53 protein-coding genes, 1 rRNA gene, 1 other RNA gene and 1 riboswitch (1 of these 56 running past the window's edge) are annotated in these 57,671 nt (G+C 48.9%); of the genes, 21 read left to right on the plus strand and 34 right to left on the minus strand.

Annotated elements, in window-relative coordinates; translation table 11 throughout:
* From BO53_RS0106560 to BO53_RS0106600, 10 genes are all read right to left on the minus strand, one after another.
* A 16S ribosomal RNA gene (locus BO53_RS0106560) occupies positions 1 to 222 on the minus strand; the annotation flags it as partial.
* A 320-nt stretch (positions 223 to 542) separates the two neighbouring features.
* The gene (gene recR / locus BO53_RS0106565) at positions 543 to 1,139 is read right to left on the minus strand and encodes a recombination mediator RecR (RefSeq protein WP_031546735.1); all 597 of its coding nucleotides are present in this window, start codon (positions 1,137 to 1,139) and stop codon (positions 543 to 545) included.
* 1 nt (position 1,140) lies between these two features.
* Positions 1,141 to 1,464 carry a YbaB/EbfC family nucleoid-associated protein gene (locus BO53_RS0106570; RefSeq protein ID WP_031546737.1) on the minus strand — a complete coding sequence of 108 codons (324 nt, stop codon included), beginning with the start codon at positions 1,462 to 1,464 and terminating at the stop codon, positions 1,141 to 1,143.
* A gap of 76 nt (positions 1,465 to 1,540) precedes the next feature.
* Positions 1,541 to 3,193 (minus strand): DNA polymerase III subunit gamma/tau, encoded by a 1,653-nt coding sequence (gene dnaX / locus BO53_RS0106575; RefSeq protein WP_031546739.1) that lies wholly within the window; start codon positions 3,191 to 3,193, stop codon positions 1,541 to 1,543.
* A 120-nt stretch (positions 3,194 to 3,313) separates the two neighbouring features.
* Positions 3,314 to 3,578: signal recognition particle sRNA large type (gene ffs, locus BO53_RS13725), an RNA gene on the minus strand.
* Between the two features lie 47 nt (positions 3,579 to 3,625).
* On the minus strand, positions 3,626 to 4,354 hold the full coding sequence (treR, locus tag BO53_RS0106580; protein WP_031546740.1) for a trehalose operon repressor: 729 nt from the start codon (positions 4,352 to 4,354) through the stop codon (positions 3,626 to 3,628).
* Positions 4,355 to 4,411: 57 nt separating this feature from the next.
* Complete coding sequence (gene treC, locus BO53_RS0106585) at positions 4,412 to 6,055, minus strand: alpha,alpha-phosphotrehalase (RefSeq protein WP_031546741.1); 1,644 nt, start codon at positions 6,053 to 6,055, stop codon at positions 4,412 to 4,414.
* Positions 6,056 to 6,079: 24 nt separating this feature from the next.
* On the minus strand, positions 6,080 to 7,528 hold the full coding sequence (treP, locus tag BO53_RS0106590; protein WP_031546742.1) for a PTS system trehalose-specific EIIBC component: 1,449 nt from the start codon (positions 7,526 to 7,528) through the stop codon (positions 6,080 to 6,082).
* 246 nt (positions 7,529 to 7,774) lie between these two features.
* Positions 7,775 to 8,989 (minus strand): ammonium transporter, encoded by a 1,215-nt coding sequence (locus BO53_RS0106595; protein WP_372908959.1) that lies wholly within the window; start codon positions 8,987 to 8,989, stop codon positions 7,775 to 7,777.
* Positions 8,990 to 9,094: 105 nt separating this feature from the next.
* Complete coding sequence (locus BO53_RS0106600; protein WP_031546744.1) at positions 9,095 to 9,931, minus strand: SdrD B-like domain-containing protein; 837 nt, start codon at positions 9,929 to 9,931, stop codon at positions 9,095 to 9,097.
* 264 nt (positions 9,932 to 10,195) lie between these two features.
* Here BO53_RS0106600 and BO53_RS13570 point away from each other — a divergent pair, with 264 nt between their 5' ends.
* Complete coding sequence (locus BO53_RS13570; protein WP_051683045.1) at positions 10,196 to 10,897, plus strand: hypothetical protein; 702 nt, start codon at positions 10,196 to 10,198, stop codon at positions 10,895 to 10,897.
* A 151-nt stretch (positions 10,898 to 11,048) separates the two neighbouring features.
* Here BO53_RS13570 and guaA read toward each other — a convergent pair whose 3' ends face one another.
* Together guaA and guaB are read right to left on the minus strand one after the other, a co-directional pair.
* The gene (guaA, locus tag BO53_RS0106610; protein ID WP_031546746.1) at positions 11,049 to 12,593 is read right to left on the minus strand and encodes a glutamine-hydrolyzing GMP synthase; all 1,545 of its coding nucleotides are present in this window, start codon (positions 12,591 to 12,593) and stop codon (positions 11,049 to 11,051) included.
* Positions 12,594 to 12,613: 20 nt separating this feature from the next.
* On the minus strand, positions 12,614 to 14,083 hold the full coding sequence (guaB, locus tag BO53_RS0106615; RefSeq protein WP_031546747.1) for an IMP dehydrogenase: 1,470 nt from the start codon (positions 14,081 to 14,083) through the stop codon (positions 12,614 to 12,616).
* A gap of 79 nt (positions 14,084 to 14,162) precedes the next feature.
* Positions 14,163 to 14,263: riboswitch (purine riboswitch) on the minus strand.
* A 149-nt stretch (positions 14,264 to 14,412) separates the two neighbouring features.
* Here guaB and BO53_RS0106620 point away from each other — a divergent pair.
* Positions 14,413 to 14,808: a general stress protein gene (locus tag BO53_RS0106620; RefSeq protein ID WP_031546748.1), complete on the plus strand. Its 396-nt coding sequence runs from the start codon at positions 14,413 to 14,415 to the stop codon at positions 14,806 to 14,808.
* A gap of 69 nt (positions 14,809 to 14,877) precedes the next feature.
* Here BO53_RS0106620 and BO53_RS0106625 read toward each other — a convergent pair whose 3' ends face one another.
* Both BO53_RS0106625 and BO53_RS13370 read right to left on the minus strand, forming a co-directional pair.
* Complete coding sequence (locus BO53_RS0106625; protein ID WP_084184950.1) at positions 14,878 to 15,516, minus strand: YfbU family protein; 639 nt, start codon at positions 15,514 to 15,516, stop codon at positions 14,878 to 14,880.
* A gap of 201 nt (positions 15,517 to 15,717) precedes the next feature.
* The gene (locus tag BO53_RS13370; protein ID WP_037341955.1) at positions 15,718 to 16,566 is read right to left on the minus strand and encodes a helix-turn-helix domain-containing protein; all 849 of its coding nucleotides are present in this window, start codon (positions 16,564 to 16,566) and stop codon (positions 15,718 to 15,720) included.
* A gap of 192 nt (positions 16,567 to 16,758) precedes the next feature.
* On the opposite strand from BO53_RS13370, the gene BO53_RS13575 reads away from it, so the two are divergent.
* On the plus strand, positions 16,759 to 18,027 hold the full coding sequence (locus BO53_RS13575) for a DUF2382 domain-containing protein (protein WP_051683047.1): 1,269 nt from the start codon (positions 16,759 to 16,761) through the stop codon (positions 18,025 to 18,027).
* A gap of 91 nt (positions 18,028 to 18,118) precedes the next feature.
* On the opposite strand, the gene rpsR is transcribed toward BO53_RS13575, so the two are convergent.
* From rpsR to rpmH, 16 genes are all read right to left on the minus strand, one after another.
* Positions 18,119 to 18,358, minus strand: coding sequence for a 30S ribosomal protein S18 (gene rpsR, locus BO53_RS0106645; protein WP_031546752.1), 240 nt, complete (start codon positions 18,356 to 18,358; stop codon positions 18,119 to 18,121).
* Positions 18,359 to 18,552: 194 nt separating this feature from the next.
* Complete coding sequence (gene modB / locus BO53_RS0106650; RefSeq protein WP_031546753.1) at positions 18,553 to 19,239, minus strand: molybdate ABC transporter permease subunit; 687 nt, start codon at positions 19,237 to 19,239, stop codon at positions 18,553 to 18,555.
* Positions 19,220 to 19,987 (minus strand): molybdate ABC transporter substrate-binding protein, encoded by a 768-nt coding sequence (gene modA / locus BO53_RS0106655; protein ID WP_031546755.1) that lies wholly within the window; start codon positions 19,985 to 19,987, stop codon positions 19,220 to 19,222. Before modA ends, modB begins: the two co-directional genes overlap by 20 nt.
* 211 nt (positions 19,988 to 20,198) lie before the next feature.
* Positions 20,199 to 20,702, minus strand: a complete 504-nt coding sequence (gene ssb / locus BO53_RS0106660; protein WP_031546756.1) for a single-stranded DNA-binding protein — start codon at positions 20,700 to 20,702, stop codon at positions 20,199 to 20,201.
* Between the two features lie 24 nt (positions 20,703 to 20,726).
* Complete coding sequence (rpsF, locus tag BO53_RS0106665) at positions 20,727 to 21,023, minus strand: 30S ribosomal protein S6 (protein ID WP_031546757.1); 297 nt, start codon at positions 21,021 to 21,023, stop codon at positions 20,727 to 20,729.
* Between the two features lie 116 nt (positions 21,024 to 21,139).
* Entirely contained in the window at positions 21,140 to 22,240 is a 1,101-nt protein-coding gene (ychF, locus tag BO53_RS0106670; protein WP_031546759.1) for a redox-regulated ATPase YchF, read from the minus strand.
* A gap of 12 nt (positions 22,241 to 22,252) precedes the next feature.
* Positions 22,253 to 22,447, minus strand: a complete 195-nt coding sequence (locus tag BO53_RS0106675; protein ID WP_031546760.1) for a DUF951 domain-containing protein — start codon at positions 22,445 to 22,447, stop codon at positions 22,253 to 22,255.
* A 2-nt stretch (positions 22,448 to 22,449) separates the two neighbouring features.
* Entirely contained in the window at positions 22,450 to 23,376 is a 927-nt protein-coding gene (locus BO53_RS0106680; RefSeq protein WP_245608211.1) for a mechanosensitive ion channel family protein, read from the minus strand.
* Between the two features lie 23 nt (positions 23,377 to 23,399).
* Positions 23,400 to 24,251 carry a ParB/RepB/Spo0J family partition protein gene (locus BO53_RS0106685; RefSeq protein WP_084184952.1) on the minus strand — a complete coding sequence of 284 codons (852 nt, stop codon included), beginning with the start codon at positions 24,249 to 24,251 and terminating at the stop codon, positions 23,400 to 23,402.
* 109 nt (positions 24,252 to 24,360) lie between these two features.
* Positions 24,361 to 25,173, minus strand: a complete 813-nt coding sequence (locus BO53_RS0106690; protein WP_031546765.1) for a ParB/RepB/Spo0J family partition protein — start codon at positions 25,171 to 25,173, stop codon at positions 24,361 to 24,363.
* A gap of 13 nt (positions 25,174 to 25,186) precedes the next feature.
* Complete coding sequence (gene rsmG / locus BO53_RS0106695) at positions 25,187 to 25,903, minus strand: 16S rRNA (guanine(527)-N(7))-methyltransferase RsmG (RefSeq protein ID WP_031546766.1); 717 nt, start codon at positions 25,901 to 25,903, stop codon at positions 25,187 to 25,189.
* Complete coding sequence (gene mnmG, locus BO53_RS0106700) at positions 25,900 to 27,783, minus strand: tRNA uridine-5-carboxymethylaminomethyl(34) synthesis enzyme MnmG (RefSeq protein WP_031546767.1); 1,884 nt, start codon at positions 27,781 to 27,783, stop codon at positions 25,900 to 25,902. Before mnmG ends, rsmG begins: the two co-directional genes overlap by 4 nt.
* A 13-nt stretch (positions 27,784 to 27,796) precedes the next feature.
* Positions 27,797 to 29,176, minus strand: a complete 1,380-nt coding sequence (mnmE, locus tag BO53_RS0106705) for a tRNA uridine-5-carboxymethylaminomethyl(34) synthesis GTPase MnmE (protein WP_031546768.1) — start codon at positions 29,174 to 29,176, stop codon at positions 27,797 to 27,799.
* A 14-nt stretch (positions 29,177 to 29,190) separates the two neighbouring features.
* On the minus strand, positions 29,191 to 30,048 hold the full coding sequence (gene jag, locus BO53_RS0106710; protein WP_031546769.1) for an RNA-binding cell elongation regulator Jag/EloR: 858 nt from the start codon (positions 30,046 to 30,048) through the stop codon (positions 29,191 to 29,193).
* Positions 30,049 to 30,064: 16 nt separating this feature from the next.
* A complete protein-coding gene (rnpA, locus tag BO53_RS0106715; RefSeq protein WP_031546770.1) occupies positions 30,065 to 30,400 on the minus strand; it encodes a ribonuclease P protein component in 336 nt (111 codons plus the stop codon).
* Between the two features lie 195 nt (positions 30,401 to 30,595).
* Positions 30,596 to 30,733: a 50S ribosomal protein L34 gene (gene rpmH, locus BO53_RS13730; protein WP_000240855.1), complete on the minus strand. Its 138-nt coding sequence runs from the start codon at positions 30,731 to 30,733 to the stop codon at positions 30,596 to 30,598.
* A gap of 448 nt (positions 30,734 to 31,181) precedes the next feature.
* On the opposite strand from rpmH, the gene dnaA reads away from it, so the two are divergent.
* The 18 genes from dnaA (at position 31,182) to BO53_RS14200 (ending at position 54,174) form a co-directional block, all read left to right on the plus strand.
* On the plus strand, positions 31,182 to 32,504 hold the full coding sequence (gene dnaA / locus BO53_RS0106720) for a chromosomal replication initiator protein DnaA (protein ID WP_031546772.1): 1,323 nt from the start codon (positions 31,182 to 31,184) through the stop codon (positions 32,502 to 32,504).
* A 162-nt stretch (positions 32,505 to 32,666) separates the two neighbouring features.
* On the plus strand, positions 32,667 to 33,800 hold the full coding sequence (gene dnaN / locus BO53_RS0106725) for a DNA polymerase III subunit beta (RefSeq protein ID WP_031546774.1): 1,134 nt from the start codon (positions 32,667 to 32,669) through the stop codon (positions 33,798 to 33,800).
* A 188-nt stretch (positions 33,801 to 33,988) separates the two neighbouring features.
* Complete coding sequence (gene yaaA / locus BO53_RS0106730; RefSeq protein ID WP_031546775.1) at positions 33,989 to 34,204, plus strand: S4 domain-containing protein YaaA; 216 nt, start codon at positions 33,989 to 33,991, stop codon at positions 34,202 to 34,204.
* Positions 34,201 to 35,298 carry a DNA replication/repair protein RecF gene (gene recF / locus BO53_RS0106735; RefSeq protein WP_031546776.1) on the plus strand — a complete coding sequence of 366 codons (1,098 nt, stop codon included), beginning with the start codon at positions 34,201 to 34,203 and terminating at the stop codon, positions 35,296 to 35,298. The genes yaaA and recF overlap by 4 nt, the downstream gene beginning before the upstream one ends.
* Entirely contained in the window at positions 35,298 to 37,232 is a 1,935-nt protein-coding gene (gene gyrB / locus BO53_RS0106740) for a DNA topoisomerase (ATP-hydrolyzing) subunit B (protein WP_425414482.1), read from the plus strand. The genes recF and gyrB overlap by 1 nt, the downstream gene beginning before the upstream one ends.
* 19 nt (positions 37,233 to 37,251) lie before the next feature.
* Positions 37,252 to 39,756: a DNA gyrase subunit A gene (gene gyrA, locus BO53_RS0106745; RefSeq protein ID WP_031546780.1), complete on the plus strand. Its 2,505-nt coding sequence runs from the start codon at positions 37,252 to 37,254 to the stop codon at positions 39,754 to 39,756.
* A 151-nt stretch (positions 39,757 to 39,907) separates the two neighbouring features.
* Positions 39,908 to 40,351 carry a histidine utilization transcription antiterminator HutP gene (gene hutP / locus BO53_RS0106750; protein WP_031546781.1) on the plus strand — a complete coding sequence of 148 codons (444 nt, stop codon included), beginning with the start codon at positions 39,908 to 39,910 and terminating at the stop codon, positions 40,349 to 40,351.
* Between the two features lie 103 nt (positions 40,352 to 40,454).
* Positions 40,455 to 41,963 (plus strand): histidine ammonia-lyase, encoded by a 1,509-nt coding sequence (hutH, locus tag BO53_RS0106755; RefSeq protein ID WP_031546783.1) that lies wholly within the window; start codon positions 40,455 to 40,457, stop codon positions 41,961 to 41,963.
* On the plus strand, positions 41,956 to 43,629 hold the full coding sequence (hutU, locus tag BO53_RS0106760; RefSeq protein ID WP_031546785.1) for a urocanate hydratase: 1,674 nt from the start codon (positions 41,956 to 41,958) through the stop codon (positions 43,627 to 43,629). Before hutH ends, hutU begins: the two co-directional genes overlap by 8 nt.
* Entirely contained in the window at positions 43,629 to 44,861 is a 1,233-nt protein-coding gene (hutI, locus tag BO53_RS0106765) for an imidazolonepropionase (protein ID WP_031546787.1), read from the plus strand. Before hutU ends, hutI begins: the two co-directional genes overlap by 1 nt.
* Positions 44,862 to 45,148: 287 nt before the next feature.
* Positions 45,149 to 46,426, plus strand: a complete 1,278-nt coding sequence (gene serS / locus BO53_RS0106770; protein ID WP_031546789.1) for a serine--tRNA ligase — start codon at positions 45,149 to 45,151, stop codon at positions 46,424 to 46,426.
* A 63-nt stretch (positions 46,427 to 46,489) separates the two neighbouring features.
* Positions 46,490 to 47,410: a DUF2232 domain-containing protein gene (locus BO53_RS0106775; RefSeq protein WP_245608212.1), complete on the plus strand. Its 921-nt coding sequence runs from the start codon at positions 46,490 to 46,492 to the stop codon at positions 47,408 to 47,410.
* A 5-nt stretch (positions 47,411 to 47,415) separates the two neighbouring features.
* Positions 47,416 to 49,392, plus strand: coding sequence for a DHH family phosphoesterase (locus BO53_RS0106780; RefSeq protein ID WP_031546791.1), 1,977 nt, complete (start codon positions 47,416 to 47,418; stop codon positions 49,390 to 49,392).
* Positions 49,389 to 49,835 carry a 50S ribosomal protein L9 gene (rplI, locus tag BO53_RS0106785; protein WP_031546793.1) on the plus strand — a complete coding sequence of 149 codons (447 nt, stop codon included), beginning with the start codon at positions 49,389 to 49,391 and terminating at the stop codon, positions 49,833 to 49,835. Before BO53_RS0106780 ends, rplI begins: the two co-directional genes overlap by 4 nt.
* Before the next feature lie 39 nt (positions 49,836 to 49,874).
* Complete coding sequence (gene dnaB / locus BO53_RS0106790; protein WP_031546795.1) at positions 49,875 to 51,245, plus strand: replicative DNA helicase; 1,371 nt, start codon at positions 49,875 to 49,877, stop codon at positions 51,243 to 51,245.
* 115 nt (positions 51,246 to 51,360) lie between these two features.
* A complete protein-coding gene (locus BO53_RS0106795) occupies positions 51,361 to 52,647 on the plus strand; it encodes an adenylosuccinate synthase (protein WP_031546797.1) in 1,287 nt (428 codons plus the stop codon).
* 91 nt (positions 52,648 to 52,738) lie between these two features.
* On the plus strand, positions 52,739 to 53,461 hold the full coding sequence (locus BO53_RS14195; protein WP_031546799.1) for a helix-turn-helix domain-containing protein: 723 nt from the start codon (positions 52,739 to 52,741) through the stop codon (positions 53,459 to 53,461).
* Positions 53,462 to 53,466: 5 nt separating this feature from the next.
* A complete protein-coding gene (locus tag BO53_RS14200) occupies positions 53,467 to 54,174 on the plus strand; it encodes an IS3 family transposase (RefSeq protein WP_425414483.1) in 708 nt (235 codons plus the stop codon).
* A gap of 252 nt (positions 54,175 to 54,426) precedes the next feature.
* On the opposite strand, the gene cysC is transcribed toward BO53_RS14200, so the two are convergent.
* The 4 genes in view from cysC to BO53_RS0106825 are tightly spaced (at most 20 nt apart) and all read right to left on the minus strand, a layout consistent with a single transcriptional unit that may run on beyond the window.
* A complete protein-coding gene (cysC, locus tag BO53_RS0106810; protein WP_031546800.1) occupies positions 54,427 to 55,026 on the minus strand; it encodes an adenylyl-sulfate kinase in 600 nt (199 codons plus the stop codon).
* Positions 55,027 to 55,046: 20 nt separating this feature from the next.
* Complete coding sequence (gene sat / locus BO53_RS0106815; RefSeq protein ID WP_031546802.1) at positions 55,047 to 56,225, minus strand: sulfate adenylyltransferase; 1,179 nt, start codon at positions 56,223 to 56,225, stop codon at positions 55,047 to 55,049.
* Between the two features lie 15 nt (positions 56,226 to 56,240).
* The gene (locus BO53_RS0106820) at positions 56,241 to 57,152 is read right to left on the minus strand and encodes a sulfite exporter TauE/SafE family protein (RefSeq protein ID WP_031546804.1); all 912 of its coding nucleotides are present in this window, start codon (positions 57,150 to 57,152) and stop codon (positions 56,241 to 56,243) included.
* An 18-nt stretch (positions 57,153 to 57,170) separates the two neighbouring features.
* Positions 57,171 to 57,671, minus strand: partial view of an NAD(P)-binding protein gene (locus BO53_RS0106825; protein ID WP_031546806.1) — the 3' portion only. Its footprint extends 114 nt past the window's final position; the window shows 501 of its 615 coding nt (coding positions 115-615); the start codon falls outside the window, past its right edge; the stop codon is at positions 57,171 to 57,173.

Here is a 57,671-nt window from a genome sequence, read left to right on the forward strand (position 1 = left end):
AAAAGGCCGCCTTTCAACTCTCCCACTTGTGTGGGAAAGGATTATCCGGTATTAGCCACGGTTTCCCGTGGTTATCCCGGTCTGATGGGCAGGTTGCCTACGTGTTACTCACCCGTCCGCCACTCGCGTCACAGGAGCAAGCTCCTGATCCGCGCGTTCGACTTGCATGTATTAGGCACGCCGCCAGCGTTCATCCTGAGCCAGGATCAAACTCTCCATAATTGGAAGTTCTCTGACTCCGTTGCGGTTTTACTTGTCGCCCAAGTTGAATGCCGAAGCATTCGTTTTTTCGGAATTAACGTTGACATATTGTCATTCAGTTTTCAATGTTCTCTGTTTTTGACTGCTTTACTATTATAGCATGTTGACCTGAGCGATGCAACACTTTTTTATATCTTTTTTAACTTAATAGTAACGTTTGTTGTGTCGGTTTTGCGTTTCGTCCGACAAGAAATAACTATACAGGGTTTACTTAAAGAATGCAAGGGGTTTTTCAAAAAAAGTTTTCCAGGCCACCTTTTCATTCAATGGCCTGGTTTCTTCTATAGCTCCGTACGGTACTCTATCGCCTTTGAAAGCGTGACTTCATCTGCATATTCCAGATCCCCTCCAACCGGAAGTCCATGCGCAAGGCGCGTGATCTTCACACCGATCGGCTTGACCAGACGGGAAATGTACATTGCTGTAGACTCCCCTTCTATATTGGGGTTTGTTGCCAGTATGATCTCTTCTATCTGGTCATCCTTCAGTCTCTCGATCAATGTGGCCACATTGATATCTTCCGGTCCGATGCCATCCATCGGGCTGATCGCACCATGAAGGACATGGTACAGGCCCTTATACTCACGCATCTTCTCCATTGCAATGACATCTTTTGTATCCTGCACTACACAGACTATGGAGCGATCTCTATTCTTGTCCTGACATATATAGCAGGGATCGATGTCCGTGATATGGCCACAAACAGAACAGAATTGCAGGTCTCTCTTTACTTCCATTAGACTCCGTGAAAAATTGACAACGTCGTCCTCTTTCATATTGAGTACATAAAATGCCAGACGTTGGGCAGTCTTCGGCCCAATGCCCGGCAATTTCATGAAGCTGTCGATCAGCTTTGATATGGGTTCTGGATAATGCATCCTACATCATTCCCGGGATGTTCATACCTTTGGTATGTTGACCAAGACGCTCGCTTGAGAGTTCATCCGCTTTCGTCATTGCTTCATTCGTAGCAGCAACAATCAAATCCTGGAGCATTTCGATGTCTTCAGGATCTACCACTTCTTCCTGGATTTCCACATCAAGCACTTCCTTGTGTCCTGAAACGGTCACCTTGACCATGCCTCCTCCAGCAGTACCTTCTACTTTTTCCTCTTTCAGCTTTTCCTGCTCTTCCTGCATCTTCTTCTGCATCTTCTGCATCTGCTTCATCATGCCTTGCATATTGTTCATTCCGCCACGCATATATATTCTCCTCCAAATCAGTTTTCATTTTTCTTCTATATAGTATATATGAAATTGCTTCTTTTATAAACAGATATCATGAGCGCGTTTCTACAACGTCACTTCCAAAGATCTCCTTGGCGACATCAGAAGGCTTCTTATCATCTTCATCAGATTTCTTTTCCTTATGCGCCTTCTTTTCCTGAATATAGTCGTGTCTTACCTGCAGCCAGCTCGAATCGGGTACGCCAACGACTTTTACATCCTTCCCAATGATGGAAGGGATGACCGCTTCCAGCTCCTGTCGCTTCTTTTCATCCTTATTGATCAGATCACTGTGCAGATCACTTTTGAACTTGAGAAGGACATGTGTGTCACTGGCAGCAACAGGTTCCGAGTCTTTAATCAAGGATCTGAGAGCATGGTACCCCTTCTCCTCGACATGCTGATAGACTTTCGGCCAATCATCCTTGAGCTTCACCAGGTCTTCCTTATTAGCATTATCCAGTACTTTTTCAATCTGTCTCAAGGAAAAGCCTTTTGAAGACCGGCTCTGGCTTTCCGTACTCCTCTGTGGTTCCGGCGCCTGGTTACTCGATGCCTGTGAATAATTGGAGAGTTTCTTATCCAGCTCCGCCAGTTTCTGTTCAATATGTGAAAGATCCACCGCTTGCGGTTCCACGGCCCGATCGTTTCGGTTGAGCACCTGGATCAGCTTGACGATGACCACCTCGAGATGAACACTCGTATTCACTGAAAAGCGCATCATGACCATCGCATCGTTCAATACATCAATCATTTCGTAGAGCACCTTGTCCTCGGTATGGGCAAAGGCGACATCCTCATCGATTTCTCCATCATGCTTCATCAGAATGATGTCCCTGATGTAATAGACGAGCTCGTGGATCAGCCTTGTCGGATCTTTCCCCTCTTCGATGAACTGATGGTATTTGATGAACGCTTCCCTTGAGTCCCGGTGGTCAATCAGTTTCAGCCATTCATTCAGCTCCTCGGATTTGATGCCTCCCGTAATCATAATGGCATCGTCCAGGGTAATTGCATCATTGCTGTAGGCAATAACCTGGTCCATTATGCTGAGCGCATCCCGCATTCCGCCTTCGGAAGTCCTCGCGATGTACTCTATGGCATCCGCTTCGTACTCCAGAGACTCACTCTTTGCCACATACTTAAGCCTCTCCACTATTTCATTCAGCTCGATCGCCTTGAAGTCGAAGCGCTGGCACCTTGAAATGATAGTTGCAGGAATTTTATGGGGCTCAGTCGTTGCCAGAATGAAGATCGCATGGCCCGGCGGCTCCTCAAGGGTTTTCAGCAGAGCGTTGAAAGCACCCGTAGTCAGCATGTGCACCTCATCGATGATATACACTTTGTACATTGCTTCAGACGGTGCATATTTCACTTTTTCGCGTATGTTCCTGATTTCATCCACACCGTTATTACTGGCAGCATCAATTTCTATTACATCATTTGCACTACCCTCAGTAATGCTCATGCAAATATCACATTCGTTGCATGGTTCCCCTTCAGCCCCGAAACGGCAATTGAGTGCCTTGGCAAAGATTTTCGCAATACTTGTCTTTCCTGTTCCCCTGGGTCCGCTGAACAGGTATGCGTGGGATTCCTTATCTCTGATTATTGCGTTTCTCAACGTTTTCGTGACATGCTTCTGCCCCACCACATCTTCAAATGTCTGCGGCCGGAACGCCCGATACAAGGCTTGATATTCCATCCAGCGGCACCTCCATACTGAGTCATTTATGCTATTTATTATACCATATATAAGCTATCCACCCTAATTCCAGACAACAAAAAATGACTGCATCATAAGATGCAGTCATCTGCTATGTAACCGTGCACCGCTCTTCGAACACCCGGCACAAGCGTTACTCGATCCACCAGCTCAACCCCGGCTGTCCTACGGCACATAGAATGGGCCACTTAATGCTGCTTCCTTCCGGACCTGACATGGTTCGTGACGTTCTATTGCATAGGACCGGGATCTCAACACTGGTGAGATCGAGGCAGTCCTCACACCGAGTATCCTCGGAGCGGAATTCAGTCCTGCTGGAGCGGATTGCAGGTACAGGGCACCGCTACCTCCCCACTTAGCACGGCATGTTATATAATATCAAAATCCATGGACCAATGCAAGATTAAACCACTATTCACCATGAAAGCGGCGGGAGAAATCGACGAACTTGAATTCATTGGCCAGGTGCTTGGAGACATTGAACTGGAATGGTCTGGCATCATTCAGATGGACGACTGAACGGACCGTCGCAGTGTATGGAGGAATCACATTGCCGAACAGTTCAAGATCCTGTTCATTCATCGGTTCAAATGTAATTTCCTTATGCGAATAGGCGATTGTGAGGCCCATCCTCTTTTCAATGTATTCATAGATTGAATCGCTTGCGATCTCCTCGTTCAAGCCAGGCATCATCTCTACGATGAAGTAGTCTATATCCACGATATGCGTCCTGTCTTCAAAACGCCTTTGTCTGATCAGACGCCATACCTTCTCCTCTGGCTGAAGTTTCAGTGCTTCCATTACACGCGGGAAATCTTCAGCAGGATACTGCTTGAGCTCCACAACCTTAGTGGAATACTGCTTTGTCTTCAGCTGCTGGATTTCCTTGAAGCTTGTAAGATGGGAAACGGTGAAATCCATGGAAGGATTATAGATGACTACAGATCCTTTGCCCTTCATCTTCTGAATATACCCATTCTCCTGCAGTAGATTCAGAGCCTTCCTGACTGTTTCTCTGGATACATCGAACATGTTGACCAGCCTATGCTCAGAAGGCAGAACATCCCCTTTGTTGTACTTGCCTTCTGCAATGTCACTCGACAGCACCTGATAAATATGATTGTATTTGTTCAAATTCATAGTACTCACCCTACCGCTTTCCCGGATGTATTTAAATTACATACATCATATCCTTTTTCAATTGTTTTGTCCATATATCATCATGCCTTCAAAAGGTCTCAGAACACCCTTCCTATCCCCATAGTTGGACAGAAGGACCTCCCCTTCTGAATCAATGCTTTCCGGATACGGCACTTCCTTATTCCTGAAGTTGGCTATGACAGTGATGCGGTCCCCTTCATATAGACGCTCATAGACGAAGAGGTCCTCATCCTCCATAAGATGGGGCTCCACAATGCCGTATGTCAGCACATCCAGTTCATGTCTCAGCTGAATCAGCTTCTGATACGTATAGAAAATGGAACTGCTGTCTTCAAGCGCACGTGCAACGTTTATTTCTTCATACCTGTCAGACACTTCTATCCATGGGACGCCTTCTGTAAATCCGGCATTCTTCGAATCATCCCACTGCACGGGGGTTCTGGAATTATCCCTCGATTTGGTCGCCAGAATATCCAGTATAAGGGAAGCATCCATCCCTTCCTCCCTCAGGATCGAATAGGCATTGAGGCTCTCCACATCGCGATACTGGTCGATGCGTTTGAAGTCGGGGTTCGTCATGCCGATCTCTTCGCCCTGGTAGATATAGGGTGTGCCTTTCAGCCCATGAAGTGCAATCGCCAGCATTTTCCCGCTCAACACCCTGTTTTCTTCGGTTTCATCATTACCAAACCTGGATACGACGCGGGGTTGGTCATGGTTGCACCAGAAGATGGCGTTCCAACCTCCACCTTCATCCATAGCCACCTGCCATTCCATCAATATCCTTTTTAGTTCCAGAAAATCGAAGTTTGCAAGCGTCCATTTTTCCCCGCCGGGATAGTCGACCTTAAGGTGGTGAAAGTTGAACACGGAATTCAATTCGTCACGTTCCGGGTTGGTGTATTTCAGGCAATGTTCAATGGTAGTCGAGGACATCTCTCCAACCGTCATAATATCCCTGTCTCCAAAAGTATTACGGTTCAATTCATTGATATATTCATGGACTTTGGGGCCATCGGTGTAGAATTCCTTCCCTGGCCCATCGGAATCTTTGAATTCACCTTTGGATATCAGGTTGACGACATCAAAGCGGAAACCATCCACACCGAAATCTATCCAGTAATTGATCATGTCATATATATCCCGCCGCATGTCTTCATTCTCCCAGTTCAGATCTGCCTGGGTGATATCGAAGAGCCGGAGGTAGTATTGATTTGTTTCTTCATCATATGCCCATGCATTCCCGCCAAACTTCGATTCCCAGTTCGTAGGAGGCGTATCGTATGTGCCATCCTTCCAGATATAGTAGTCCCGGTACTTGCTGTCCCGGGATTTCCTCGATTCGACGAACCACTGATGCTCTGTCGACGTATGATTGATGACGATATCCATCATGATTTTGAGACCTTTGTCATGCGCCTTCTCCAGCAGTTCCTCAAGGTCTTCCTTTGTTCCAAACTGGGGGTTCACTTCATAATAATTGCTGATATCATAGCCATTGTCGTTCATGGGGGATTCATAGACCGGTGTGAGCCAGAGATAATCCACACCCAGTGTCGTGAAGTAGTCCAGCTTCTCTATGATGCCTCTGATGTCTCCTTCTCCGCTTCCAGTCGTATCGTTGAAAGATTTAGGATAGATCTGATAGACCACCGATTTTCTCCAGTCTGTAGATGCCATCTTAAAAAACTCCTTTTGCTTGATTTAATCTTTGACCATATCTTTCGTCTTCTCTTTTGCAAACCTGGAGAAGAGGAGTGTAAGCAGGAATGGAACGACAATCGCGATACCCATCCCTATGGTGAAGAGCAGCCAGAAGCCCTCCGTAATCGAAATGACACCCGGCACCCCACCGACGCCGACACTCGCTGCAGTCAGGCCATTCATCCCGAAAAGTCCGCCGACGAATGCTGTAGTGAGGATGGCTGCGAGGAACGGATATTTAAGCGGCAGGTTGACACCGAACATCGCAGGCTCAGTGACGCCCAGCCAACCGGAAATACCGGAGGTCATCGCCAAACCTTCCTCTTTCTTCTTCTTCTGTTGACGATAGATCACCCATGCACCGAAGGCTGCGGAGCCCTGGGCAATATTTGAAATTGCCAGTATCGGCCAGAGGTAGGTGGCACCGGTCGTCCCGATAAGCTGAAGGTCCATTGCCAGGAACATATGGTGCAGACCCGTTATGACAAGTGGTGCGTAGAACAGTCCATAGACCGCACCACCCAGGATGCCCGCTGATTCAAACAACCACACTACACTGTCAGAAATGATGCCGCTCAGGAACAGAGTGATAGGACCGATCAGTGTGAAGGTAAGTATGCCGACTACAAGTAGTGAAATCGGTGCGACCAGAAGCAGCTTGAACATGTCATGGATCCGCTTATCCAGGAAGTTCTCCACTTTCGCAAGCAGCCATGCGGCCACCAGAACCGGCAGGACCTGGCCCTGGTAGTTCAGCTGTTCAATTTGCAGACCGAAGAAGTTCCACGTCGGAATATCCGCCAGTTCACCGGCTTCCGCATCGAATAATCCATACTGGCTGGCAAGATCAGGGTGACATAATGCGACACCGAGGGCGATACCAAGCAGCGGGTTCCCGCCGAATACCTTCATGGCAGACCAGCCGATCAGCACCGGCAGGAAGATGAATGGCGCAACCGCAATGAAATTGATCATACTCGCAATACCTTCTATGCCCGGGAAGCGGGTAATGACGGAATCATTGTCCCAGAACAGTCCTTGCACTGTCAGCAGGTTGTTTATACCAAGCAGCAGACCCGCTGTAACGATTGCAGGAAGAATAGGAATGAATATATCACCAAGCATCTTGATGAACCGTTGTATCGGGTTCATCTTCTGGGCAGCTGCCGCTTTCACTTCATCCTTCGAGCCGCCGCCTTTGCCCGTCTCCTCCTCAAAAATCTTAAAAGCGTCATTTACAGTCCCCTGGCCAATGACCACCTGGAACTGGTTGTTCGCAGCAAAAGAGCCTTTGACCAGATCGATTGAATCCAGCTTCTCCTTGTCCACTTTGGATTCATCTTCAAGAGCAAGCCGCAGCCTCGTCACACAGTGCGTTGCTGCATTGACATTCTCTTTGCCACCAACCGCGTCAATAATGGCTTTGACATCATCCCGGTTCACTGCCATTCATTCCACACTCCTTCTAATGTTGATTTATCGCCATAACTATAACATGTATAGACAGCAATGTAAAGGCTTTCATAAATTGTGAAATGTAAATATTTCCCTTCAGAATGCAAGACATATAAAAAATGCCGCTATTTAAAGCGGCACTGTATCAGTTGAGGGGGATGCTACCATCAGTCTTGATTATATCTTACCCCTTGTTGGATGGATGAAACACTTCTCCCCTATTTTATATCTCCTTCGCTTCTATGAGTTGGAATATTCATATGCCTTCTCGCCATGAATGACCACATCGAGTCCATCGAGCTCCTCCTTCTCATCCGTACGGAGCGTCGTGAAGAGGCTGATGCCCTTGGCGATTCCATATGTCATTACAGCACTGAACAGGATGGTGGCGGTCACTGCAACAATCTGCGCAACTACAGGCGTGAACCCGCCACCTGCAAGGAGGCCATCTGCAATCCCAGGATTTACGGCACTTGTCTGCAGGACTCCTGTGCCGATTGCACCGACGATGCCTCCAATACCGTGGAGTCCGAACGCATCGAGCGCGTCATCGTAGTTCAACAGCACTTTCAGTTTTGTGATTGCGAAGAAACAGATTGCGCCGCCCAGAAGGCCAAGTGCCATGGCTCCGCCATAGGTGACGAATCCAGCCGCCGGCGTAATGGCCACCAGTCCGGCAAGCATGCCTGAGAGTGTCCCGATCAGTGATACCTTGCCTTTCATGAGCCTTTCCACCAGCACCCAGCCGGCAATACCGGCCGTGGATGCCAAAACCGTATTTGCAAAAGCACTCATCGCAATGGCATCAAATGTCAATGCACTCCCCGTATTGAACCCGAACCATCCGAACCATACCAGGATGGCACCGACCATCGTGATGACAAGGTTGTGTGGCGGTTTTTTATTGTCCGGCTTTCTTGAGCCGAGCATCAGAGCAAGTACCAGTCCTGATACACCGGATGAGATATGGACGACCGTCCCGCCTGCGAAGTCGATTGCTCCGATGGAGTGGATCCATCCGCCACCCCATACCCAGTGCGCGACCGGGCTGTAGACAAGAATGACCCATAGGGCCATGAACAGTAGAAATGGTCCGAACTTCATGCGTTCTGCAACCGACCCTGTCAGGATGGAGACTGCAATCGTACAGAAGGTCAGCTGGAACAGCATATACAAGGCGAACGGAATCGTTTCGGAAAATGCGGCATTCGGTTCATACCCCACTCCTGTCAGGCCTATATAGGAAAGGTCTCCTATGAACAGGTTGCTTCCCCCAAAACTTAATGAAAACCCGAGGCCCACCCACACAAAAGTTACGACGACAATAGCCGCCAGACTGTGCATCGAAGTATTCAGTACATTCTTGGATTGTACGAGACCTCCGTAGAACAGTGCCAATCCCGGCGTCATCAGCCAGACCAGAAGTGTACAAAGAAATATAAAAATCGTATCCATGATCATTCCCCCAAATTAAGTATGAGGACATTATATAACCATTTTCTGAATGTTCAAAATCCATGTAAAAAAGCCTGACATCACATGTCAGACTTTCTTACATCACTACTTGTTGCGGACCAACCGGATTGCATACACCAACAGACCGAGTATCAGAAGTACGCTTCCTATAACCACCAGCATCGTGTTCATCCCCGGCTCTTCTAAATTTTCACCGGCAGACACCTGTTCTTCCGGATCCAGATCCTCTGCTTGCGGTTCATCCTTTTCTGAAAGGTCAAAGACGATGCCTTTCTTTCCTTTATCTTCAATAGTCAACTTTTTGTCCGTCTCAGCCGCTTCAAATCCCTCAGGTACATCGATTTCAAGTGTATAGTCTCCAGCCGGCACTTCCTGGAACTGGAATTTTCCTTCTGCGTCCGTCACCGCTTCATCTTCCTTCTCTCCCGAGAGGGAGACCGTGACATCCGCCACACCTTTGGCATCTGCCATTACCTTTCCCTCAATCGAAAACTCCGTCACTTCAGACTGGTTGATATCCACGTTCACCGGTTCCATTTCTGCAGCCGGCTCCTCTGTTGGTGCTTCGACCGGTTCCTCGATGATCTCCTGAGTGAATTCCTCGACAGTCGGCTCCACTGTCTGTTCAACAGTCGGTTCCGGCTCATATGAATCTTCATAGGACTCTTCTGTCCATTCTTCATACGTCTCTTCCGTTTGAGGAGGAACGTAATCATATGTCTCATCTGTCCATTCCTCATAGTACTCATCAGTATATTCTTCTGTAGAAGATTCGAAGGTCGGCTCCTCCATCGGTTCCTCAGTGGATAGTTCCTGCGGGTTCTCCTGAGTCGCTTCCTCTTCAGTATCTGCAGCCACCCGGGATACGGGTATGAGCATGATGAACAGTACAACAGCCAAGTAGTAGGCAATTTTACGCATGTCGGCCTCCAATGATAGTCATATATTTTTGTGATGCATACATTTCAATCCACCAATATCTGTAACACTAGGTTAAATAATACTATAAAATAAAAAATAAGAACACCTTGTATATGACTTGGAGTATGGCTCCGCCGCTATTAGTTCTATTCTCCCTTCTTTAATATTGAACATTTTGAATTTTAAGTACATTTGAAACGTTTAATTGCCTGTGTTAGTTTCATGGTAGCAAGACCAATCGTTTCTGAAAGGAGAGTTCTTAAGATGAAGAAAAGAACTTTACTCGGCTCACTACTGGTCTCAAGTACACTGGTATTTACAGGGATGAGCGGCACGGCACAAGCGGATGACGTGGATGAAGAAGAAGGTGCGAAGACTGTCTGGGGCGAAATACTCCCTCCAGAAACTGATCCGGATGGTGACGGATGGGCAAACACAGGGTTTGAGATTGCGTGGATGTCCCAAGAAGCTCAAGATAGAATTAACGATTTGGCTTACGAAAAGGATTTCGGCGATTTGTCCCAAGTAGAATTCAATGAAAAAGTCGCAGCAATATACCAAAAGGAACAACAGCTTCAGGCGGGAGAGAATAACGGTCAGACTGACATGACCCAAGAGGAAGTTGGTGCCAAAAAAGAACGCCTGGCTGAACTGGCACTATATTCACCTGAAACATTAAATGCAGCTCCGATACAGGACGCACCGTATAACTACAACTTTTTCCATGACGGTTATGAATTCCACTTCTCCTATGATGGTACGTATTGGAAATGGTCATATGAACCTTCAAAGAATTTTACCGATGATGAGCTGATTTATCTGGCCCATAACCATCCAGAGAAGTTGAATGAAAAGCCGGTGAAACCGGGCGCCTACGACTTCCATCTATACGACCATGAACACAAACATGTATACCATTTCTCTTCAGACGGAGAAACATGGTCCTGGTCATATAAAAAGAAATAGTCCAATCTTAAGTTTGGACAGATAACAAGACACGCCGCAGGAGAGTTTCCCCGTGGCGTGTCCTGTCTGTAATACACTATTAAATTCATGACTATAGAACAAAAGCACTCTATAACAACTGACGTTATAGAGTGCTTTTAATTCCATCCAGCTATTCCCACTCGATTGTAGCCGGTGGCTTGCTTGTGATGTCGTAGACAACACGGTTGATCTGTTCGCTCTCATTGACGAGGCGTTTTGAGATGCGTTCCAATACGTCCCAGTCGATCTTGGCGAATTCACTCGTCATGCCGTCGATGCTTGTGACGGCTCGGATGCCGATGGTGTGGCTGTACGTACGGTAGTCACCCATGACACCGACGGAGCGGATGTCGGGAAGGACTGTGAAGTACTGCCAGATTTCACGATCGAGTCCTGCCTTCTTGATTTCATCCCGCAGGATCCAGTCGCTTTCGCGCACAATCTCCAGCTTCTCTTCTGTGATTTCCCCAAGGATGCGGATGCCGAGGCCAGGACCCGGGAACGGCTGTCTCCATACAAGATGCTCAGGGATGCCAAGCTCTATGCCGAGCTCACGTACTTCATCCTTGAACAGTGTGTTGAGCGGTTCGAGCAGTTTGAACTGCATGTCTTCAGGCAGCCCGCCGACGTTGTGGTGCGATTTGATCGTCGTTGCCGTCTCTGTGCCGGATTCGATGATGTCCGTGTAGAGCGTGCCCTGTGCCAGGAAGTCCACTTCTTCAAGTTTGGACGCTTCATCGTCGAATACATAGATGAATTCATTGCCGATGATCTTCCGCTTCTGTTCCGGATCGGCCACGCCTTTAAGTTTATTCAGGAAGCGGTCTTTCGCATCCACTTTGATGATATTCATATTGAATCCTTCACCAAACTGCTCCATGACCATTTCCGCTTCGCCCTTCCGAAGCAGACCATGATCGACGAAGATGCATGTGAGGTTGTCACCGATTGCCCTGTGCATCAATACGGCGGTAACGGATGAATCCACTCCGCCGCTCATTGCACACAGCACTTTCCTGTCGCCGACCTCCTCGCGTATCTTATCGATTTCAATGGCGATGAAGTTGTCCATCGACCATTCTCCGTGGCACCCACAGATGTCACGGATGAAATTCCTGAGGAATGTATCGCCATTTTTGGAGTGCTTGGATTCCGGGTGGAACTGCACGCCATAGATTTCCTGCTCTTCATGCTTGATGCCTGCATACTGGCACAGGGGCGTATAGGCGATCTGTTTGAAGGATTCAGGAATATGGGTGACCTTGTCGCTGTGGCTCATCAGAACCGTTTCATTTTCCGCCAGTCCTTTAAATAGTGGGGCGCTGACATCCAGACTGATTTCAGTCGGACCGAATTCCTTCTCATTTGAAGGGACGACTTCCCCACCGTTCAGCTGTGTGATGAGCTGCATGCCGTAGCAGATGCCGAGCACCGGTACGCCAAGTTCGAATACTTCCGGATCCACAGTGAATGCATCCTCCGCATAGACGGAGCGCGGTCCGCCTGAGAGGATGATGCCCTGCGGGTTCAATTCTCTTATTTCTTCCATTGTAATGCTCGGGTTATGGAGTTCACTGTAGACTCCAAGGTCCCTGATGCGCCGTGTAATGAGTTGGTTGTATTGACTGCCATAGTCGATAACCAGTATAAGTTCCTGCTCTTTAGCCATTTCCATCTTTCAACCGTGCTCCTATCTTATCTAGAGTAGTTCGGGGATTCCTTGGTGATCTGGACATTGTGCGGGTGGCTTTCAATCAATCCTGCACCCGTAATCTTGACTAATTGGGAGTCCTCCCTCAGAGCCTCAAGGTTCTGGGATCCCGTATAGCCCATGCCGGATCTCAGGCCGCCCATCAGCTGATAGATTGTATCGCTGAGTGGACCCTTGTACTCTGTACGTCCTTCAATGCCTTCAGGAACAAATTTCTTCGCTTCGGAATCCTCCTGGAAATAGCGGTCTTTGGAGCCCTTCTCCATCGCTCCGAGGGAACCCATGCCGCGGTATGTCTTGTATCTTCTGCCCTGGAAGATTTCAGTCTCTCCCGGAGATTCGCTCGTACCTGCCAGCAGGCTGCCGAGCATTACCGCATGCCCTCCGGCCGCAAGTGCTTTGACGATGTCGCCGGACAGCTTGATGCCGCCATCTGCAATGATCGTCTTGCCATGTTTCCTTGCCTCACTCGCTGCATCATAGACTGCAGTGATCTGGGGAACACCGACACCTGAAACCACCCGTGTTGTACAGATGGACCCGGGACCGATGCCGACTTTGACTACATCGACACCTGCTTCGATCAGTGCCTTCGTACCTTCCGCTGTTGCCACATTTCCGGCAATCAGCGTGATATCAGGGAATTTATCGCGGACATCACGAATGGCATTGAGTACACCTTCCGAGTGTCCATGCGCCGTATCGATGACCAGAGCATCCACCCCGGCTGCGATGAGTTCTTGCGCACGCTTGTCCGTCTCTTTGGCGATGCCGATGGCACCCGCCACAAGCAGGCGTCCCTGGCTGTCCTTGGCGGCACCCGGGAATTCGATGACCTTCTCGATGTCTTTTATTGTGATGAGCCCTTTTAATATATTGTCTTCATCGACAAGTGGGAGTTTTTCAATTCTGTATTTCTGAAGAATCTGTGCCGCTTCATCCAGTGTCGTGCCGACTTCAGCCGTGATGAGATTCTCTTTGGTCATTACATCATCAATCGGTTTTGAATAGTCTTCGATGAAACGCAGATCACGGTTTGTAATGATGCCGATCAGTTTCTTCTCTTCGGGATTGTTGACGATTGGAACACCGGAAATGCGGTATTTCCCCATCAGATGTTCTGCTGCAAACACCTGCTCCTCCTTCGTCAGGAAGAAGGGGTCTTTAATGACACCATTCTCGGAGCGCTTGACCTTCTCGACCTCGTCACGCTGGCGTTCAATCGACATGTTCTTGTGGATGACACCAAGGCCGCCCTGACGGGCAATCGCAATCGCCATGGCAGATTCAGTCACCGTATCCATGCCTGCACTCAGAACCGGTATATTCAGTCTGATGCTCTCGGACAGCTGTACGGACAGATCCACTTCTTTCGGTAATACTTCTGAATGCGCCGGTACCAGCAGCACATCATCAAACGTCAAACCCTCTTTTTCAAACTTTCTTTCCCACATTCTTATTGCCTCCTATTTTAAAATAGTGCACCTTAAAAAAAACATATGATAGGAACAATGAAGATACAGCCGATAATCGGATATCCAATTGTTATTTCATAGCAGCTTTATTTAAGGTAAAGCCTAGAAACTCATAATCCATATTATTATGATTATATGAAATAAAATAATTAATTACTTATGATAGCAAAAAAGCCCGGTATAAACAATGTATTTTCGACAATGGTAATAATACAGAAAATTTCAACAAGTGTATGAGGAGGGTTTTGAAGCAGCCAAAGAGGGAATATTATCTAAAATTGAAGATATTTATGAAAAGGAGGTTCATCATGAATTATTTCGAACTGTATGATAGTCAGGAAGCGGTGCTCGACCGCATTACACAATTGAAGGCCGAAGGATATTATGAAGAGGATATCCATCTTATGGGCCGGGATGATAAAAAATTCGAAGCCCTTGAATACACAGAAGTCGTCTATCATATCCATGTGACGGATGACAGGGGACTGAAGGAGATACTGGCTAGAAACGAGCCGGCAGAACGATTCCTCCACGACTACGAACTGGATGAAGATGAAATAGAGAGATACTTATTCAAAATCAGTGAAGGAAACTATCTGATGTTCTATTCAGACCTGGATCTCATGGAACGGAGGGAAGAACAGCAGGAAAGGGAAGAAAGTGCAGAAGCGGATTTCAAAGGGAAGGTCAAAGACCCTGAATAGAGTCGAAGAAAAAATGATCTGAAGCGGCATATCATGGCTTCAGATCATTTTTCTGCGGTTCACTAATAACTATTCCTTTACACCCAGGCAGCTTTCCTTCACCACCTGCAGTGTATTCAAGCCCCCAACATCAGTAATATTCAGATTCTTCGGCCTGAGCATTTCCATTTCCTGTCCCTTTTCAATACAGACCCCCCTAATCTCATCAACCGATAGAAGGTCCATATATTCATACGATTTGTGGTTAAGAATCATTTGCCTATAATGATGCAGCGATAAATTATATGTGTTACCTTCCCTTTTTTGGATATCAATCTCGCCATGTCGGTTCAAAAAATTACAGTATGTAAAATGGTGATGTTCTACATTACTGCCGCTATCGAACCCATTGAAGTGGACATGATAACCTGCAGACAGTTCATCCTGCACCTCTTCGGACAACTGTCCCATCGATCTTTCCACCTTGTTGAAGATTTCAAGAATCAAATCCACCTCCCCGGATACATCCATCGTCACCTCATCCCGGCTGATCATTTCCGTGACATGGGGATACTTATTCTGTATTCCTTCAGTAAGAATATCCATGTAGTAGCAATAGGACTCCCGGTTTGCAGAGTCAAGGAGACTCATAATCTTAAACTGGTTCAAGAGCATCAATCGCGCCAGAGGACTATCCAGCTCGCTCACTCCTCTATTGTTCGTCCCCATCTAGAAGATATACTCTGGACACAGGCAGTCGCCTTTTTTGGCTGCATTAAGTTGATTACTAGACTCAAAATTGGCAGTGCTTAAAATAATGACCAGTGCCATTAAAATATGTTTCATAATCTGTCTTCCTCTCATTCTATATGTATGCAATATATCAGCATTAATCATACTTTAATGTGTATAAACCAATTAAGATAGCTTTTATGATGAAATATTCTCTCCGGAATAACTTTTTAAGTTTTCCAACATATCAAGCTTTTGATGTGAACTATAAAGATACTCCAATTGGCTAATCATCCTTATGGCTTCGTCTCTATATCCCAACACCATCAAAGCCATCATTTTGTTATATAACGTTTCACAAAGTAGATATGTAGATTCGTTTTTCTGTAGTATGTCCAGAGCTTTATCGGAGTACTTCATCGCCTTCTCGTAATTGTTTAACCTACAATAGCTGATAGACAAATTGCAGAGAATCTTTACTATCAGCTTAAATGACTTTTTACCTGAGTGTCCATAATATGTTTCTGCTTCTTTATACGAGTCAATTGCTTCTAGTTTCATTTTGCTGTATATAATCCCTTTGGCCAGATGCATCTCTGCGACCGCTTCATACATCCATTCATTCCTCTGATTCTTTTCTATCGCTGTACTGATCAGACGGAGCGCCATCCTGTATTCTCCTTTTGACTGCTTCACAAGCCCCAGATGCCAAGACCTATAGCCTTCAAGTTCCGGTGACTGCTTCCAGAACATGCTTCTCTCGCTTTCCAGAATTTCAGTCATCTTTATGTAATCCTGGTTTCTTCTTGCCTCATCCAGTCGTTCCCGTACAATAAGGCCCGGTGTCTTGTCCCCGTTGCAGAATACATCATGTACGCTCAGATTAAGACGTTCCATCACAGCCAGAAATTCATCCAAACGTATGGTGAACTGCCCATTTTCCAACCTGGATATGGCAGACTGGGAAGTAATGCCTTCAGAAAGTCTCCTCTGGGAGAGTGACATCATTTTTCTTCTTATTCTAATCTTGCTTGAGATATCTTCCAATCATTTCCACCCTTTTTAGATTATTATTCCACAGCCCTGTCAGGACGTCCATTAAATTTTTCAGGAGAGTTTATTAAATATGCACATGGGTATAAATCTAATACGTATTAGGATGATGCATGCGCGCTGTGATCAGTCATTTTCTAGAGATGAAACGAGACCCAATCATCAAACAAAATGGAGGTATGAGTTATGCGTAAGATTGAATCATACATGAGCGAACAGGAAATGTTGGGAAGAATTGAACAGCTTAAGTCCGAAGGTGTAGCCGAAAATCAAATTACTGTAGTTTCCAGAGAAGAGCTTGAAGGTTCTTCCTTGAACTATACTGATGTGAACTACAAGACTTCCGAAGGAAGCACCTGGGATAAGATTGTTTCCTGGTTCAGTGCAGAAGAGCCTGAGGAACGGGTAATGACAGGCCTCAATCTGAATCCACAGGAAGAGGAAGAGTATAAGGAAGCCTTGGATAGCGGTAAGATTCTTCTCTATGTCAACGATGAAATTGAAGGGGACACCACTGACTATCCTAAGGATCCACTGCTCGAAGATGATGAGGACAGGGTGGATAAGGGTGACTCTGCAGAGCGTCCAAGATCCACTCCTAGCAGTGCGCATAGCCCCGGTGTGACCGGAGCAGCCGGTGCTACAGCGGCAGCTGGGGGCATCGGTTCTGATGAGCGGGATGAAAACCGTTACGTCGATGGTGCCGAACGCCCTGAAGTCGACAGGGAAACAGGCTCCGCCCTAGGCAGCGCACACAACGAAGGTACAACTGAAGCAGATGGCGGCAAACGGGGTGAAAACCGTTACGTCGATGGTGCTGAACGTCCGGAAATCGAAGAAGATTATCAATATGCTGATCGGGATAACCGGGCAATCAACGATGACATGGTCGAAGGAAGACGTGACCAGAATGTAGTCAATACAGACCGGGATGCACCATTGGATGACAGGGCAGGACGCTATAGCGTTGATGAACGCGCATTGAATACCAGTGGTCCTGCCGACGATACCGATGAGTTTGCAGACCGGGATGACCTTACAGACGAAGAGAAAATCCAGCTCCGCGAAGAACGGCTGAACGTAGACAAAGAGAGGGTTCAGACAGGCGAAGTGAATGTCGACAAGCACGTTGAGACGGACCACCAGGAATTCGATGTGCCGGTCGAACGTGAAGAGGTCACAGTAGAGAGGCGCCCCGTGGATGGAGACCGTCCTGCAGGAGACATCGACACAAATGACCAAGACTCCATCAATGTACCGGTCAACGAAGAGCGTGTAAACGTTGAAAAAGAAGATGTCGTAAATGAAGAAGTCGTCGTAAAGAAAGATAAAGTCAGAGATACAGAGCATGTTTCCGAAGACGTTCGCCGTGAAGATGTGGACATTGACGAGACAACAAATGACAGAGGGCGAGTAGATGACGACCGCCTGGACAGAGATAGAGACAGGCTATAATATATTCATTTGGTCCCATGGCTCAGGCCATGGGCCTTTTTTTGCGCAAAAAATCCCCATCCAATTAAGGATGGGGATTTCACTCACATTATTATTGTTCTTCCTTCACATATGGAAGCAATGCCATATGACGTGAACGCTTGATTGCTTTTGTAAGCTGGCGCTGATACTTCGCAGAAGTACCTGTTACACGTCTTGGAAGAATTTTACCACGTTCTGAAATGAACTTTTTAAGGAGATCTACTTCTTTATAGTCAATGTGCGTAATGCCATTGGCTGTGAAGTAGCAAACCTTTTTACGGCGACGACCGCCTCTTCTTGGACCTGCCATGAGTTATCCTCCTCTACAGATTGAATATTGCTATGCAGTAGTGTGTGGTACTGCAGACGCGTATTCACATCTATAATTTTAGTTATTTCCTGATGAACGTGTGTAAGTGTTTTTGTATGTGCATGGTATATTTTACACATTTCCATGCTTATTGTCAATCAGTGATGCACAAATTGTTTTCTATAATCACACAATTAAGCATTGCTGCTTTTCGTCCTTACAATGAAGAGCATGATGAATGAGATGACGACGATGGTGATGACCCACATCCAGGCAAGAGTCGTCTTTCCGGAATCCAGAGCGATATATATCGCTGTAGGCACAGTCTGTGTCCTGCCCGGTATGTTCCCGGCGAACATCAGCGTGGCACCGAACTCTCCAAGCGCCCTGGCGAAGCTCAGTATACCTCCGGCCATCAAGGCTTTTGAGGCAAGAGGGATGGAGATGCTGAAGAATGTCTGCAGACTGGTCGCCCCATCCACTTTGGCCGCCTCTTCAATATCTCTATCAATATTCTGAAACCCTGCTTTGGCAGACTGGTACATCAGGGGGAAGGCGACGACAGCGCTTGCGATTACCGCAGCATACCAGGTGAAGATGACGGGCTGGTTGAAAATATAGGTGATCCAGCCACCGATCAGACTATTGTTGCCGAAGATCACGATCAGCAGAAAACCGATGACTGTCGGTGGCAGTACAAGCGGCAGCATGATGAGGGTCTCGACAATTGATTGCCCGGGAAATTTTTTGTCCGCCATCCATTTGCCCATGAGCGTACCTAAAATGAGAACGATGATGAAGGCCAGGATGGAAACCCGGATCGACAGCCGGATCGGATCCAGGAATTCTTCAAATGTAATGTTACTGAACAGTGAATCCATATGCTTCAAACACCTTTAGAGCCGCTTCAGATTGAAGGAATTCATAGAATTCCACAGCGGTTTCATGATTTGGGGAATCCTCCACCACACCTGCAGGGTATGTGATGGCCGTATGGAGGGAGGCCGGAAATTCATGGACAACCTTCACCTTACTGCTTAAAAGGGCATCCGTATGATAGACGATTCCTGCTTCAACATTCCCCGTCTCTACATAAGATAACACTTGTCTCACGTCCTTTGCATAGACGATATCTTCTTCTACCTCCTTGAAGATGTCCAGGGATTCCAATGCTTCCCTCGCGTACATGCCTGCAGGGACAGCACTCGGTGTGCCGATAGAAATCTTCCCAATGTGATTGAGGTCCTCCGGGGCAAGTGCCTTCCCGTCTTCAGGGGTGATGAGCACAAGGGAGTTCCCGAGGAATTCCGTGTTTGCTGAAGGATCTATCACTCCTTCATCCAGCAGCAGCTGGAACTTATCCTCTGCCGCCGAAATGAACAGGTCGGCCGGTGCGCCCTGGGAGATCTGCTGCTGCAGGGAACCCGATCCTCCAAAGTTGAAGGACAGGTCTACATCCGGATGCGCTTCTTCATAGAGTGCTGCGACTTCCTCCATCGCATCGCTCAAGCTTGCCGCTGCCGAGATGGTGACCTCCTGTCCACTGTTCCCTGTTGCACTGTTGCTGCACCCCATCATTATTAAAAGCATGCACACCATGCCTATCCATGCCAAAGCACCCTTTTTCATAAAAGCTCTCCAATCTAAATGTATGCTTAATTGTCATTATAAACATTTCTCCTCCCTTAGAGAATATGCCAGGTGACGATTATTGTGAATTAAAAAAGGCATTCCGGGTTAACCGGAATGCCTCGGGCATAGGATACACACACTATATCCTACACATGCACACACACACTTTTCACACGTCTATCGTTCATACCCGATTTTGGGGTATGGATTAGAATGGTAGATCGTCATCACTGATGTCAACCGGTCCGTCTGCATTGGCAAATGGATTCTCCTCTTTTGAATCCTGTCTGGATTTCTGAGGTGCCGGTCTTGAACCAGTGGACTGGTTACCGTACGCATTCTGATAGCTATCTGCGGAATTATTATACTGTTGATTACTGCCTTGCCCTTGTACTTTAGGTTCCAGGAACTGCACACTATCACACACTACTTCAGTCACATATACTCTTTGACCCTCTTTGTTCTCATAGGAACGGCTCTGCAATCTGCCGTCGACTCCCGCCAGACTGCCCTTCTTCAAGTACTGATTAACGTTCTCCGCCTGCTTGCGGAAAACGACACAGTTGATGAAGTCAGCCCCACGTTCGCCGTTCGCACTTGTGAACGGACGGTTGACTGCCAGAGTGAAGGTCGCTACAGATATATTACTTTGACTGACTTTCAGTTCGGGGTCTTTCGTAAGACGCCCTACCAATACAACACGGTTCAGCATGTAATCAACTCCATTGTATTATTACTATTTTTCAGCTTGTTCATCGCGCACAATGATATGACGAATGATATCATTGTTGATTTTGGCCAAACGATCGAATTCATCTGTGGCTTCCACATCAGCATTCACTTTGATGATGTGATAAAAGCCTTCGCTGAAATCTTCGATTTCATAAGCAAGACGACGTTTACCCCACTCTTTTGATTCGACGATTTCCGCACCTTGTGAAGTCAAAACGTTGTCAAAACGCTCAACAAGCGCCTGTTTCGCATCTTCTTCAATATTTGGGCGAATCACATATAGTATTTCATATGCTCTCATCTTCTACACCTCCTTATGGTCTTTAGCGGCCCATTTCCGTAGAAATAAGCAAGGAATAATTTTCATTACTCACAATCCGATATTATACCAGTGATCGGTTCTTTTTACAATCATTTTTACACATTGAATCTGAAATGGACGACGTCCCCGTCCTTCATGAGATAGTCCTTTCCTTCCAGACGGACCTTGCCCGCCTCCTTGGCCTTCGCCATGTTGCCATTCGCCACCAGATCATCATAGCTTACCGTCTCTGCACGGATGAAGCCTTTTTGGAAATCAGTGTGGATGATGCCCGCACATTCGGGCGCCGACATGCCTTCCCTGAAGGTCCATGCCCGGACTTCCTCGACGCCTGCTGTAAAGTATGTTGCCAGACCTAGCAGGTTATATGCGGCTTTGATGAGCTTATCCAGTCCGGACTCCTCTATGCCGAGATCCTCCAGGAACATCTCCTTCTCATCCTCATCCAGCACCGCAATCTCCTCTTCCACTTTTGCAGAAATCACGATGACTTCAGAGCCTTCTTTTTCTGCATATGCTTCGATGGATTTCAGGTATTCATTCTGTTCGAGATTGCCGAGTTCTTCTTCGGCCACATTCGCAACGTACAGCATCGGCTTCTGCGTCAGCAGATGGAGGTTCTTGACCTGCTTCGCCTCTTCAGCTGTGAATTCAAGGGCCCTGACCGGACGGTCGTTCTCAAGCCCTTCCTTGATCTTGGAAAGCAATGCAAGTTCAGCCATTGAATCCTTATCCTTCTGCTTCGCCATCTTCTCGAGGCGCGGTATCCGTTTCTCCACACTTTCCAGGTCCGCAAAAATCAGTTCCATGTTGATGATTTCGATATCATCAATCGGATCGACCTTGCCGGATACGTGTGTGACATTCTCGTCATCGAATGCGCGTACCACTTGGCATATCGCGTCCACTTCGCGGATGTGGGCGAGGAATTTGTTGCCCAGTCCTTCACCTTTGGATGCACCTTTGACAATGCCTGCGATATCTGTAAATTCAAATGCTGTAGGAATGGTCTTTTTCGGTTCGACAATTTCAGTCAGTACATTCAATCTCTCGTCCGGCACTTCAACGATGCCGACATTCGGATCGATGGTGGCGAAAGGGTAGTTTGCCGCGAGTGCACCTGCTTTGGTTATTGCGTTGAATAATGTCGATTTGCCGACGTTCGGCAACCCGACGATCCCTGCTGTCAGAGCCATTTATAATCACCTTTATGCTTCATATTTTTTTCTTACCATTTTCATTCTCTTTTCGAAATCACGACGCGGCATCATGATGACCCGGTCGCACTGGTTGCACTTGATCTTGATGTCCGCCCCCATGCGGGTGATGGAGAACAGCCTGCTGCCGCACGGATGCGGCTTCTTCATTTCAACGATATCATTCAGACCATATTCTTTTGTCATGATTACTCACCTTCATCTTTAGCCATTTTATCATCAAAATCCTGTATGTCCATTTTAGGTACGGAGATATAGATGCCTTTGTCCTCAAGATGGTTCTTGATCGCTTTTCTCATGCGGCGTGTCACCCCAAAGTGCTCCATCGGCTGTGTCTCGAGCATTACCCGGATGATGGCTTCACCATTCTGTATGCCCTGCAGCCCAAGGATTTCGGGCTTGGAGACAAGCATCTCCTCTTCCTGCCAACGGGCTTCAAAGAAACGCTCCAATATATCCTCGACTGCATCGAGGTCCTCTTCCACCGAAACATTCATATCCAGCATGGATATCGCATTGTAGCGGGAGAAGTTGACGACTTCGTTGATGGTGCCGTTCGGGATGATGAAGAGTTCGCCCTCCCATCCCTGGATTTTGGATGCACGAAGGCCGAGGGACAGCACTTCACCCTCGGCGACCGTCGTACCGGAAGTGTTCACCCTGACAAAGTCGCCCTTGTCGAACTGGTTCTCGAGAATGATGAAGAACCCCGTAATCATGTCCTTCACAAGGCTCTGTGCACCAAAACCGATTGCCAGACCGACGACTCCGGCACCGGCGAGGAGCGTCCTTACAGGCAGGCTGAACGTTTCAAGGACCATCATGATGACGACGAACCATATGAATACCGTAGCGGCATTCTGCAGCACGTTGATCAACGTCTGGTTGCGCTTGTTGTTCCCTTTCATACGGGACTTCGATTTGACCTTGAAGAAATTCTCGATCATCCTGTTGGCGATTCTGACGAGAATCATCGCCGCAATGAGCAGTATGAGTGCCCGTATCACCTTTGAAGCGATGCTTATCCACAGCTCAGGTTCGCTCAAATTATCCATAATTTCACTGATGAACATGAACGATTCATCAGCTGTTGTCATCAGTATATTCGCTAACACTGCTTCCACCTTCACTTTCCAGTTTACTTGTCTTCCAGCATGGAGATGAGCCGTTTGAACTCTTCTTCATTCCTGAACTCGAATGATATCGTTCCTTTTTTCCGCTTCTTCTTTATCTCTACTGCCGTTCCGAACTGTTCCTTAAGCATCGTCTCATGCTTCTCTATGAACTTCGGCTTGTCTTGCTTCTGCTTTCTCTTGACAGGCCCTTCCTGCAGACTTTTGACATGGGCTTCGAGGGCTCTGACGCTCAATCCTTCGTCGATGGCGTGTTTTGCGGCGCGTTCCATCTGGAGGGGGTCTTTGAGTGCCAGAAGTGTCCTTCCGTGTGCGCCTGAGAGCATCTCGTCATTGATCATCTGTCTGATGGCATTCGGCAGGTTGAGCAGTCTCAGCATATTTGCGATATAGGGCCGTGATTTGCCCAGCCGCTCAGCGACCTCATTCTGGGTGATATTCAAGGTGGTCATCAGCTGGCGGTAGCTCATCGCCTCTTCCAGGGGGTTGAGGTTTTCACGCTGCAGGTTCTCAATGATGGCAAGCTCCATCATTTCGGTATCCGTCATCTCCTTGACGATTGCGGGAATGGTTTCCCTGCCGAGCATACTGCATGCCCTGTACCTTCTTTCCCCTGCCACGATATCGTAGCCCTTGACCGATTTCCTCACCACGATGGGCTGGATTACGCCATGCGTTCCAATGGAATCCGCCAGTTCCCTGAGCTTCTCCTCATTGAACTCCATACGGGGCTGATAGGGATTTCTTCTGATTTCGGAAATTTTGAGTTCGATGACCGTCTCACCTTCCTTGCTGCTGGAAAATAAAGCATCCAGTCCCTTTCCCAGGCTCTTTCCCAGTCCTTTTTGCCTTGCCATGCGCCACTACCTCCAGTGCAGGGTTCTCATAAGTATAAAATCACATGCTGTCATTATATCAGCCAACCTGCCCATTGTAACATAAGAAAAACACCCACACAGTGAGTGTCTATCTATAGATCTTGATCGTCACTTCATGGAACGCATCCTCATCGGCCGACTCATAGGATACATTGAATCCCTTGTCCTTCAGCCTGTCCACTTCGCGGTTGAGGTCGTTCAGTATGAAGGACATGTCCTCATCGAAATCCAGTTCATCATTGACGTGCTTCAGCCTCTTCTTGACTGCGTGCTCCGTCTCTTTCACCGTCATTTTTTGCTTTCTGATGTCTTCAAGCATCTCTTCCTGACCCGCATCCTCCAGGCTGAGGAGGGATCTTGCATGGCGTTCGGTGATCTCCTGCTTCTGGAGGGCTTCGATCACCTCATCGGACAATTTCAGGAGACGCAGCTTGTTGGCGATGAAGGACTGGCTCTTGCCGAGATTCTGCGCAAGATTCTTCTGGGTGATGCCGTCCATCTTGAGGAGCTTCTTATAGGCTTTCGCCTCTTCTATGCTGGAGAGGTTCTCCCGCTGTATGTTTTCTATCAGTGCAATCGCTGCGGATTCGGTATCGGTCAGATATTTCACGATGACCTCCGCTTCTTCACGGTTGAGCATCTTCAGCGCCCTGAACCTGCGCTCCCCTGCAATGATTTCAAACATGCCCTCCTCTATCGGACGGACAGTGATCGGCTGCAGGAGACCATGCTCCTCTATGGAGTCCGCCAGTTCACGTATGCGGTCGCGGTCGAATGCGGTCCTCGGCTGATAACGGTTCGGTACGATATTTTCCATCGGCAAGTGTTGCAGGGATACATTCTCCTGCTGATCTTCACTTTTGTCTATCAAGCCGAAAAGTCTTGAAAATGGTTTTTTCACGTGCACCACCTGCCTATTGTTTTAATGGAGATTTGTTTGGTGTACCCGGCTTTCGCGGATACTTCTTCGGAGTCTTCCTCTTCTTCACGATCTCGAGGATATGGCGTTCGCTGTCCTCCTCCGGAAGGGTGAAGTTGTGGGTATCCACAAGCTCACCTCCAAGGAGGTCCAGTGCGAATTGGCTTTCCTCCAGCTCCTCGATGCCCTTTCTGCCTTTCAATACGATGAACCTGCCCCCTGTGCGTACGAGTGGCAGACAGAGCTCCGCCAGCACATTCAGCTGGGCGACGGCACGGGCCGTCACGATATCGAACATATGACGCTGGGCACCCTGTGCAAATGTCTCCGCCCGGTCATGGACCAGATGGATCTTGTCCAGATCGAGCTCTGCCGTCAGTTCATTCAGGAACAGTATGCGTTTGTTCAATGAATCCACTATCGTCACTTTAAGGTCGGGTCTGACGATCTTCAGCGGGATGCTTGGAAAGCCCGCCCCCGCCCCGACGTCACATATGCTTGCATTTTCAGGAATATCCACATGGAAGAGCGGCGTCAGCGAATCATAGAAGTGTTTCAGATAGACGCCTGCTTCATCAGTTACGGCAGTCAGGTTCACCCGGTCATTCCATTCGGCCAGCATTTCGAAGTATCTTCTGAATTGGGCGATCTGGCTATCGTCCAATATGATGCCCTGCTGTCGCAGTGCCTCTATGAATTGGGCTTCCTTCATGCTTCCACCCGCTGGATGCTGCCCTGTTCAATATAGACGAGGAGGATCGAAATATCCGCAGGGTTGACCCCTGAAATTCTGGAAGCCTGGGCGATATCGAGTGGTTTGACGGTCTTCAGCTTGTCCCTTGCCTCTGTGGCGAGCGAGTGGATCGCATCATAGTCGATATCCGCAGGTATCTTCTTCTTCTCCATGCGCTTCACCTTGTCTACCTGCATGAGTGACTTCTTGATGTAGCCATCATATTTCACCTGAATTTCAACCTGCTCATATTCTTCCTGGGTGAGTGTCGTTTCCTCTTCCAGTATTTCCATGATGGAGGCATAGTCCATTTCAGGACGTCTGAGCAGATCGATGGCAAGAATCCCATCCTTCAGTGCTGTACCGCCCCTTTTCTCCACAATGGCCTGGGTATGCGCATTCGGCTTGATGCGGATCTTCTTCAGTCGCTCGAATTCCTCTTCGATATGCCGCTTCTTCGTCTCGAATGCCTCAAGCCTTTCATCTGAAATGAGCCCGATGCGATGGCCGATTTCCGTCAGGCGCATGTCTGCATTGTCATGACGCAGAAGCAGACGGTGTTCCGCCCTTGACGTCAGCAGCCTGTACGGTTCATTCGTTCCTTTCGTCACAAGATCGTCGATGAGGACGCCGATGTAGGCATCGGAACGGCTGAGTACCAGCTCCTCTTCCCCGAGCAGTTTGCTCGCTGCATTGATGCCCGCGATGAGTCCCTGTCCGGCCGCTTCCTCATAACCGCTGGTTCCGTTGATCTGGCCGGCAGTATAGAGGTTCGTGATCTTCTTCGTTTCAAGTGTCGGCCACAGCTGCGTCGGAACGAGCGCATCATATTCGATGGCATAGCCTGCACGCATCATCCTGGCATTCTCAAGTCCTGGAATGGATGAGAGCATCTCGCGCTGTACATTCTCCGGCATGCTCGTCGAGAGACCCTGTACATAGACCTCTTTCGTGCTCCGGCCTTCCGGCTCCAGGAAGATCTGGTGCCGTGGCTTGTCGTTGAAGCGCACGATCTTGTCTTCGATGGATGGGCAGTAGCGGGGTCCTGTGCCTTTGACCATGCCCGAATACATTGCAGAAAGATGCAGGTTGTCATTGATGATCATATGCGTATTTTCCGAAGTGTAGGTCAGCCAGCAAGGCAGCTGATCCATGATGAATTCAGTTGTTTCGAAGCTGAAGGCACGTGGTACATCGTCTCCGGGCTGTATCTCCGTCTTGGAGTAGTCGATGGAGTCCGAATTGACCCGCGGCGGTGTTCCCGTCTTAAAGCGGACGATCTCGAAACCGAGATCCTTCATCTGATCCGCAAGGGGCACCGAAGGCATCTGGTGGTTCGGTCCACTGGAATACTTGAGGTCGCCGAGTATGATTTCCCCACGCAGGAAGGTGCCTGTCGTGACTATCACGGCCCTTGCTTCATAAATGGTGCCGATGTTCGTCCTGACACCTTTGACTTCACTGTCTTCAACAATCATTTCATCCACCATGCCCTGAAGGATATCAAGGTTTGGCTCGTCCTCCAGTACACGTTTCATCTCCTGCTGATAGAGCACTTTATCGGCCTGGGCTCTGAGGGCACGGACTGCCGGTCCTTTGCCGGTATTCAGCATGCGCATCTGTATATGCGTCCTGTCGATCACTTTTGCCATCTGTCCACCGAGTGCATCCACTTCACGGACGACGATCCCTTTCGCAGGTCCCCCTACTGAAGGGTTGCAGGGCATGAACGCTATATTGTCCAAGTTGATTGTCAACATCAGCGTCTTCAGCCCTTTTCGTGCAGAAGCGAGCCCTGCTTCTACGCCCGCATGGCCTGCACCGATGACAACAACATCGTATTTCATATTATCTGTCATAGTTCTCCTCCTTTTATTTTCCAAGACAGAACTGGCTGAAGAGCTGGTCGATCAGCTGTTCGCTGACATCTTCCCCAATCACTTCTCCGAGCAGTTCCCACGTTTTGACAAGGTCGATCTGTACTATATCCACCGGTACGTCCATTCCGGCTGAGTCTATCGCATCGGATATCGCTGATGCCGCCTGCTCGAGCAGGTGGATATGACGGTTGTTCGATACATAGGTGGAATCCACGGACTGGATTTCACCTTCAAAGAACAGGCTTGCAATCCGTTCCTCAAGGTCATCCACACCCGTTCCATTGATGATGGATGTTCTGACTACCGGCATATCCGGATACCTCGACTGAAGATCTTCGACATCGAGCTTCGGTTCGAGGTCCAGCTTGTTGACGATATTGATGACATTCTGATCCGACATCGAATCGAGGATTTCTATGTCCTCATCCGTGAGCGGTTCATTGTTGTTCAATACATAGAGGATGAGCTCCGCTTCCTTCAGTGCCTGGCGGCTGCGTTCGACGCCGATCTTCTCAACGATATCATCGGTGTCCCTGATACCTGCCGTATCTATGAGCTTGAGCGGAATGCCGTTGACGTTCACGTATTCCTCCAGTATGTCGCGTGTTGTTCCTGCCACATCGGTCACGATGGCCTTGTTGTCCTGAATCAGATAGTTCAGCAGGGAACTTTTCCCGACATTCGGCTTTCCGACGATGACAGTGCTCAAGCCTTCCCGCAAGATCTTTCCCTGGGCACTGCTCTTCAGCAGCTTCCTGATCTCATCCTTGACCTTCTGGGCCTCCTCCTCGAGGAATGAAGTGGTCGCCTCTTCGACATCATCGTACTCCGGATAATCGATGTTCACTTCCACCTGTGCCAGTATGTTGAGGATGCTCTGGCGCAGCCCCTCGACATGCGTTTTCAACCTGCCCTGCATCTGCTGGTTCGCAACTTTCGATGCTTCCGTCGTCTTGGACCTGATGAAATCCATCACGCCTTCAGCCTGGGACAGGTCGATTCTGCCGTTGAGAAAGGCGCGTTTCGTAAATTCCCCCGGCTCCGCCATGCGGGCCCCATGCTTCAGTGTCAGCTGGAGCACGCGGTTGACCGTGTGTACGCCACCATGGCAATTGATTTCAACGATATCCTCTCGCGTATAAGTGCGGGGCGCTCTCATGACTGCCGCCATGACTTCTTCCACGGTCTCCCCGGTATCCGGGTCCACGATATGGCCGTAGTTGATTGTATGCGAATCCACCGATTCCAGCGGGTTCGCGCCTTTATAAAGACGGTCTGCGATTTCCACTGCATCCACGCCCGAGAGACGCACAATCGCAATTGCACCTTCGCCCACCGGAGTGGAGATGCTGGATATTGTTTCTAATTGCATGATGCAATGCTCCTTTACTTCTTTTCTATCACAATATAACGGTTCGGTTCTGCACCTTCCGAATACGTTTCAATATCTTCAATAGTGCTCAGCACGTGATGCATGATCTTCCGTTCAAAGGAAGGCATCGGTTCGAGCTTCACCGGCCCCTCTGTCCGCTTTGCCTTCTTCGCCATGTTGACTGCAAGATTTTCGAGTGTTTCACGCCGCTTCTCCCGATAGTCCTCTACATCCAGTGTGATGACACCGTAACTCTTGTATATCGAATTGAAAAACTGCTGTGCCACTTCCTGCAATGCATTTAGCGTCACGCCGCGCTTGCCGATCAGCTTGGCTGCCATCGGCGAGAACAGTTCGATGCGCACTTCATTCTGAGCCACTTCGACTTCACTCGTTCTTTCTATATTCATGTCCTGGATGATCTGCTCCACGTAGGCTCTTGTCTGTTCCGCCGCTTCTTCGATGGGAATCTGGACGCGCACATCTTCATCCATGGCATCATCCTGGGCAGGAACGTGCTCGAGTTCCTCCGTATCGATGACATCCGCTTCTTCATTTTCATTTTCTTCCATTGAATCGGAAGGTTCAGTGACGGAATCAGGTGCCCCATCATCTTCCGGTTCTTCTTCAGCGACGATGCTGTCCGTCTTCTCCGCATCCCTTGCGATGAGGGCTTCAATCGATTCGTACATCTTGAGTTCAGGGTTTATGATGGTCAGTCTGACGACGGCATCTTTTCTGCCGAAGCCGAAAAGCCCCTTCTTCCCTTCCTCTTCGACATCGATTTTGACATCCGCTTCCGTAACTTTCAGTTCTTCAAGGCCTTTGGCGATTGCACGATCAACAGTTTCATCTGTGTAAACTCTGTACATGGCGGTAACCCCCGTATCATTTTATACATTTTGCGATTTTCAGCACGTGCAATAATGATTTTTCCATCTGATGATAATCCATGTCGCTGACCGGCTGCCTGGCAATGACGACATACTCCCTCGGCTTCAGCCGCTCCTGGTGCTTATGGAAGAAGACCCGTATGCGCCGCTTGATCTTATTGCGCTTTACAGCGTTGCCAAGTCGTTTGGACACACTGATGCCGAGCCTCATATGATCGGTTTTCGGATGGTCGGCCAGATATACGACGAACTGCCTGTTTGCATACGACCTGCCCTTTTTGAAGACGAGCTGGAAATCACGTTCTTTTTTAATTCTGAATCTCTTTTTCATCATTAGTACGCTCTCTCACATATGATATTTCATTATATAAAATCCACCGTCATTATAGCACGCCATATACATTGAAAAGTCCCCTTGTGCTCAGCACTGGCGCCAGCAATATCCGGCGGCCTCCGGCGCAAGTGGTAAAATGTAAAGCTGCCTTGCTACACAAAAAAAGATCACCTATTCAGATGATCTTGAGGATTAGGCTGAAAGTACTTTTCTACCTTTTCTTCTACGACGGGCCAATACTTTACGGCCGTTCTTTGTGCTCATTCTTTTACGGAAACCGTGCACTTTGCTGTGCTTACGTTTATTTGGCTGGTAAGTACGTTTTACCATATTAAATACACCTCCATGATACCTATTGCCTGTGTATAGCTTTTAGAATTGTAACTATTAAAGAATAACAGATGCCCTTGCAGATTTCAATACATTTTTCACCTGGATTTGAGAACTCCGTAATGTGGATAACCCACACTGTTGACAATGTGTGTGGATAACTATATTGTGGATATTTCTTTTCCACACCCTTTTGAATAGGTTATCCCCAGTTTCACAAGTGTTTACAGATACCCTGTGGATAACTATCGATATTGTGCATATCTTTTTGAAACTGTTGATATTCCTAATGTTTTTCGTTATAATTTTGAATATAAATTTGTGGAAAAGGCGTCCTGGCAACAAGGTTTGTCCACAGAATGTGAGTAACCTGTGGATAGTTATTCAACGCTGTGGAAATGATTATCCACACACTGTGATTATGTGAATAGGAAAAGAGGACAATCGTATGAGTAGTATTAAGGAAATCTGGGAGAATACGCTGAAAGGCATCAAAGGGACCATTGCCAATGCAAGCTACCAGACTTGGTTCCAGGATACTTCAATGATCCACCTGGACAATGAAACGGCTGTGATCAAAGCGGATACCCAGTTTCAGAGGGACTGGCTTGAAAAGAACTATAGTGGACTCATCCAGGAGCAGCTGTTCGAGGTCATGGGAGAAAAACCTGAGATCAGAATTGTCACCGAGGAAGAGGAGACACCGGCGAAGCTTCCGGAAAGGACGGCGCCCGAACCTGAAGTCCCCGTGAACAACCAGCTCAATGTAAACAATACTTTTGAAACATTCGTCATCGGAAACGGGAACCGCTTCAGCCATGCAGCGTCACTCGCCGTGGCCGAAGCCCCGGCCAAAGCCTACAATCCGCTCTTCATCTATGGCGGTGTCGGCCTCGGCAAAACCCACCTCATGCATGCCATCGGCCACTATGTGCTCGAGCATCGGCCAAACGCGAAAGTAGCTTATCTGTCGAGCGAAAAGTTCACCAACGAATTCATCAATTCGATCCGTGACAACAAGACCGAGGAGTTCAGGAACCGCTACCGCAATGTCGATGTACTGCTGATCGATGATATCCAGTTCCTTGCAGGCAAGGAATCGACGCAGGAGGAGTTCTTCCATACGTTCAATGCGCTCCATGAAGACAACAAGCAGATCGTCATCTCAAGCGACCGTACCCCAAAGGAGATCCCGACGCTCGAGGACAGGCTCAGATCCCGCTTTGAATGGGGTCTGATCACTGATATCACCCCACCCGACCTTGAGACAAGAATTGCGATTCTCCGCAAGAAGTGTGAAGAGGAAAAAGTGGAGATTCCGAATGAGGCGATGATCTACATCGCGAATCACATCCATACGAATATCCGGGAACTCGAAGGGGCCCTGACCCGTGTGGCCGCGTACTCCAAGCTTGTCAACCAGCCCCTGACGCCCGAAATGGTCTCGGAAGCACTCAAGGATCTCGTCACCCAGTCAAAATCGAAGAAGATTACGATTACGGATATCCAGGAGGCGGTCGCTTCATTCTATGATATCCAGATCGAATCGTTCGCTTCCAAAAAACGGACAAAATCGATTGCTTTTCCGAGACAGATTGCGATGTATCTCGCCCGGGAACTCACCGATTATTCGCTGCCGAAGATTGGGGAGGTTTTTGGCGGACGGGACCATTCCACCGTCATCCATGCCCATGAAAAGATTTCGAAGATGATTACAGAGGATGAACGTTTCAAACAGGAGCTGGAAGAGGTAGAAAACCGTATCAATTAAAGATGTGCACACTGTGGATAAATGTTACACTGTAACAAACAGTTTACCAACATGTGGATAACTCGCCTGGTCTGGCCTCAATGAACTTATCCACAAATCCACAGGCCTTACTACTGTTATTACTTAAAATACTAATCAATATATATAAGGAGTCATTAACTTATGAAAATCAGTATTAACCGCCAGTATTTCATCGAACAGCTGAATCATTGTCTCAAGGCAATTTCTCCCCGGACGACATTGCCGATTCTCAATGGCATAAAAATTGAAGTGAAAGAGGATCATTTGCTTCTTACTGGTAGTGATTCTGAAATTTCTATTGAAATCACCATTCCCACCGAAATTGATAATGAAGAAATTCTTGAAATACATGAAACAGGTACCGTTGTACTCTCAGGAAGATTCTTTGTGGATATCATCAAAAAACTGTCCGGCAATTTTGTAGAACTTGAAACGAACGATGCATTCCAGACAAAGATTTCAGCTTCCCAGTCTGAATTCAATCTGAGTGGAAACGATCCGGACCAATATCCGCTGCTTCCTGAAGTCAACGATGAGGAAAGCATCATACTGCCAGCAACCGTTCTGAAGAACATCATCAACCAGACAAACTTCGCAGTTTCCCTCTCTGAAACACGTCCAGTACTTACAGGTGTAAACTGGCAGTTTCAGGAGAGCGGCATCCAGTTCACTGCCACGGATTCCCATAGGCTCGCCCTCAGGAAGCTTGAAGGCGACCAGTTCGGGATGGACAGCATGCATGCGATCATCCCGGGGAAATCACTGACGGAACTGAACAAGATCATCAATGATTCCGATAATGAAGTGGAGATCCACTTCTCACAGAACCAGGTACTGTTCAGCTATGGAAACATGCGCTTCATCTCCAGGCTGCTTGAAGGGAACTATCCGGACACGTCCCGCCTGTTCCCGGAGAACTACGAAACGAAGGTCACGGTGAACAATGGAGAGTTCTACCATGCGATCGACCGTGTATCCCTATTGGCGCGTGAAGGCGGCAACAATGTCATCCGCATGAGTGTGGAAAATGGCGGTGTCGCGCTGTCATCCAACTCACCGGAAGTCGGTACGGTGCATGAAGATATCAATACCGGAAAAGTGGAAGGTGAAGATTTGAAGATCTCCTTCAACTCCAAATACATGATGGATGCGCTGAAAGCGATCAATGATGATGAAGTCGTCATCGAATTCTTCGGCACGATGCGTCCATTCACACTGAAGGCGGCTGAATCGGATGCAGTCGTCCAGCTGATCCTGCCAATCCGGACATACTAATATCGAGTGAAATCTGCGACTGAGCCCCAGAAACTAAAAAAAGGGGGTCTCAGTCGCTTTTTATATTTCCAGGGGGAAACACCTTATTTGCGCCCTTGAACGCTCCTATGGCTTTATTTGGGCGTTTGGAGTGAAATTTATCCGAAAATGTAGTATAATATAGTAGTGAGATTAAGGAGGATGAGTGCATGGAAAGTATCCGATTTGACGAACTCATTACATTAGGACAATTCCTGAAGCACGAAGGCATCATAGGGACCGGCGGAGAGGCCAAATGGTTCCTGCAGGAGAATGAAGTGCTATTGAACGGAGAGCCGGAAAACCGCAGAGGCAAGAAGCTGCATGAAGGTGACGAAGTGGATCTGGGGGAATTCGGCCAGTTTAGGATAGAATATTCCCGATGATCTTAAACCGAATACATCTTGGGAATTTCAGGAACTATGAAACACTGGACCTCGAATTTCATCCAAAACTTAATATTTTTATCGGACGGAATGCCCAGGGCAAGACGAACCTGCTCGAATCGATCTATTTCCTTGCGCTGGCGAAAAGCCATCGGACTTCAAAAGATAAGGAATTGATACGATTCAACCAGGATGAGGCATTCGTTAATGGCAATATAACGACTTCCTACAGCAATCTGCCCCTCTCCCTGAGTGTCAGCAGCAGGGGCAAGCGGGCGAAGGTCAATCATATGGAAGTATCGAAGCTGAGTCAGTATATCGGACACTTGAATGTGGTGCTCTTTGCTCCGGAAGACCTCAACATCGTCAAAGGGTCCCCGCAGATCAGGCGCAAATTCATCAATATGGAATGCGGCCAGATTTCAAAAGTGTACATCAATATGCTGAGCGGCTATCAGAAGGTCCTGGCCCAGAAGAACAACTACCTAAAACAGAAGAATGTCGATCGGGTCATGATCGATGTATTGAATGAACAACTTGCATACTATGCAAGTTTAATTATTTTAAAGAGGCAGCAATTCGTGGATACGATTGAAAAGTATGCCCGGAAGATACACTCGGATATATCGAACGGCCAGGAAATCCTGGCTGTCAGATACAAGCCGAATATAAAGTACGAAGCGACCGAAGTGGGTGCACTTGAGCAGGAGCTCAGGAGGCTCCTTCAAGATACGCTCGACCGGGAGATTGAACGGGGCCAGGCCCTGATCGGCCCGCACAGGGATGATATTGCGTTCTATATCAACGATTTTGATGTCCAGACGTATGGCTCACAGGGTCAGCAGCGGACGACCGCCCTGTCGGTGAAGCTGGCCGAACTTGAACTGATCAATGAGGAAATCGGGGAGTACCCGATCCTGCTTCTGGATGATGTATTGAGTGAACTGGATGAGACGCGGCAGTCCCATCTCCTGACCTCGATACGCAACCGGGTCCAGACGTTCGTTACAACAACGTCGATCAGCGACATCAACCATGCGATTATGGATGAGATGCAGGCACTTGGCATAGAAGATGGCAAGGTGAAAGTATAATGGAAGGTGATAATATGGCTGAAAAGAATATGGAACAGTATGGCGCCGAGCAGATACAGGTATTGGAAGGACTGGAGGCGGTACGTAAACGCCCCGGAATGTACATCGGTTCAACAGCTTCAAAGGGGCTGCACCATCTAGTATGGGAAATTGTGGACAACAGCATCGACGAGGCGATGGCAGGTCACGCCGACCGCATCAACATCACAGTCGAAGAGGACAACTGGGTGAGGGTGACCGACAACGGCCGGGGCATTCCGGTGGATATTCAGGAGAAGATGGGCCGTCCGGCGGTTGAAGTCATTTTGACGGTCCTCCACGCCGGTGGTAAATTCGGCGGCGGCGGATACAAAGTGTCCGGCGGCCTGCACGGCGTCGGTTCCTCCGTGGTCAATGCGCTGAGTAAGACGCTTGAGGTCTATGTGCACCTCGACGGAAAGATCCATCACCAGAGCTATACGAGGGGCGTACCCGATTTTGATCTGAAGGTCATCGGCGAGACGGACAAGACAGGTACTGAAATCCGTTTCAAGGCGGATGATGAAATATTTACAGAGACGACGGAATACGATATCGAAGTGCTTCAGAAACGCATCAAGGAACTCGCCTTCCTGAATAAGGGGCTGGAAATCAACCTGTTCGATGAACGGGGCGAGGAGGACGTCTCCTTCCAGTACTACTATGAGGGCGGCATCAAGTCATATGTCGAGCAGATGAACGAGACGCGCGAGATACTGCATGATGAAGTCATCTATATGCACAGCGAAAGGGACGAAGTGGAAGTGGAAATCGCCCTGCAGTATAACAACGGCTACAACTCCACACTGATGTCCTATGCGAATAACATCCATACGTATGAAGGCGGCACACATGAAGACGGCTTCAAGCGGGCACTGACAAAAGTCATCAACAACTATGGCTTCAATAATCGCATCATCAAGGATGGCGAAGACCGTCTGAGCGGCGAGGATGTCCGCGAAGGCATGACGGCTGTCGTGTCCATCAAGCATACGGACCCGCAGTTCGAAGGGCAGACGAAGACGAAATTCGGCAACTCGGAGGCAAGGCTGATCACCGATCAGCTTTTCAGTGAAGGTTTCGAACGCTTCCTTCTCGAGAACCCGGCCGCTGCCAAAACCATTGTGGAAAAAGGCCTTACCGCCCAGCGTGCAAGGGTGGCAGCGAAGAAGGCCCGGGAGATGACGCGCAGGAAATCCGCGCTCGAAATATCCAGCCTGCCGGGTAAACTGGCCGACTGTTCGAGCAAGGACCCTGCAAAGAGCGAACTGTTCATTGTCGAGGGGGATTCCGCCGGCGGTTCCGCCAAGGCCGGACGCAACTCCACCACCCAAGCCATCCTGCCGCTCCGCGGTAAGATACTGAACGTTGAAAAGGCGCGTCTCGACAAGATTCTGAACAACAATGAGATCCGGTCCATGATTACGGCGCTCGGTACCGGCATCGGAGAAGAGTTCGATTTGTCCAAAGCGCGCTACCACAAGATTGTCATCATGACGGATGCCGATGTCGATGGTGCGCACATCCGGACACTGCTTTTGACCTTCTTCTACCGTTTCATGAAACCGCTCATCGAAGCGGGCTACGTATATATTGCCCAGCCGCCACTCTATAAAGTCACCCAAGGCAAGAACAAATACTATGTATTCGATGACAGGGAGCTTGAATCCCTGCGCAATGAACTCAGTGACACGCCGAAGATTTCCCTGGCACGGTACAAGGGTCTTGGTGAGATGAATGCAGATCAGCTGTGGGAAACGACGATGGATCCGAGCTTCAGGACACTGCTCCAGGTGACGCTTGAAGATGCGGTCGATGCAGACCAGACGTTCGAAATGCTGATGGGTGACATCGTTGAGCACCGGAGAAACTTTATTGAAGAAAATGCATTATACGTCCAAAATCTTGACGTTTAATCAGTGGAGGTTATTTTGAATGAGTGATAGTACGGACAGATTGAAATCAACCAATATAAGCAAAGAGATGCGGACCTCCTTCCTCGACTATGCGATGAGTGTCATCGTATCCCGAGCGCTGCCGGATGTGCGGGATGGCATGAAGCCGGTCCACCGCAGAATATTGTACGGCATGCATGACAATGGAATGACGTCCGATAAGCCATATAAGAAATCCGCAAGAATCGTCGGGGATGTCATGGGTAAATACCACCCCCACGGCGACTCCTCGATATATGATGCCATGGTGCGTATGGCACAGGACTTCAGCTACCGCTATCCGCTCGTCGACGGTCAGGGGAACTTCGGTTCCATGGACGGCGACAGCGCTGCAGCAATGCGTTACACCGAGGCGAAGATGAGCAGGATCTCCATGGAGCTGATGCGTGATATCAACAAGGATACCATCGACTACCAGGACAACTACGACGGCAATGAACGCGAACCCGTCGTACTCCCTTCGAGATTCCCGAATCTGCTCGTCAATGGAACCAGTGGCATCGCAGTCGGCATGGCGACGAACATTCCCCCGCACAATATGAGGGAAGTCATCGATGCGGTGCTGGCATATGCTGAAGACAATGAAATCACCCTGCCCGAACTGATGGAGCATGTGAAGGGCCCGGACTTCCCGACTGCCGGCCTGATTGTCGGAAAAAGCGGCATCAGACAGGCCTACGAGACAGGACGCGGTTCCGTCATCATGCGTTCACGCTGTGAAATTGAAATGATGAGCAACGGCAAGGAGCGCATCGTGGTCTCTGAAATTCCCTACCAGGTCAACAAGGCAAGACTGGTCGAAAAGATTGCTGAACTTGCAAGGGAAAAGAAAATCGAGGGCATCACCGATCTGCGGGATGAAACGAGTCTGTCGGCAGGCGTAAAAATCATCATAGAAATCCGCAAGGACAAGAATGCCAACGTCATCCTGAACAACCTCTACAAGCAGACACCACTGCAGACAAGCTTCGGCATCAATATGCTGGCACTTGTTAAAGGCCAGCCGAAGATAATGGGTCTGAAGGAAATCCTCGCCCACTATCTTGAACACCAGAAGGTCATCATCACAAGACGGACGAAGTTCGACCTGAAGCGTGCAGAAGATCGTGCCCACATCTTGGAAGGACTGAAGATTGCACTCGATAACATCGATGAAATCATCGCACTCATCCGCGGATCACAGAATGATGAAGCGGCAAAGAATGGATTGATGGAAGAGTTCAACCTGTCTGAGCGTCAGTCCCAGGCAATCCTTGATATGCGTCTCAGACGCCTCACAGGACTTGAACGCGGCAAGATCGAGGATGAGTACAATGAAATACTGAAGACGATCCAGTACTTGAAGGAGATACTTGCAGATGATGACAAACTGCTTGAAATCATCCGCGAGGAACTGACTGAAATCAGGGAGAAGTACGGTGACGAGCGCAAGACCGAAATTACGCTCGGCAGCCTGTCCGACATCGAAGATGAAGACCTTATCCCGGAAGAGCAGATCGTCGTGACACTCAGTCACAACAACTATATCAAACGCCTGCCATCCTCCACCTACCGGGCACAGCATCGGGGTGGACGCGGCGTACAGGGCATGAACACGATCGAAGACGACTTCGTCAGCCAGATTGTGACGATGAGCACCCATGACTACATCATGTTCTTCACGAACAAGGGCCGGGTATATCGTCTGAAAGGCTACGAAATCCCTGAACTTTCCCGCCAGTCGAAAGGCATACCGATCGTCAATATGCTGGAAATCGACAAGGGTGAAGTCATCAGCACCATGATCGGGGTGAAGGATGAGGACACGGAAGATAAGTTCCTTGTATTCGCCACGAAGAATGGACTTGTGAAACGTTCGACGCTGGACAACTTCGAACGCATCAATAAGAATGGTAAGATTGCGATCTCCTTCCGGGGCGATGATGAACTGCTCGCTGTCCGTCTCACGGATGGTTCCAAGGAAGTGATCCTCGGAACGCGGGACGGCAACCTGATCCGATTCCCTGAAGCACAGATACGGACGATGGGCCGGACGGCTGCAGGAGTGAAAGGCATCAAGCTGCGCGGAGAGGATTACGTAATCGGACTGGACGTCCTGTCCGAAGGGCAGTCCATCCTTGTTGTAACCGACAATGGCTATGGAAAATGCACACCTGAGGCGGAATACCGAATCACTAGACGCGGGGGCATGGGTGTGAAGACGGCCAACCTTACGGAACGCATCGGAAAACTTGTCTATATCGCCGCCATCGACGGTGATGAAGATCTGATGATCGTCACGAACCATGGGGTCATCATCCGTCTGGTCATGGAAGAAGTCTCCACGACCGGCAGGAACACCCAGGGCGTCAGACTGATCAAGATGACAGGAGATCAGCACGTGGCGACGGTGGCCAAGGTCAAGGAAGAGCTTGAAGAGGAAACACTCGAGCTCGACAATTCCGAGGCTGCAGATACTGAACCAAGGGAAGATGCCGAAGAATAGCGGTAATTCCCGGATGATTACGACCCTGGCCTTTGGCCAGGGTCTTTTTATTGAATGACAAATTGCACTTCTTTCATGAAAGCGCTATAATAAGGGTAGTCATTAGTCAATCAGTTAAATAACCATAGATCGATTTTAAAGAGGTAGATCAATGAATCCGAATCAACAGCGCGAATTTGGCAAATATGCGACACTCGTCGCCCTGATGGGTAGCGATACGGCAATCGAACTGATGCCGGAGTACGAACCTTTCAGAGTGACTACAGGAAAAGTCGGATCGATGGATCTGAAGAAGGTCATCTCGTCCGTGGAGACGGCTGCAAAACGTAACGGGCTGATCGATGGGGAAATGTATCGGGAGACGCATGCACTCTACCATGCGATCATCGAAGCGGCCGAAGGAGTAACTCGCGGCAAACTGAGTGTGGGTGAAGTCATGCGTACTGTAGGCCTGTCCTTTTCGGTCGTCAGGGGGCGTCCGTACCCGGAGGATGCCGAGGGGGAATGGATCGCCGTATGCTTCTATGGCACCATCGGTGCGCCCATAAAGGGCAAGGAGCATGAGACACTCGGTCTTGGAATCAACCATATCTAGGAAGATAATTGAATAATCATGTCACAGACATCAGCTATTAGAGACACTGAACATCCCAAAGGGATGGCTGTGTCTTTTTTTAATGCTTGAAGGAGGCGTAAATATGACAGTTCTAACACTGACCGGAGAGAACCTGACAATCGACAGGATGAAGGCATTCCTCGAAGATGACAGGAGCACGGTCGAAATTTCGGAGGCAGCCTATCACAATGTACGCGAATCAAGAAGAACAGTGGAAAACATCATCGAACAGGAGAAGACGATATATGGGATCACAACCGGATTCGGCCTGTTCAGTGATGTAAGGATTTCCGGGGACAGGACGGCCGAACTGCAGGTCAATCTCATTCGCTCCCACTCGTGCGGGGTGGGCAGGCCGTTTGCGGAAAAGACGGTATTGACGATGATGGTGCTGAGACTGAACACCCTGCTGAAAGGCCACTCCGGCGTCACAGTCGCACTGGTCGACCAGTTGAAGACGTTCATCAACCGGCGGATCATTCCGAAAGTGCCGGAACAGGGATCACTCGGTGCTTCCGGGGACCTCGCCCCACTCGCCCATCTGGCAATCGCACTCATCGGTGAAGGGGAAGTATTTTATGAAGGCCGCCTGCGGGCATCGGAGGAAGTGCTTGATGCACTGAACATCCGACCGCTGAGGCTGGAGGCTAAGGAGGGACTGGCACTAATCAATGGCACCCAGCCGATGACGGCCCAGGGGCTGGTAAACTACATCGAAGCGGAAAAGATCATGGACGACAGCATGTGGATCGCCGCCCTCACCCATCAGGCGCTGAACGGCATTACGGATGCATTCAATGAAAAGGTCCATCTGTCGCGGGGGTACAAGGAACAGGTGGAAGTAGCCGAAAGGATGCGCGGCCTGCTCGAAGGTTCGAAGCTGACGACGCGCCAGGGCGAGGTCCGGGTCCAGGATGCCTATTCCCTCAGGTGCATCCCACAGGTCCATGGTGCCTCACTGCAGACACTCGCCTATGTGAAGGAAAAGCTCGAAATCGAAATGAATGCAGCCAATGACAACCCTCTGATTTTCGGGGAGGATGAAGTGATTTCAGGAGGCAATTTCCACGGACAGCCGATTGCGATTGCGATGGATCTGCTCAAGATCGGTGTCAGCGAAATGGCGAACATATCGGAACGGCGCATCGAACGGCTTGTGAATCCTGCGCTTAATGGAGACCTTCCTGCATTCCTCAGCCCGCAGGAGGGACTGCAGTCCGGAGCGATGATACTGCAGTATGCAGCAGCGAGTCTCGTGTCCGAAAACAAGACACTCGCCCACCCGGCGAGTGTCGACTCCATACCGTCGTCCGCCAATCAGGAGGACCATGTCTCCATGGGGACGATTGGTGCCCGTCACGCACGGGACATCATAGAGAATGTCAGGAATGTGCTGGCGATTGAACTGTTCATCGCACTGACAGCTGTCGAAATCAAAGGGGAGGACAAGCTGTCGCCGGAGACACGGGAGAAATTCGACACATACCGCGGTCACGTGGCCTTCATCAGCCAGGACCGCAATTTCAGTAAAGACATAAAAATACTATCGGACGAACTCAAACAAATCAAAGGGGTGGCAGAATATGTCTAGAAAAATCACTGCTAGGAAAATCGTTGCGAAAAAAGGGCTGGAATTGGAATGCAAAGGATGGGAGCAGGAGGCGGCCCTTAGGATGCTGTACAACAATTTGGATCCTGAAGTGGCGGAACGGCCGGAGGATCTGGTCGTCTACGGCGGCATCGGCAAGGCGGCAAGGAACTGGGAGGCGTTTGAAGCCATCGAGGAGACGCTGTGTACCCTCGAGAAGGATGAGACGATGCTGATCCAGTCCGGCAAACCGGTGGCGGTCTTCAAAACGCATGAGGCGGCGCCGCGCGTCCTTATGTCCAACTCGGTGCTTGTGCCGAAATGGGCAAACTGGGACCACTTCAACGAACTGGATAAGAAAGGGCTGATGATGTACGGCCAGATGACGGCCGGCAGCTGGATCTATATCGGTTCCCAGGGCATCGTGCAGGGGACATATGAGACGTTTGCCGAGCTTGCGAACCAGAACTACGACGGTACACTGCGCGGAACGATCACCCTGACCGCGGGACTCGGGGGCATGGGGGGCGCCCAGCCGCTTGCCGTGACGATGAATGAAGGGGTCGCGATATGTGTGGAAGTCGATCCAACAAGGATCCAGAAGCGTATCGATACACGCTACCTTGATACGAAGACGGATTCACTGGACGTGGCACTGAGGATGGCTGAGGAAGCGCGGGACAATGGTGAAGCACTCTCCATCGGTCTTCTTGGAAATGCTGCTGAGATCCACCATGAAATACTGCAGCGCAACTTCAAAATAGATGTGGTGACCGACCAGACGTCCGCCCACGACCCACTGAACGGCTACATCCCTGAAGGGTACAGCCTGGAAGAAGCGGCGAAGCTGCGGGAGCGGGATCCGAAGGAGTATGTGAGACTCTCCTCCCGTTCCATGGCGAATCACGTGGAGGCGATGCTTGAGTTCCAAAAGAACGGCTCGATCGTCTTCGACTACGGCAACAACATCCGGCAGGTCGCCTTTGACGAGGGTGCGGAGGATGCCTTCGCTTTTCCGGGATTCGTTCCTGCCTATATCCGTCCGCTCTTCTGTGAAGGCAAGGGCCCTTTCCGTTTCGTGGCCCTGAGCGGAGATCCAAAGGATATCGAAGCCGCGGACCGGAAGATGCGCGAGCTGTTCCCGGAGAATGAAAAGCTGCTCCGCTGGCTGGATATGGCTGAGGAGAGAATCGCCTTCCAGGGGCTGCCGGCGCGGATCGCGTGGCTCGGCTATGGTGAACGTGCCAAGATGGGACTCGCCCTGAATGAAATGGTTGCGAATGGCGAAATCTCCGCACCGGTCGTCATCGGGCGTGATCATCTCGACAGTGGATCAGTCGCCAGCCCGAATCGGGAGACGGAAAGCATGAAGGACGGCAGTGACGCAGTCGGTGACTGGGCGATACTGAATGCACTCGTCAATACGGCAGCCGGCGGCTCCTGGATCAGCGTCCACCACGGTGGCGGTGTCGGCATGGGCTATTCCCTGCATGCAGGCATGGTGGTCGTTGCGGATGGTACCGAAAATGCACAGCGCCGCCTTGAACGTGTGCTGACGAGCGACCCGGGCATGGGAGTTGCCAGGCATGCCGATGCAGGATACGACATTGCGGTCGATACTGCAAAAGAGAAAGGCGTCAATATTCCAATGCTAAAGGAGAATCAGTAATGAACGATATCATCATCAGAAACATCAAGTCACTCATTCTGCCGAAGAAAAGTGACGGGCCACTCAAAGGCATAGAGATGGATGCACTCGAAATCATCGATCAGGCGATGATCGTCCTCAAGGATGGCAGGGTCGTCTACAGAGGTGAGGAGAACGATGACTATGAAGCATCGGAGATCATCGATGCCGGCGGCATGATCGCCTCCCCTGCCCTCGTCGATCCGCATACGCATGTGGTACATGGGGGCTCGCGAGAGCATGAAATGGCGCTCAAACGTCAGGGGGTCGACTATCTGAAGATCCTTGATCAGGGCGGCGGCATACTGAATACAGTTGAGCAGACGAGGAAAGCCACACACCAGGAACTGCTGGATAAGGCATCCAAGAACATCACCCGCATGATCCAGCATGGTGTGCTCACCATCGAAAGCAAGAGCGGCTACGGACTGGATCGTGAAAATGAGCTGAAGCAGCTCGAAGTTTCCCGGGAAATATCCGAGAAATTCCCCATTACGATGCGGCATACCTTCCTTGGTCCGCACGCCATCCCGAAAGGCGCTGATGGTGAGGCTTTCCTGGATGAGATGATCGGACTGCTGGATGAGGCGAAGGACTATGCCGATTTTGCGGACATCTTCTGTGAAACGGGCGTCTTCACGATCGAACAGTCGAGAAGATATATGAAGGCTGCAAATGAGAAAGGGATGAAGGTCAAAATCCATGCGGATGAAATCGATCCGCTCGGCGGTCTGGAATTGGCCATTGAACAGGGTGCCATCAGTGCCGACCACCTCGTCGCCGCAAGTGATGCAGGCAAAAAGATGCTTCAGGACAGTGGGACGGTTGCGGTACTGCTGCCGGGCACGACCTTCTATCTTGGGAAGGATCAGTACGCCGATGCCCGTGGCATGATTGAACAGGGTGGCGCTGTGAGCCTTGCGACCGACTACAACCCCGGCAGCTGTGTGACGGACAATCTCCAGATGATCATGGCGATTGCGAGCCTGAAGCTGAAGATGACGCCGAATGAGATCTGGAACGCCGTAACGGTGAATGCGGCCCACGCAATCGGTGCGGATTCGGGCACGCTGGAAGCGGGAGACCCTGGGGATATAGTGCTTTGGGATGCACCCAATCATGAATATATCCCCTATCACTACGGCGTCAACCATGCGCATACGGTCATTGCTGAAGGCAAAGTCGTATATGAGCGTCCAGGCCTTACCCTGTAGGCAGTGCCTTGCATTTTCAGGATATTCATAATAGAATGGTAGCAAGCTGAATATCAGCCGCTTGAAGGAAACAGTAGTGTTCCACTTGTCTGCAGAGAGGCCATGGATGGTGAAAATGGCCACAGGGGAATATGAATTTCCATCCTTCCATAAGAGTGGCCGGTACCCCGTACCGTTAAATTGATGAGATGATGCTTTATGCATCAAATTAGGGTGGCAACGCGTATACCACGTCCCTTTCCGGGGGCGTGGTATCTTTTATTTCTATAAACATGGAGGTTAGGCTTATGCTGGATATCAGACTGATTCGCAATGAAGTGGAAAAGGTGAAGGAAAAGACGCAGAAGCGCGGGGTGGATCCTGCAGTCATAGATGAAATACTGGAACTTGATGAGTCCCGGAGAAAACTCATCAAGGAGACCGAGGAACTGAAGAGCAAGCGCAATAAGGTCTCCGAGGAAATCGCCCAGAAGAAGCGCAACAAGGAAGATGCAGACGACGCCATCCAGGCCATGCGCCAGGTCGGGGAAGACATCAAGGATATCGATGCCCGGCTCAATGACATCAAAACGGATTTCGAAGACAGGATGAGCCGTGTGCCGAACCTGATACATGATGATGTGCCTGAAGGTGCGGACGATACGGAGAATGTTGAAATACGCAGGACAGGGGGCCCGCGCCAGTTCGATTTTGAACCGAAGGCCCATTGGGATATCCTTGAGGATTTGGAACTCGCCGATTTCGAACGGGCAGCGAAAGTGTCCGGTGCACGGTTCGTCTACCATACCGGTGATGGTGCCCGCCTGGAGCGTGCCCTGATGAACTTCATGCTCGATGTGCACAACAAAAATGGTTACAGGGAAATGATGACGCCTCAGATTGTCCGTGCCGAAGCAATGTATTCAACGGGACAGCTGCCGAAGTTCGAGGAGGACCTCTTCAAGATCGATGGCATGGAGATGTACACGATTCCGACTTCCGAAGTCACCCTGACGAACTTCTATAAGGACGAGACGCTGGAGGATGCCCAACTGCCGGTGAAGTTCACTGCACAGACAGCCTGCTTCAGAAGTGAAGCCGGTTCTGCCGGAAGGGATACACGCGGCCTCATCCGCCTCCACCAGTTCAACAAGGTGGAAATGGTCCGTGTGGAGCGCCCGGAAGATTCCTGGGGCGCCCTCGAAGAGATGACCACCCATGCTGAAAACATATTGAACCTGCTCGAGATACCGCACCGCACTGTGCTGCTGTGTACAGGAGACATCGGCTTTGGCTCTTCCAAGACATATGATGTGGAAGTATGGCTGCCAAGCTACAACGACTACAAGGAAATCAGCTCCGTCTCCAACATGACCGATTTCCAGGCCCGGCGCGGAAATATTAAATTCAAGCGGGAAAAAGGTGCAAAGCCGGAGCTTCTGCACACGCTGAATGGCAGTGGGCTTGCAGTCGGCCGGACGATGGCTGCACTCCTTGAAAACTATCAGAATGCGGACGGCTCAGTGACCATCCCCGAAGTGCTCAGACCGTATATGAGTGGTCAGGAAAAGCTTGAAGCGTTATAATAAACAGTACTGGATGCTCCTATTCGTTTAGGAGCTTTATTTTATGGTTGGAGGAGTGAAAAATTGGATAAAAAAGTATCAATGCTTCAACTGATGCTCGTACTGCTTGTGGTGTTTCTCTTCATCACACTTGCCGACATCAGCCTTCTTTTCGGCGCGGTCCTGCTGCCGTTCGCCGTGTATTTCCTTGTTGACCTGAAACATCGGTCGAACTATCATTTCTGGCTGACATTCATCAGTTTCCTCATACCTGCAGTCCTGCTTCTGTCACCGGATGCATGGCTATGGTTTGTGGTATTATATATAGTGGCTACAGTAGTTCACCGGACACTAAAAAAAGAGGTGTCCCAGGAGCTTACGCTCTTCTATGTGACGTTTACACTGATGCTCGGCATCATTGGCGGATTGAACCTGCTGCAGGGGCTCGGCTTCATCCAGCCCCTCTCGAACATCTATCTGGATTTCCGCAACTGGTACATGGAACAGATAGAGATGTACGGCACGCTCGCATCATCCACATTTGATGCCGATATCATGCGCGCTTCCATGGATCAGATATTCATCAACCTGCCTGCCTATGTCACGGTGATTTCGTTCATGCTTGCCCTCTATACTGTACTGATGCAGCGGGTGCTGTTCAAATCCTCGTCAATAAGGCTGTGGGACTACCGGTCATTCAAGGACTGGGCCTTTCCACGCTTCATCCTATATTTATTTTTGATCGTGTTTATAGTATCATTTTTTACAACCGAGGGAACAACCGCCCAATCTACAATGGGCAATCTGCTGGTTGTGCTTGAATGGGCCCTCTTCCTCCATGGTCTCAGCTTCAGCTATTTCTTCTTCAGGGAAAGGAACCTGAATATGGTGCTTTCCATACTGCTGCTGGTTCCATTGGCGATTCTGAGGCCGCTCACCCTGTTGATCGGCATATTTGAAATGATCTTCAGGCTAAGGACTCTACTACAGACGAAAAGGAAGTGACGAGGATGTATAATGTGCTGGACAAGAAAATGGTCTTCATACCTTTCGCCATCACAGCATTTCATATTCTAGTAATGAATATATTTGTGCTGACGAACCATTTCAGAATTGGCTTGCTCTTTCTGATCGTAAGTACCATTCTCATGACACTTCTATTCATGTACCTCTACCGCTCTTTTGCGATCAATGAAAACCGGTTCCGCCAGATGGTGGTGGATATTGCCGGAAGCAAGCAGTATGCCATTGATGAATTGCCGATGGGGCTTATCATACTGAACGATGATGATGAAATCGAGTGGATGAACGACTATATGTGCAAGGAAATCTCAAAAGACAACATGAACGCGCCAATCAACCGGCTTTTCCCGAACATCATGACGACACTGAAGGCGAATAACATCAGTACGACGGAATCGACATATAATGATAAATATTATAAAATCTATTGGGACGAAAAGCACCAGGCACTTCATCTGATAGACATCACAAACCAGCGGAACCGTGAGAAGGAACTTGAAGACAAGCAGCCCGTCCTCGGCATCCTGTTCCTCGACAACTATGACGAAGTGACGCAGAACATGAGTGAAGCACTTAAGAGTGAACTCAACAACAGCATTACGAACACGATCAATGAATGGGCCAACCGGCATCATATCTATATACGCCGGTTCTCACAGGACCGTTTCATCATCCTGCTGAATTCAAGGAGCCTGAAGGACATCGAGTCGACACGCTTCAATCTGCTGGATGAAGTACGGGACCGCTCACAGGAACTCGGCGCCCAAATTACATTGAGCATTGGTGTCGGAGAAGGCTCGGATGACTATATAGAAGTCGGGGAACTGGCACAGTCGAGTCTTGACCTTGCCCTTGGGCGCGGTGGTGACCAGGTGGCCATCAAAGCGATGAACGGCAATGCCAGATTCTACGGCGGAAAGACGGACCCGATGGAAAAGCGGACGCGCGTGAAGGCACGTGTCATCTCGCATGCCCTCAGGGACATCCTTCTCGAAGGGGATAATGTGCTCATCATGGGACATAAGCATCCGGATATGGATTCGCTGGGCTCGGCCATCGGTGTCGCCAAGATTGCTTCAATGAACGGCATCGAGGCGCATATCGTGCTGAATGACGAAGATATAGATGAAACGCTGCAGCGTATGATGAAGGAACTGCAGGAACGCGAAGATCTGATGGAGATGTTCGTAACTTCGGAAGAAGCCTGGGAGAAGATGAATCCAAGGACCACAGTCGTCGTCGTGGACACCCACCGCCCGAGCATGGTGCTCGATGAAGTGATCCTGAACAAGGCGACGCGGAAAGTCATCATCGACCACCATAGACGCTCCGATGACTTCATCTCCAATCCCCTGCTCGTCTATATGGAGCCGTATGCCTCCAGTGCAAGTGAACTTGTGGCGGAACTGCTTGAATATCAGAACAAGGAGAAGAAGCTCTCCCGTCTGGAAGCGACGATCATGCTTACAGGAATCATAGTGGATACTCGGAACTATACGCTCCGTACTGGATCGCGGACATTCGATGCCGCAAGCTTCCTGAGAAGCAACGGGGCGGATCCGGTCCTCGCGCAGACATTCCTGAAGGATGATATCGATACGTACATTGCGAGGAGCGACCTGATCAAATCGGCTGAAATCATGGACAATGGAATTGCCATCGTGAAAGCAGACCAGTCCATGACATATCATCCAGTCACCGTCGCCCAGGCAGCCGACCAGCTGCTGCAGATTGAGGGTGTCCAGGCCTCCTTCGTAATGGCTACAAGGGAAGATGAATCCATAGGGATCTCCGCGCGCTCATTCGGCGAGATGAATGTACAGCTTGTGATGGAAGCCCTCGGCGGGGGCGGCCACCTGTCGAATGCAGCGACGCGTGTAACCGACAAGACAATGGACGAACTCTACGATGAGCTCGTCGAAGTGATAGATGAAATACTTTATAACAGGAGTGAAGCGGAATGAAAGTGATTTTTCTGAATGACGTCAAGAACAAAGGCAAAAAAGGCGAAGTGAAAGAAGTCGCTACAGGATATGCACAGAACTTCCTGCTCAAGAAAGGACTGGCTGAGGAAGCGACGCCGGCAAACCTGAAGAAACTGAAAGAACAGCAGGACAGAGAAGCGGAAAAGGCCCAGCAGGAGCTGGAAGAGGCAAAGGCGCTCAAAGAGGAACTGGAACAGAAGGAAGTTGAAATCAAGACGAAGTCCGGTGAGGACGGCCGCCTGTTCGGCTCCATCAGTTCAAAGCAGGTCGTGGAAGCCTATGATAAGCAGCATGGCATCAAGCTCGACAAAAGAAAGATCGACATGTCCCAGCCATTGAAGAGCCTTGGATACCATAAGATGAATGTGAAAATTCATCCGGAAGTCCATGCAGAAATCAAGGTGCATGTTGTTGAGCAATAGAAATCCAGGGAGGGATTGATTTTGGATATACATCAACAGATGCCGCATAATATGGAAGCGGAGCAGTCTGTCCTTGGTGCCATTCTGATCAATCCCGAAATTTTCATTTCCACAGCAGAAACGCTGGAGCCGGAAGATTTCTATCGTTCAGAGCATCAGCACATCTACCGGGCAATGGGAATCTTGAGTGAGAACCATCAGAATATTGATGTGGTTACGCTGATCAATCAGCTGAAGAGCATGGAAGTGCTCAATTCCGTCGGTGGGCCGAGATATCTTGCGGAACTTTCCAACGTCGTGCCGACAAGCCGCAACGTCGGTTTCTATGTGGATATCGTAGCGAGGTATGCCCTCAAACGGAAGCTGATCCAGACGGCTGAAGAGATTGCGAATGAAGGGTTTTCCGAGGAGGCGGATATTGAGGATCTCTTGACGGAAGCCGAATCAAGAATCATGTCCATCTCCGAAAACCGGCGCAACGAAGGCTTCAAATCGATGAAATCCGTTGTCCATGAAGTGTACGAGCAGGTCGAGGCACGAGCCGGTCAGACGGATACGACGACCGGAATCCCGACAGGCTACCGCGATCTTGATTTCATGACATCGGGCTTCAACCGGAATGACCTCATCATACTGGCTGCCCGCCCTTCCATGGGTAAGACGGCCTTTGCCCTGAACATTGCAGGACATGTCGGCACCTCTGCTGAAAAGCATACTGTAGCGATCTTCTCGCTGGAGATGGGGGCCGACCAGCTGGTGTCCCGTATGATCTCAAGCCAGGGAATGATCGACGCGACGAAACTGCGTCAAGGGAATCTCAATCATGATGACTGGGACAACTTTACGACCGCCATCGGCAGTCTCGCTGAATCGAAGATATTCATCGATGATGCGCCGGGCATCCGGGTCAACGATATCCGCTCCAAGTGCATGCGTCTGAAACAGGAGCATGGGCTTGATATGGTGATCATCGACTATCTCCAGCTGATCCAGGGGTCGAGCAATAAGAGAAGTGACAACCGTCAGCAGGAAGTTTCCGAAATCTCCCGTATGCTCAAGGCATTGGCACGCGAGATGGAATGTCCGGTCATCGCCCTGAGCCAGCTTTCAAGAAGTGTGGAAACACGCCAGGACAAGCGTCCGATGATGAGTGACCTGCGGGAATCTGGATCGATTGAGCAGGATGCCGATATCGTCGCCTTCCTCTACCGCGAGGACTACTATGTCCGGGGAGATGGCGAAGAGGACGCAGAAGGCGCCCAGAGGGAGCAGGATGAGATAGAGATTATCCTGGCGAAGCACAGGAATGGTCCAACGGGAACTGTAAAACTGATATTCAACAAATCCTACAGCAGTTTCTTCGATCAGGATAACAGGGGTTATGACGATGGGTATATCCCACCCAACTAAATTTACGAATGTTTTTATATGACCATTATAAAAACGTTCGTATTTTTATTGCATTCCTTTGTTCTTATTGATAGAATGATTACGGTATTTCAATGAAAAAATTGGGGGCAAACATATGTCTGGAACAGTAGTAGTCGGAACGCAATGGGGCGACGAAGGAAAAGGTAAGATTACAGACTTCCTGTCAGAAGACGCGGATATCATCGCGCGCTTCTCCGGAGGAAACAATGCAGGCCATACCATCCAGTTCGGTGGAGAAACATATAAGCTGCATCTCGTACCTTCAGGTATATTCTATGATGATAAAATTTCACTGATCGGCAATGGTGTCGTCATCGACCCGTTGTCCATCATCAAGGAACTTGATGGACTGATCGAGCGCGGCATATCTGTCGACAATCTGAGGATTTCGAACCGTGCGCAGGTCATCCTCCCCTACCACCTCCTGCAGGATGAGCTGGAAGAGGAAGCCCGTGGAGACAACAAGATCGGCACGACGAAGCGCGGCATCGGCCCGTGCTACGTGGACAAGGTGCAGCGAATCGGGATCCGTATGGCAGACCTGATAGATGAAACGGTGTTCAGAAAAAGGCTTGAAGAGAACCTCGAGATCAAGAACCATATGTTCAAAGCACTGTATGGCCGTGAAGGGTTCACTTTCGATGAAATCTTTGAACCCTACCAGAAAGCGGCCGAGCGTCTGGCACCTTACGTGACGGACACGGCAAAAGTGCTTGATGATGCATTTCAGGCCAATCAGAAGGTCCTTTTTGAAGGGGCCCAAGGGGTCATGCTCGATATCGATCACGGTACATATCCGTTCGTCACATCCAGCAACCCGGTTGCCGGCAATGTCACAGTCGGCTGCGGCGTCGGTCCGACATTCGTCAACAGCATCGTCGGCGTATGCAAGGCCTATACTTCAAGAGTCGGTGATGGTCCATTCCCGACAGAACTGTTCGACGAAAGCGGCGATCATATCAGGGAAGTCGGCCGTGAATACGGAACGACGACCGGCCGTGCACGCCGTGTGGGCTGGTTCGACAGCGTTGTCGTCCGCCACTCAAGACGCGTAAGCGGCATCACCGACCTGTCACTCAATTCCATCGACGTACTGAGTGGACTCGATACGGTCAAGATCTGTACAGCATACGAAATAGACGGGAAAGAAATCACGGAATATCCGGCAACATTGGATGCGCTTGAGCGTGCCAAGCCGATTTTCAAGGAAATGCCCGGGTGGCAGGAAGACATTACCGGTGTGAAACGCATGGAAGATCTTCCGGACAATGCAAGAAACTACCTTGAAGAGATCGAACGTCTGACAGGTGTCAGTGTTTCCATCTTCTCAGTAGGGCCGGACCGCAATCAGACTAATCTGCTTAAGAATTTCTGGACTTAAATAATAAAGAAGGCAAACCCAAATGAAACTTTGGTATGCTCCCTTCAAAGTAGACACTTGAAAAAGTGAAAACTTTGAAGGGGGTTTTCTTATGCCCAAAAAAAGAAAAGTGTCCATAGAAAAACTGCTTGAAGCATTTAGACTGTATGATTCCGGTGCATCATTCGAATCCGTGGTGGACACACTCCACCTCGATATGAATTCGATCACACTCAATCTATATTATCAAGGGTATCAGCAGCACGGTCTGGAAGCGCTGCTGCCTAAGCAGTCAAACAGACGATATTCCGAGTGTTTTAAACGAGAGATCGTGCGGATGCATGAAAGCGAAGGGTATTCGCCCCGCGCGTCGGCCGCAGAGTATAATATCCCCGCCCATGAGACGGTCAGAGGCTGGATAATGCGGTATACTGCAGGTAAACCACTGGCGGATTACACGCCAAGACCTGAGGTGTACACAATGAAGACAAGAAAAACCACTTATGAAGAACGCGTGGAGATTGTCAACGCATGCCTGGAAAATGGACTGAACTATAAGGAGACCACCGCCCGGTACAACGTAAAATATGCCCAGGTATATGGCTGGGTGCAGAAGTACAAAACGCACGGCAATGCCGGACTCGTGGATGGCCGTGGGCGCGGAAAGCCCACGGCTGCCCTGTCGGAATCAGACGCCCAGGCAGCCAGAATCGAAGCACTGGAGGCCCGCAACAAGTGGCTCGAAATGGAGAATGAAGTGCTAAAAAAGCAGAAACAGATCGAAGAGAAGCTGATGCGACAAGACTCAGACAAAAAGTGGCGTACCAGACGATAGAGGCATTGAAGCATCGGTTTCCCGTTTCCTGGCTGTGCCGGGTGCTGGAGATTTCCCGGTCCAGCTACTATAAATGGATCCGCCGCAGGACACCGCAGTATGAAAGGGATGACAAGCAGCTCAAACATGAAATCGAACAGATCTTCACCAGAAGCAACCGGACCTACGGCTACCGCCGAGTCTACATCTACCTGCGCCTGATCCGGAAGCTCCGGGTGAATCATAAGCGGGTCTACCGGCTGATGGATCAGATGAGATGGAAGGCCGTCATCCGAAGGAAGCCGAAACGGTATGTCCGGTCCACCCCGCAGATGACGGCCGAGAATATTCTGAACCGGCAGTTCGACGCCGCAGGCCCGAACCAGAAATGGGTGACGGATGTGACGGAGTTCAGGCTGACCAATGGACAGAAGGCATATCTGAGTGCAATCTATGACCTCGGCAGTGGCCGCATCATCAGCCATGTGGTGGGACATGCCAATAATAACCCGCTGGTATTCGATACCTTCCATCAGGCTGCGCAGACGACAGACGCCCGGAATATCCTGCTCCACAGCGACCGGGGATTCCAGTACACCAGCCGTACATTCCAGAAGATGCTTAAGGACCGGGGTTTCGTCTCCAGCATGTCCCGGGTCGGCCGATGCATCGACAATGGACCGATGGAGGGGGTCTGGAGCATCATCAAATGTGAAATGTATCATCTGCGATAGTATCAGACGTTCGAAGCACTGAAGCGCGATATCGACCGCTTCATCGCATTCTTCAACACCGAACGCATCACATTAAAAATGGCACAGCTCATCTGAGCTGTGCCAACCATAACCATTTCTTTTTTTCACTGTCTACTTGACGGGGTTCAGTCCACTTGGTGTTTGCCTTCTTTTTATTTAAATGGGAGTTTACTTTGAAATGACCAGATATTACTACAAGTATTTTCTTATAAGATAAGAGCATGCGTTAATTTAAATATAGCTATTCTCCCTTAAATAAGAAAGGATGATATCGACAGATTCTTCCAGGGATTGTTCTTCGGTATTTATCACTATTTCCGGTTCTGTCGGTTCTTCATACGGTGCATTGATTCCTGTAAATTCTTTAATTTCACCTGCACGTGCTTTTTGGTAGAGCCCTTTAGGGTCACGCGCTTCACATTCTTTTAAACTGCATTTTATATGCACTTCTATAAACTCTTTCTCTTCAAGTATGCTTCTTACATAGTCACGGTCTTCTTGATATGGTGAGATAAAGGCTGTTAATGTAATCAGTCCGGCATCGATCATCAGTTTCCCGACTTCTCCTATACGACGAATGTTCTCTTTTCGGTCTTCGGGGCTGAATCCAAGATTACTATTCAGACCATGACGGACATTATCTCCATCGAGTCGATAGGATTGAATATGCATTTCATGCAGTATTTTTTCAAGAGCTACAGAAATTGTAGATTTTCCTGATCCAGAGAGACCTGTAAACCAGATTACAACACTTTGATGATTGTTTCTTAACTGCCTCTGTTCTTTGGATACCTCTGAGTCATGCCATATCAGGTTGGTGGATCTGCTCATCTTAACACTCCTTAAAATATTTATTTCTCCTGAAGTCCCTTTATCAGTACGTTTGCTACTTCCGAGCGAGAGAATTCTTTTGGCAATTGTTCTCCATTACGGAGTTTTTCCCGGACTTTAGTGCCGCTTAAGTGAACGTGTGACGATTTGTCATGCGGGCATGTTTTGGCTGTCGCCATATTCTCACATGATGTGCAATAAAAAGAGTGTTCAAATTTAAAAATCTGTATGCCGAGCTCCTCTTCATATTTGGAGATGAGTTCCTGCGCTTCATATGTCCCATAGTAATCTCCAACTCCGGCATGATCCCTTCCCACTATGAAATGGGTGCAGCCATAGTTTTTCCGGACTGTCGCATGAAGTATGGCTTCCCGTGGACCTGCATAGCGCATAGCTGCTGGATAGATGACCAGTCTCGTGCGGTCTTTTGGATAATAATATTTAAGTATGGTCTGGTAGCTTTCCATCCGGACATCAGCTGGAATATCATCTGCCTTTGTCTCCCCCACCAGTGGGTTCAGAAGAAGCCCATCTACTGATTCCAGTGCTGCTTTTTGAATGTATTCATGGGCACGGTGTACGGGATTTCGTGTCTGGAAACCTACGACTGTTTTCCATCCCAATTCTTGGAACATTATCCTTGTTTCTGAAGGGTCAAGGTGGAAATCTTCAAACTCATCATGAGCCGGCCGATTTATCAGGTGAATGGGACCAGACAGATTCACTTTACCCTTTTCGTAAACTCTCTTGACACCGGGGTGGTCGACGTCTGTTGTACCGTATACCAGATGTGCTTCCTTTTCTTTGTCATACGTGAATTTCTCTTCAAGTTCAAGTACACCATATAAACGGTTGTCTTCCCCATATAATGCGATATTTGAACCGATTTCGAGCTGACTGGCCTCTTCTTCAGCAACAGAAAGTGTTATTGGAATACTCCAGACAAGTCCATCTGAAAGTCTTAAGTCTTCGACAACACTTTTATAGTCTTCTTCTCCCATGAAACCAGTAAGCGGGCTGAAGCCTCCGATTGCAATCAATTCCAGATCAGATATGCTCCATGGGTTCAAGACTATGGATTTCATTGCTTCCGTCTCTTCTATCAATTCTTTTCTCCGCTCGTCTTCGATTTCTCTGTTGACGAGTATCCCGCCATGCGGTGCGATGATTTTTTCATGAATCTCTTTTGTTACTGTCATTTGAAAAACCTCCTATTATTGATGAACCTGATTAACTTCATTCGTTTCCTTATGTTTTCTTTCTGTTAAAAATTTTCTATTGCGGGATAATGCAAAAATAATCATTGAAATCCACAACATTAAAATCATCAATTTCGCAGAATTTACGTAGAATTCATTTTGGACAAAGGTTCCGAGTAATATGCTGCCATTGGTGAAAATGATTAACCCTCCAACAAAGACTGCCAGAAGATGGATGGGCAACACCTTTACAAGCCATGCGGCAAAAGGTGCAGCAACGACGCCGCCCAAACCAAGTGCAACGACAAGTTGCCAGCTGATCTGACCCAGACCAAGAAAAATAAAGAAACTGATGGAGACAGAGACTGTGACTATAAATTCACTTGTCGATACCGTACCTATAACCTTCCGCGGTTCAATTGATTTTCTTGATAATAGGAGGGGAGTATTTACCGGCCCCCATCCCCCGCCTCCAATCGAATCAAGAAATCCTGCAACTGCACCTACTGGTATAAGAAAGAAACTGGACGGTTTTCTCTTATTAAAACTGATATGAAGCTGTTCTTTGAATAAAAATTGATATAGAATATATACTCCCATTGCAAGCAGGAATATTGCTATGAAAGGCCTTATAAAATCACTGTTTAAATTACTCACAAGAGCTGCACCCAAAAATGCGGTAACAGCGCCCGGAATTGCCAGCCGCAATATCAATCCTGTATCGACATTACCGAATTTCCAGTGTGAAACACCTGAAGCTGCGGTAGTAGCGATCTGTGAAATATGAATTGTGGCAGAAGAAATTGCAGGAGCAATGCCTATTGCCAATAGCAATGATGAAGAGGACGCTCCAAACCCCATACCAAGCGATCCGTCAATCAATTGGGCAAAAAATCCAATCAATGCAAATAAAATGAGTTTTTGCATGACGTTGCTCCCTTCCATTTATTCATATTCTTCTTTTAACCATTCGACGGTTTCCAACTGTTTTTCAGTATCCATATATTTTTCGTCTAGTATGTTTTTCAGCATTTTATTTTTTTCATCTTGCCCGATGTTTGATCTTTTCAATAGTTTTCTGCATTCATGCAAAAAATCAATATAGCTTTCATATCGATTGTCATATTCTGATTCAAGGTTCTTTAAAATCTTCGATGCGAGCATCGGACTGGCTCCGCCTGTAGAAACGCTAATCGTCAGTCTGCCCCGGTTCATCGTGCTGGGAAATATGACATTCCCTTGCCGAGCTTCACCGGTCATATTCAATAGAGAGTCCTTCGGGGCAATAGTCTTGATGGAATCATTGACTTTACGATCATTTGTTGCGGCGATGATGAGAGAAGCATGATTGATATCATCTTCTTCAAATGGTCTTTTTTCCCAGGCTATCCGTCCCTCATTCCATAAGGAGAGAAGTGAATCTGAGAGTGTCGGACTGATGATCTT

The organism is Salinicoccus luteus DSM 17002, from assembly GCF_000712035.1.
Lineage (GTDB): Bacteria > Bacillota > Bacilli > Staphylococcales > Salinicoccaceae > Salinicoccus > Salinicoccus luteus.

Coding starts and splice junctions, on each gene's coding strand:
- recR (WP_031546735.1), bottom strand. CDS start 1,139: ATGCATTATCCAGAACCCATATCAAAGCTGATCGACAGCTTCATGAAA.
- BO53_RS0106570 (WP_031546737.1), bottom strand. CDS start 1,464: ATGCGTGGCGGAATGAACAATATGCAAGGCATGATGAAGCAGATGCAG.
- dnaX (WP_031546739.1), bottom strand. CDS start 3,193: ATGGAATATCAAGCCTTGTATCGGGCGTTCCGGCCGCAGACATTTGAA.
- treR (WP_031546740.1), bottom strand. CDS start 4,354: ATGAATTTGAACAAATACAATCATATTTATCAGGTGCTGTCGAGTGAC.
- treC (WP_031546741.1), bottom strand. CDS start 6,055: ATGGCATCTACAGACTGGAGAAAATCGGTGGTCTATCAGATCTATCCT.
- treP (WP_031546742.1), bottom strand. CDS start 7,528: ATGGCAGTGAACCGGGATGATGTCAAAGCCATTATTGACGCGGTTGGT.
- BO53_RS0106595 (WP_372908959.1), bottom strand. CDS start 8,989: ATGGATACGATTTTTATATTTCTTTGTACACTTCTGGTCTGGCTGATG.
- BO53_RS0106600 (WP_031546744.1), bottom strand. CDS start 9,931: ATGCGTAAAATTGCCTACTACTTGGCTGTTGTACTGTTCATCATGCTC.
- BO53_RS13570 (WP_051683045.1), top strand. CDS start 10,196: ATGAAGAAAAGAACTTTACTCGGCTCACTACTGGTCTCAAGTACACTG.
- guaA (WP_031546746.1), bottom strand. CDS start 12,593: ATGGAAATGGCTAAAGAGCAGGAACTTATACTGGTTATCGACTATGGC.
- guaB (WP_031546747.1), bottom strand. CDS start 14,083: ATGTGGGAAAGAAAGTTTGAAAAAGAGGGTTTGACGTTTGATGATGTG.
- BO53_RS0106620 (WP_031546748.1), top strand. CDS start 14,413: ATGAATTATTTCGAACTGTATGATAGTCAGGAAGCGGTGCTCGACCGC.
- BO53_RS0106625 (WP_084184950.1), bottom strand. CDS start 15,516: ATGGGGACGAACAATAGAGGAGTGAGCGAGCTGGATAGTCCTCTGGCG.
- BO53_RS13575 (WP_051683047.1), top strand. CDS start 16,759: ATGCGTAAGATTGAATCATACATGAGCGAACAGGAAATGTTGGGAAGA.
- rpsR (WP_031546752.1), bottom strand. CDS start 18,358: ATGGCAGGTCCAAGAAGAGGCGGTCGTCGCCGTAAAAAGGTTTGCTAC.
- modB (WP_031546753.1), bottom strand. CDS start 19,239: ATGGATTCACTGTTCAGTAACATTACATTTGAAGAATTCCTGGATCCG.
- modA (WP_031546755.1), bottom strand. CDS start 19,987: ATGAAAAAGGGTGCTTTGGCATGGATAGGCATGGTGTGCATGCTTTTA.
- ssb (WP_031546756.1), bottom strand. CDS start 20,702: ATGCTGAACCGTGTTGTATTGGTAGGGCGTCTTACGAAAGACCCCGAA.
- rpsF (WP_031546757.1), bottom strand. CDS start 21,023: ATGAGAGCATATGAAATACTATATGTGATTCGCCCAAATATTGAAGAA.
- ychF (WP_031546759.1), bottom strand. CDS start 22,240: ATGGCTCTGACAGCAGGGATCGTCGGGTTGCCGAACGTCGGCAAATCG.
- BO53_RS0106675 (WP_031546760.1), bottom strand. CDS start 22,447: ATGACAAAAGAATATGGTCTGAATGATATCGTTGAAATGAAGAAGCCG.
- BO53_RS0106685 (WP_084184952.1), bottom strand. CDS start 24,251: ATGGCAAGGCAAAAAGGACTGGGAAAGAGCCTGGGAAAGGGACTGGAT.
- rsmG (WP_031546766.1), bottom strand. CDS start 25,903: ATGAAGGAAGCCCAATTCATAGAGGCACTGCGACAGCAGGGCATCATA.
- mnmG (WP_031546767.1), bottom strand. CDS start 27,783: ATGACAGATAATATGAAATACGATGTTGTTGTCATCGGTGCAGGCCAT.
- mnmE (WP_031546768.1), bottom strand. CDS start 29,176: ATGCAATTAGAAACAATATCCAGCATCTCCACTCCGGTGGGCGAAGGT.
- jag (WP_031546769.1), bottom strand. CDS start 30,048: ATGTACAGAGTTTACACAGATGAAACTGTTGATCGTGCAATCGCCAAA.
- rnpA (WP_031546770.1), bottom strand. CDS start 30,400: ATGAAAAAGAGATTCAGAATTAAAAAAGAACGTGATTTCCAGCTCGTC.
- rpmH (WP_000240855.1), bottom strand. CDS start 30,733: ATGGTAAAACGTACTTACCAGCCAAATAAACGTAAGCACAGCAAAGTG.
- dnaA (WP_031546772.1), top strand. CDS start 31,182: ATGAGTAGTATTAAGGAAATCTGGGAGAATACGCTGAAAGGCATCAAA.
- dnaN (WP_031546774.1), top strand. CDS start 32,667: ATGAAAATCAGTATTAACCGCCAGTATTTCATCGAACAGCTGAATCAT.
- yaaA (WP_031546775.1), top strand. CDS start 33,989: ATGGAAAGTATCCGATTTGACGAACTCATTACATTAGGACAATTCCTG.
- recF (WP_031546776.1), top strand. CDS start 34,201: ATGATCTTAAACCGAATACATCTTGGGAATTTCAGGAACTATGAAACA.
- gyrB (WP_425414482.1), top strand. CDS start 35,298: ATGGAAGGTGATAATATGGCTGAAAAGAATATGGAACAGTATGGCGCC.
- gyrA (WP_031546780.1), top strand. CDS start 37,252: ATGAGTGATAGTACGGACAGATTGAAATCAACCAATATAAGCAAAGAG.
- hutP (WP_031546781.1), top strand. CDS start 39,908: ATGAATCCGAATCAACAGCGCGAATTTGGCAAATATGCGACACTCGTC.
- hutH (WP_031546783.1), top strand. CDS start 40,455: ATGACAGTTCTAACACTGACCGGAGAGAACCTGACAATCGACAGGATG.
- hutU (WP_031546785.1), top strand. CDS start 41,956: ATGTCTAGAAAAATCACTGCTAGGAAAATCGTTGCGAAAAAAGGGCTG.
- hutI (WP_031546787.1), top strand. CDS start 43,629: ATGAACGATATCATCATCAGAAACATCAAGTCACTCATTCTGCCGAAG.
- serS (WP_031546789.1), top strand. CDS start 45,149: ATGCTGGATATCAGACTGATTCGCAATGAAGTGGAAAAGGTGAAGGAA.
- BO53_RS0106780 (WP_031546791.1), top strand. CDS start 47,416: ATGTATAATGTGCTGGACAAGAAAATGGTCTTCATACCTTTCGCCATC.
- rplI (WP_031546793.1), top strand. CDS start 49,389: ATGAAAGTGATTTTTCTGAATGACGTCAAGAACAAAGGCAAAAAAGGC.
- dnaB (WP_031546795.1), top strand. CDS start 49,875: ATGCCGCATAATATGGAAGCGGAGCAGTCTGTCCTTGGTGCCATTCTG.
- BO53_RS0106795 (WP_031546797.1), top strand. CDS start 51,361: ATGTCTGGAACAGTAGTAGTCGGAACGCAATGGGGCGACGAAGGAAAA.
- BO53_RS14195 (WP_031546799.1), top strand. CDS start 52,739: ATGCCCAAAAAAAGAAAAGTGTCCATAGAAAAACTGCTTGAAGCATTT.
- cysC (WP_031546800.1), bottom strand. CDS start 55,026: ATGAGCAGATCCACCAACCTGATATGGCATGACTCAGAGGTATCCAAA.
- sat (WP_031546802.1), bottom strand. CDS start 56,225: ATGACAGTAACAAAAGAGATTCATGAAAAAATCATCGCACCGCATGGC.
- BO53_RS0106820 (WP_031546804.1), bottom strand. CDS start 57,152: ATGCAAAAACTCATTTTATTTGCATTGATTGGATTTTTTGCCCAATTG.